Below are 40,874 nucleotides of genomic sequence, written 5' to 3'. Positions count from 1 at the left end.
CGGGTGAAAAAAAAGTACCGGCCCCCCTGCACCACCCCGAGGGCCACAGGTTTTCGCCCCCCCACCCTCGGGGGCAGCCCCCCCCGCGGGTGCGGGGACGACGGACCGGATGCGTCGTCCCCGCACCCGCGGGGGTAGCTCCGAGGTTGGGGTTGGCGGGCACGGTCATGGGTGGTCGTCCCCGCACCCGCGGGGGTAGCTCGCGCCTCACCACCTGCGAGTTTGGAATCCGAACGTCGTCCCCGCACCCGCGGGGGTAGCTCCCTGCCCTGACCCCCGCTGTCCGATGCCAGTGCGTCGTCCCCGCACCCGCGGGGGTAGCTCCCAGGCCAGCCACTCCGGGATCGGCGAAGCCGCGTCGTCCCCGCACCCGCGGGGGTAGCTCCGCCCTGGAGATCGACGCGCCGCCGCACTCGGCGTCGTCCCCGCACCCGCGGGGGTAGCTCGGACTTCGGCATCCGCGGCTTCGTCCGGGCCTGGTCGTCCCCGCACCCGCGGGGGTAGCTCGACCGGCAGCAGCATCTCGCCCAGTGTCGTGGAGTCGTCCCCGCACCCGCGGGGGTAGCTCCCGAGCTGGAGCGCATCCTTCCGGCTCTGTCGCGTCGTCCCCGCACCCGCGGGGGTAGCTCGTGGTCCCACTCACCTCGGGAAAGTGGGACCATGTCGTCCCCGCACCCGCGGGGGTAGCTCACGCGCGTCTCCTCCATCACCTGATCAGGGCGAGTCGTCCCCGCACCCGCGGGGGTAGCTCCCTCGATCGTTTCCCGGACGCGGCGCTGTGCGTGTCGTCCCCGCATCCGCGGGGGTAGCTCGCCGCGGACCCTGGAGGACGGCCGCGTGGTCGTGTCGTCCCCGCACCCGCGGGGGTAGCTCCCTGCCTGCGGAGGAGAAGCGCGCCCTTGCGAGGTCGTCCCCGCACCCGCGGGGGTAGCTCCCGGACCTCGGTCTGCGTGTCCTCCGCGCCGGCGTCGTCCCCGCACCCGCGGGGGTAGCTCCGCCACGGGCGTCTTGGCGATGCCCTTGACCTTGTCGTCCCCGCACCCGCGGGGGTAGCTCCGTCCGCAGCGAGCTGGTGATGGTGGTGCGGATGTCGTCCCCGCACCCGCGGGGGTAGCTCCGACCCGGCCGCCGCGCCGACGAACCCGCCCGCGTCGTCCCCGCACCCGCGGGGGTAGCTCGCGCACACCCGATTTGGGAGGGAGCATCCATGGGTCGTCCCCGCACCCGCGGGGGTAGCTCGAGTGCATCGCTTCCGCGTCCCCGTCGGGCGGCGTCGTCCCCGCACCCGCGGGGGTAGCTCCCGTGGCCCGGATGCTCGATCCCGACGGGGCGGGGTCGTCCCCGCACCCGCGGGGGTAGCTCGGCGACGGAGACGACACCGGACACGTTGACGGTGTCGTCCCCGCACCCGCGGGGGTAGCTCTCCGAAGATCTTGGCCATGGTGTCCTCCTGCGGGTCGTCCCCGCACCCGCGGGGGTAGCTCCTGTGGTGGGTCAAGTGGGTGCCACGGGGCGGGGTCGTCCCCGCACCCGCGGGGGTAGCTCCTCCGAGCGGCTGGTGGTCCGGCGGTCCTATCGGTCGTCCCCGCACCCGCGGGGGTAGCTCGGGGAGCCGATCCGTCCGGCTCCCCTTCGTCTAGTCGTCCCCGCACCCGCGGGGGTAGCTCCCTGGACGATTCGTCTACCGCAGAACCCCCCACGTCGTCCCCGCACCCGCGGGGGTAGCTCTGTAGATCTGGTGGACGCCCAACTCGCCGACCGGTCGTCCCCGCACCCGCGGGGGTAGCTCCCGGACATGGTCCATCGCAGCGAGGTGCAGCAGGTCGTCCCCGCACCCGCGGGGGTAGCTCCCGGACCGCGGTGACGGCGCTCAAGGGCGGCATGTCGTCCCCGCACCCGCGGGGGTAGCTCACCGTCCTGGTCCCTCAGCCGGGCGTGCATGACGTCGTCCCCGCACCCGCGGGGGTAGCTCGACGGCCACCGAGGCAAGGGTGTCGCCTCCCACGTCGTCCCCGCACCCGCGGGGGTAGCTCTTACCTCTTGGCTGACACCGACCCCGAGGGCGAGTCGTCCCCGCACCCGCGGGGGTAGCTCCCTCATGACGGACGTCGACACCAGCGGACAGCCGTCGTCCCCGCACCCGCGGGGGTAGCTCGCGGGAGTTCCCCGACTGGGTGTCGCCGATGGAGTCGTCCCCGCACCCGCGGGGGTAGCTCGGGTTGGCACGCGCACGAACTGCCCATGCCGGGGTCGTCCCCGCACCCGCGGGGGTAGCTCGGACCTGTGCACCTCAGCCGCGTTCGGCAGGGTGTCGTCCCCGCACCCGCGGGGGTAGCTCCTTCTTGAGGACCGACGAGACGGACTCTACGACGTCGTCCCCGCACCCGCGGGGGTAGCTCGCGATCCGCCGCTTCGCCAACGGGCTGGAAGTAGTCGTCCCCGCACCCGCGGGGGTAGCTCCCGGATCTTCCTCGTCGTCTCCGACGACGGCACGTCGTCCCCGCACCCGCGGGGGTAGCTCGGTGACGGCGCAGTCGTCCGCGCCACACGGCTCGTCGTCCCCGCACCCGCGGGGGTAGCTCGGCCCGCACGTGCGCCGACTGCGGCGACCCGTTGTCGTCCCCGCACCCGCGGGGGTAGCTCCTGCGCGACCGCCTCCGGGACGCTCACCGTGTCGTCGTCCCCGCACCCGCGGGGGTAGCTCGAGGGAGCAGGAGGTTGGTAGTGATGAGCCGGCGTCGTCCCCGCACCCGCGGGGGTAGCTCGACCACGCGGCTCTTGCCGGTGACGTCGATGGTGTCGTCCCCGCACCCGCGGGGGTAGCTCCGCGGGCGGTCCCACTCAGCACACCCTTTTGCAGTCGTCCCCGCACCCGCGGGGGTAGCTTCTCCGGCATCGGCAGATACCCGGCGGCCGCTCCGTCGTCCCCGCACCCGCGGGGGTAGCTCTCCGTTAGCTACAGCGACCGCGTATGCGCTGTCGTCGTCCCCGCACCCGCGGGGGTAGCTCGCGTCTCCAGAGCGTCACGAACCTTTAGGTCAAGTCGTCCCCGCACCCGCGGGGGTAGCTCGGTGAGGCTGGACAGGGTGCCGCCGGTGATGTCGGCGTCCCCGCACCCGCGGGGGTAGCTCGTGGTCATGTTCACTGAGTCGATGAGCGACGCCGTCGTCCCCGCACCCGCGGGGGTAGCTCCTGGGCCCACGGCAAGGCCAACCCCCGGCCGGCGTCGTCCCCGCACCCGCGGGGGTAGCTCCCGTTCGGCCCGAGTACGACGAGGCTGGCCTGGGTCGTCCCCGCACCCGCGGGGGTAGCTCGTGGCGCGCCACGTCGGCGTACCCCGCCCCGCTGTCGTCCCCGCACCCGCGGGGGTAGCTCCAGGCCGGCGGGCTCCGGGTCCTCGAGCCGGCGGTCGTCCCCGCACCCGCGGGGGTAGCTCCCTGCGCGTGTGCCCGTCGTACCGGCCGGGTGGGTCGTCCCCGCACCCGCGGGGGTAGCTCCGTGTCCTCTCCGATCTCTCGGAGGATCTTCGCGTCGTCCCCGCACCCGCGGGGGTAGCTCGCGCGCGACCTCTTCACCGCGTGGACCACGTGGGTCGTCCCCGCACCCGCGGGGGTAGCTCGCACTTGACGGCTGAGGTTGGAGGGGTCAACGTGTCGTCCCCGCACCCGCGGGGGTAGCTCCTGCGGAGGCGTTGACCCCGACACCTGCCTGACGTCGTCCCCGCACCCGCGGGGGTAGCTCCTGCCGGGCCCGGCTCGTTCCCGACGAGGAGTTGTCGTCCCCGCACCCGCGGGGGTAGCTCGGGCACGGCGATCAGCCCGGACGGGCGCCTGGTGTCGTCCCCGCACCCGCGGGGGTAGCTCCATCACCGCCAGGCTGCAGGCGCAGCTCGGCGCGTCGTCCCCGCACCCGCGGGGGTAGCTCTGCCTCGAACGCTTTGACCTCTGCCTCTGTCGTGTCGTCCCCGCACCCGCGGGGGTAGCTCGCACCACCCGACCGCCGTCACCGGGCGGGAGTGGTCGTCCCCGCACCCGCGGGGGTAGCTCCTGATCAGGGACGGCGAGCTGCGCCCAGGGGACGTCGTCCCCGCACCCGCGGGGGTAGCTCCCTCACCGACCTCGCCTACGGCGTCGACCGCATGTCGTCCCCGCACCCGCGGGGGTAGCTCGGAATATGGCAAGTCTCGCCTGGTACGAAAAGGGTCGTCCCCGCACCCGCGGGGGTAGCTCGACGACCCCGACGTCGTCCAGGCCCGCGCCGAAGTCGTCCCCGCACCCGCGGGGGTAGCTCGGCGCGCGGTATCTCGGTGTGGGACGGCCGCCAGTCGTCCCCGCACCCGCGGGGGTAGCTCTCGCAAGCCCGCGATCCACGATCCCGAGCCGCAGTCGTCCCCGCACCCGCGGGGGTAGCTCGGACAGCAGCCGCGCCACCTCCTGGGTGACGTTGTCGTCCCCGCACCCGCGGGGGTAGCTCCCCCGCCTCCGCCCTGTGCGCCGCCCTCGACCAGTCGTCCCCGCACCCGCGGGGGTAGCTCCGGCCGCGGCGACGCGCGCGGATGCGCAATGGGGTCGTCCCCGCACCCGCGGGGGTAGCTCGAGAGGTCCCCGTGACCACATCATCCCAGATCCGTCGTCCCCGCACCCGCGGGGGTAGCTCGTCGTCCCTCCTCTCGGCGCCGCGCGGCCGGCGGTCGTCCCCGCACCCGCGGGGGTAGCTCGGTCGAGCAGGACACCGACCCAAGGACTGAGAGGTCTTCCCCGCACCCGCGGGGGTAGCTCGTTGTTTGGGCCGATGGGCACCCGATCACCACGGTCGTCCCCGCACCCGCGGGGGTAGCTCGAGGTGTGACCGCTCGGCTCGGCCGGGACGCGGGTCTTCCCCGCACCCGCGGGGGTAGCTCCCTCCGGACCCTCACTCGCCGCCGCCCGCATGGGTCGTCCCCGCACCCGCGGGGGTAGCTCCTGAGATGGCGACTCCGATCAACCCCGCGACCCGTCGTCCCCGCACCCGCGGGGGTAGCTCCCACCATCGCCCCTGGCGGTCGACGGCGAAGTCGTCGTCCCCGCACCCGCGGGGGTAGCTCCAGCCAGAAGTGGTGGAACGCCTGGTCCAGCGCGTCGTCCCCGCACCCGCGGGGGTAGCTCGTCGGCGACCTCGCGGTTCTTCGGGCGGTACCCGTCGTCCCCGCACCCGCGGGGGTAGCTCGCTCAGACATGAGCGGACCCCGTTCCTTACTTGGTCGTCCCCGCACCCGCGGGGGTAGCTCCCCGGCGACGCGGGCCCGGTTGCGGGCCCGGATGTCGTCCCCGCACCCGCGGGGGCAGCTCCCGAACCGGAGTGTGACCTATGCCCGACATCCCGTCGTCCCCGCACCCGCGGGGGTAGCTCGACCCGCCGCGTACGGTCCTGGGCCATGAGCGAGTTGTCCCCGCACCCGCGGGGGTAGCTCGACGGCGGTGACCGCGGCGGTGGCGATCTGCTGGTTGTCCCCGCACCCGCGGGGGTAGCTCGGTCATCGACCGGCCCAACGGCGCCCGCGACATGTCGTCCCCGCACCCGCGGGGGTAGCTCGTGGAGTCTTGCTAAACCCCAGCCCTTTGCTCTGTCGTCCCCGCACCCGCGGGGGCAGCTCCGAGACTCCGGCCCTATCCACGACACCGTGTGAGTCGTCCCCGCACCCGCGGGGGTAGCTCGAGCGTTCAGGATGCGGAGGCGGGCAAGGTGCCGTCGTCCCCGCACCTGCGGGGGTAGCTCCGTCTGGGCGGCCGGCATGGGGGCGTACTCGCCGTCGTCCCCGCACCCGCGGGGGTAGCTCCCTGCACCTCCTCGCCGCACAGCGTGGCGGTGAGTCGGCCCCGCACCCGCGGAGGTAGCTCCGAGACCAGGCGCGAGCCTTGCGCGTCGCGCAGGTTGTTCCCGCACCCGTGGGGGTAGCTCCATCCTCTCCCTCCACCGCCCGTGCACAGGTCTGTCGTCCCCTGGACGCCGCGGGAAGCGAGCCATCGGCGCAGGTACCGGTATCCGTAGCCCTTGTCTCCGTGCAGCTTGCCGGGGCGCCGGCGTCGCGGGCCGCGGTGGGAGCAGATGGGCGGGATGCCGCGGACCAGAGGGATGAGGGCCTGGCTGTCGTGGAGGTTGGCGGCGGAGATGCCGACCGACAGGAGCAGGCCGCGGCGGTCGGTGCTGAGGTGAATTTTCGATCCCTTCTTGCCGTGTTTGGTCGGATGCGGTCCGGTCGGCTGCCTCCTTTGAGGACCCTCACGCTGACGGAGCCGATCGTGCAGCGCGACTAGTAGTGCTTCGTTACATTGGGTGATCTTTGCTGGTGGTGGGCATCCTCTCCGGTATGAGGCTGGGGGAGGTGGAACGGCTCCGGGGCGAGTTATCGGGGTTCGTTGCCGATGTGTTCGGGTCGCTGCCGCGGCGGGATCAGCGGCGGTGGGGCGAGTGTTATCTGCGGGGCCTGATGCTGGACGGCCGGCACAAGTCGATCCAGCCGATGGCCGAGCGGCTGCCGGACGGGAACATGCAGGCCCTGCAGCAGTTCGTGAGCCAGTCGCCGTGGGATCCGCTGCCGGTGCGGCGGCGGATCGCTCAGCGGCTGTCCGAGGCGATCACGCCCGAGGTGTGGGTGATCGACGATGTGTCGTTTCCCAAGTGCGGCACCGCCTCGGTCGGGGTGGCCCGTCAGTACTGCGGGGCGGTCGGCAAACGGGCGAACTGCCAGGTCGCGGTCAGCGTCCACGCCGCCACTGACACCGCGTCCTGCCCGCTGGACTGGCAGTTGTATCTGCCGCGCGAGTGGACGGACGAGCCGGACCGGTGCCGCCGGGCCGGAGTCCCCGACGACGTGGTGCACCAGGAGAAGTGGCGTCTGGCGCTCGGCCTGCTCGATGTGCTCGCCGCCTGGCGATTGAAGGCGCCGGTGGTGGTCGCCGATGCTGGCTACGGCGTCAGCACCCCGTTCCGGACCGGCCTCGAGGAACGGGGGCTGTCCTACGTCCTCGCCCTGACCGGGAAGGAGGTCGCCCACCTGCAGGAGGCCGAACCGCACCGGCCCGCTTATGGCGGGCTTGGACCGCCCACGCTGCCCCGCTACCGCACCCCACCACGAGCCGTCGCTGTCCTCGCGGTCGAGTCCGGCGCCGGCCGGTTCACCGAGGTGACCTGGCGCCACGGCAGCAAGGGCGTGATGACCTCACGGTTCGCGGTGCTGGCCGTGCGGCCCGCGGGCAAGCAGTCCCTGGCCGCCACCCAGGAGGCGGGCGGCGGCCGCAATCGGTGGGACGGCGTCCTGCCCACCCGCACCGTGCTGGTGGAATGGCCGAACGGCCAGGACGCTCCGACCGGCTACTGGATATCGAACCTGCCCGCCACCACACCGATCGCCGACCTGGTGCGGTGGGCGAAGATGCGTTGGCGCATCGAGCACGACTACCGCGAACTCAAGCACGGTCTGGGCCTGGACCACTTCGAGGGCCGCACCTGGCGCGGCTGGCACCACCACGTCACCCTCGTCACCGCCGCCCAGGCCTTTCTCACCCTGCGGCGGCTTGACCCAAAAGCCCTGATGCCGGCCTGACCCTCTACCAGGTCCTGGACGTCCTCCAGGACCTGCTGAGGTGCTGGACCGGCACCTGCGCCACCTGCGGCCGACCCCTCACCACCAGCAGAACCAGATCCAGAACCTAACGAAGCACTACTAGTCCAGCTTGCTTTGGGAACCGAGTTCGTCCAGGACCAGGCGGTGAAGCTTGGCCCGCACCCGGGCTTCGGTCCACTCGGTGAACCGTCGGAAGGCCGTCACGCCCGCCAGCTGGCAAACGCCGCCCGCAGCTTTCTCATGACCATCACCCACCGGTAAGAGGCCCACATGACCGAGACCACCATCACCCCCACCGGGCACGCCGGCGTGGACGGCCCGGAGCGGTCTGGTGTTGACCTCGCGCGGGTCGCGCTGCCCGCGAGGCTGCCTGCAAGCGCGGCGACAGTGAGGCCCGGATGCCACGCCGCCGCACCCAGCGTGCCGTAAAGCGCGGCGGCCGTGAGCCGACCGGGTTCACCGCCGTGCTCCAGGGCCTGATGGCGGAGCGGGCCTGGGCGATCCTCGCCGCCGGTGGCAGTGTGCTGGACTACTGGCCGAACATCGCGGCCATCATCTCTCCCCAGCTGCCCGACCACGTTTAGGCCGTCGGGTTCCCCCGGTCAGCGGGCAGCTGGACCTGCGCCCCGACTCACTTGCCTACGTCACCCAGTTACGGTTGATCAGCACCCGGATCGTCGCCACGGCGAACAGCGTGGTCGGCGCCGACGCCGTACGCGCTGTCCGGGTCCTGGCCGTCGGTGCCGTGCCCGCGCACCGCGAGGCGGAGATCGCGCCGGGGACCGCAGCCGCACCCCAAGCGGCGGTAACCACCCGCACTACGGTCTTGCGGGCTATCAACAGGCGATGGTCGCGCACCGGGCCGTAGCTCCCGCCAGGCAGGCAGACCCGGGGACCGCGGAAGCGGTGGAGTGGCAGATCCAGGCAATGCGTGAGCTGAGCCGACGGGCATTTACGGAGCCGGACACATCCTCCGATGGCCAGTCGGCCCCGCTCGAGGCGGTCCCTGGCCAGCGCCGTGACTCCGAAACCCCCCGCGCCCTGATGCTGTGCCGGGCCCGGACGAAGCGTAATCGTGCTCGGATGGACGGTACCGACACTGAGGAATAGAGGGCGATGAGCCTGTTCGGGAAGGCCCGGGTGCTGCTCGCGCAGGGCATGGGACTGGACGTCCCGCCGGCGTCGGCACCGCTCGCGGTGTCGCGGGTCTGATCTCATGCGCGAAGGGCCCTCCCCGCTGCGCTTGGGTTCTAACGGTCGTCGATGACGATGCGGACGGGTGTTCCGTCGCCGCGATGGGGTCGGTCGATAATCTTTTGTACGACGATGGTGATCTTGCCGTGGACGTGGGCGGCGATGGCTCGGGTGACGGGGCTGTCGGCGGTGTGGTGGACGTGGTCGAGGCTGGTGATGGCGGCTACGAGGCTGGGGCCGGAGAAGCGCACCTGGACGAACCCGTCGTCGTCCTGGACTTTGCCGGGGATGTGGAAGTGCTGCTCTCGTCCGGCGGTCTGGATGAGGAAGGCCCAGGTGTCGCGGTGCGCCTCGACGGTGGCGTGGGCGATGCCAGCGGCAGCGCGGAGGATGTCCGGATCGGGCCCGGATGCGGGTTCGGCGTGCGACTCCGGTTCGGGCGCGGGTTCGGGTGCCAGATGCTCGGCCGGCTGCTGCTCGGGGGCGGCGGCGGGCTCCTCCCTGGCCACTTGCACCTCCTGCGCCGGGGGCGGCGTCTCGCAGAGTCGAGTGTCCGGCTGGCCAATAGCGCTGCGGATGGAGACAAGCTCGCTGCCGATTTTGGCGAGGTGTCCGTTGGCGACGTCGCTGGTGCGACCGAGTGCTTCGCGGGCGACGGCCCGGATCTCGGCGAGACCGCTGGTGATCGCTGCGGTGGCGTCCTGCCGAGCCTGGTCGATCATGTGCTGCTGGTCGGCGACCTGCTGCTTGACGGCGGCAAGGTCGGTGGTGAGTTTCCCGAGCTGCTCGAGGATCTGCTGAATCTGAGCCCTGTCTCCACTGCCGAATGGCACGCTTTCCACCTTGCGGTCACTAGTGACCTTGAAAGGGTGGAGTCGTGGCTACTTGTCGACAAGGATGCAATCCAGCCAGTAAGAGTAGAAATGGCTACTGTCGCGACGACCCGCCTTCGCTCGCTGGAGCGTCACCCGGCTGGCGCAGTGGGTTCTGAGTTCGCTCCTGTGCTGGTATTCACGGCTTGACCTGCGCGTCCATTCGCCGTCTTGCGGGTATCTACCAGGTGGGCTTCACTCGGTCGGATGCTGCTCCTGCGGGGCGCCCGACTGGATGTCAGTCGCTACTGCTTGACTGGCAGTCAGCAACGAACTGGGGGTTCGCTATGACGACGGTGATCCACAAGACGCCTCAGCAGTTACGCGAGCAGAGAGCCAGCCTGCTCGCCGAGGTCGGCATGTCCTACGAGCAGCTTCGCGATCGGGCTGAAATGTACAGCTTGTCGATGGATGAGCTGGACGTGTGGCACACCATCGAAGGGATCGACTACCTTCTCGACGGTGAATGCCGAGGGGATGTCGCGACTCGACGAGCTGGCGACCGAGTTCGCGGATGATCTGACTGCCTTAACGCGGGGCGTCCTTGGCGAGGACGCCCCGCGTTTCGCTGCCCTGAACATGGGGGCACGCGTTCGGGTTTCGCCGATATCGGCGGACGAGCGGGAGCTACGCATCCCGATCTCGATCAACGATGAGCCAGTCCTGAGCTTACGGGCCCGCTACTTTTGCTGCTGGGACGGCAGCAGCACGTTCCTTGCTACGGATCAGGCGGATATCCACCTGCATTATGCAGGGATCCCTGATCCGTTGATCCGCTTCGAGTACGTGCGGAACAGCAAGGAGCCGCCGGGGGCGCACATCCAAGTTCATGCGCATCGGGACGAGATGGCGTATCTGCTGCGCCTGGCTGATGCTGGCAGGCCCCGGCAGGGTCTCAGGCGGCGGAAGTTGCCGCGCTTGTCGGAGATACATTTCCCCGTTGGTGGGCATCGGATGCGGCCGGCACTGGAGGATGTGCTGCTGTTCATGAAGCGGGAGTTCGCGATCACGACGGCGCCGGGGTGGCGGGCGGTGATCGATGAGCGGCTGCGGAACTGGCGGGAGATCCAGTTGATGTCAGCGGTCCGTGACGCGCCCGAGGCTGCGGCGGAAGCGTTGCGGGCGCTGGGGTACACGGTGCAGCCGCCAACCGTGATCCGGCCGCGGGTTGCTGATGAGGACGTCAAGCTGTACTGGCCGTAGGAGCTTGCTGGTGTGAGCACATGTCAGTGCCCCGCGTCCCGGGTTGAGGTGCGGTGCGTCGTCGTGCGCACTGGTCAGGGACGGGTGCTCAATCCAGCACGGACGCTCCGAGCTCGGCTGTAGGCCCGGCGCTTCAGCATGCGGCGCGTCTAACCGCATCTCCTGGGTGACGGGCGCGGCTCACGGCCAGGGTCCGCCGCGCCCCTGACGTCTTGTCTACAGGGCATTGTGCTCCGTCGTGTGCGGGCCGTTGAGCAGGTCGTTGATGAGTTGTTCGGTTTCTGGTTCGGGGGAGCAGTCCAGGGCCCGGTTGATCTGCTGGATGCGGGAGATGGCGGTGTGCAGCCCCGACCGGTTTCCGACGGCGGCCTCGAGCCGGAGCCAGTCCCGGTAGATCAGTTCTGCCGCGTCGTCCACCTCCAGCCCGGTCGCCACGGCCTGCCGGGCCGCGTGAAGGTCCTGGTGCGGGCCGGCGGGGGTGCGGTGGGCGGCCACGGTGTGGGCGACGTCGATGATCCGGGTGGTCATTTCCTGGGCGAGGGGCTCGGCCCACGGCAAGGGCTTGCCCCCGAACGGCCTGCCGCGCACCAGCGTGAGCGCCTTCTCCAAGTCCGGCAGCCCCGCGGGTCCCAGCGGCAGGGCGCGTTCGGCGAGGTGGAGGAAGCGGGTCCAGTCGCAGCGCACAGCGGGGGCCAGGCGGTAGGGGTCGTCGCCGGTGCTGCGGCGCGGGACGTAGGGCCGGCCGTCGGGGTCGTTGCCGAGACAGCGGCGCAGGCCCTGCAGGCGGGCGTTGAGGGTGCTGGTCGACCAGGGGCTGAGGGGGTCCATGGCCTCGCACAGCACGTCCGCGTGGCGGCCGGGCCGGAAGTACAGCAGTGCCGCCAGCTGCGCCATCCGCGGGCCGTGGCCGCTGCTGTCCACCCCCGTGACCTCGACCGGTCCCAGGATCCGGATCTCCGGGGCGTGCGGGTCGTGGGTGGCACCGGTGCCGGCGTCCGGTGCCTTGCTCCCCTTGCCGGAGTGCTCGTCGTCCGGCCCGGCCGCCGCTGCCGCAGGCACGGCCGCTGGGTCCGGGTCCTGCCCGGAGCGGCCGCCCTGGTCCTGGAGCGGCTCGTCCGGGGAGGGCCCGTCGGCGGTGGGCGGCAGGCGCAGGCCGGCCGGGTCGGTGGAGGCGGCGAGCAGGGCGGGGAAGACCTCCTCCCGTACTTTTGCTGCCTTCGGCGAGGCGGCCGGCGCGGGCTCGCTCGTGGCCGCCGGCTCTTCCGCCGGAGCCGCCGGCTCCTTTGTTGCGGGCGGCTCGGGCCGGCGGGTTTCGGGCTCATCCGGTACCTCCTGCCAGGCCCCTTCGGCCGGGTGGGCCGGCTGCCCCGACACTTTCAGTGCGGTGGTGATCTGCTGGTAGGCGGCGTGTTCCAGGCGCTGCACCGTGACGTCGCAGCCCGCGTAGTCGAGGCGCTGGGGAGTGTTGAGCGAGGCGTTGAGGAGTTCCGCCTGGGGGAAGTGCACGGCGGCCGTGCTCGCCGGGGCGACCAGGGCGACCGGTACCGTGTCGGCTTTGTCGATGACGTCGGCGGACTGCCGGGCCGTGTCCGCGTCCAGTGTCGCCGCGCACAGCAGCAGGTAGGGCTGGCGGGAGGTCTCGGGCATCTGGTGGGCTTCCAGCAGCCGCTCGCTCAGGTCCCGCAGGGCGTGCTGGGGCTGGCGCATGTGGACGATGCGGGTGGTGGGCAGCAGCTGCGGCAGATCCTCACCGAACCCGATGACCACGACCTCTGCCTCGGCCGCCCAGGGGCTCATGCCGAGCTCCAGAGCCAGCGAGGTGCACACCTCGGTGAGGTGGACCGGGTTGCCGTCCAGCAGCAGCGCGGGCAGGTGGGCGAGGTTTAGCAGCACAAGGTCGCCGTCCTCGGTGCTGCCGATGGTGACCAGGGCCGGATACGGCGCCGGCACCTCGTGGGCGTCCCGCTCGCCGAGCAGGTCCGCGTCGGCGGGCAGGGTCCACCAGCCGTCCTCCCCGGACACGAAGGGCGCCGGCGGGTCCTGCGTGAGGTCCGCGGGCAGCACCTGCAGGGTGCGGGCGCCGATCCGTGCGGCGCGCAGCTGAGGCAGCGGCGCGTCGTCTTCGCGCCGGGCCACCTGGTGGGCCAGGGTGCGCAGCGCCAGGTCCAGGCGGGCGGCCCCCTCGGGTTCGGCGGCGGCCGCCAGCTTGGCCTCTGCGGTCGAGGTCTGCGGGGCGATGGCGATCTTCTCGCCGGACCCGCGGCGGCGGCGCTGCAGCGTGCGGCGCAGGGCCAGCGCACCGGTGATGGCGGCGGCCAGGAGCGCACCGGCCCCCAGCACCCTGCGCAGGCTCAGCGGGCTGCCGGCCGGGGCCGGCGCGGGGGGCTCGGCGGCCGCCGGGGCGGGAGAAGAGCCGGCGGAGCCGGAGGGCCTGGCCGGCGTCGGCGGCGTGGCGGAAGGGGAGGTGCCGGAGTTCTGCTCAGGCGTCACCCCCGGGGCTCCCGCATCCCGGCTGGGCTGCCGGCTGGGGGCGGCCACGGACGACTCCGGTGCGGGCGTCGTGGTCCGGCCCGGTGCGGGCGGACGCGCCTGGCCTTCTGCACGGTCGGTGTCGGGCTGCTGTTCGTCCTGCGGTGCCGGGGTGGCCGCGGGAGCGGAGGGTTTGCCGCCTGCCTCGCCGGAGGGGGCGCTGTCGCGGCGGTCGGCCGACGGGGTGTGTTCTTCCCCGTCCGGTGTCCGGGCCTGGGGCACGGTGATCTGCTGCCCGGCGTAGATCGTGTCCGGGTCGGTGAGGGCGGGCAGGCCGTCCGGCTGCGGCTTGCCCCGGCTGGCGTCGAACAGTTCCGGCCACTGGTCGGCGTCGCCCAGCTCCCGCTCGGCGATCTTCGACAGGTAGTCGCCCTCGTGCACCGTGACCACACGCTCGCTCTCGCCCGGGGCGGTGGATGCCTGGCCCGCGAGCTGGATGTGAGGCCCGCCGGCCGCCGCAGCGGTCTCGGGCAGCTGCAGCTGCCAGCCCGGCTGCAGGAAGCTGCTGGAGGTGAACGTCTGGCCGTCGGGCATGGTGCGGCCCTCGTTCAGGGCGGCGATCTCTCGCCACCGCTCGCCGTCGCCCAGTTCCCGCTCGGCGATGCTCCACAGACTCTCGGCCGGCCGCAGGTCCCGCACGGTGTACGCGTGAGGGGCCGGCGCGCTCGAGGCGGAGGGCCGGTCGGCTTCAGGGGCCGTGGGGGCTTGGGCCTGGCCCGGCGTGCGGGCGGCGGAGGCGGACGGTGCGGCCTGTGCCTCGGAGGCCAGGGCCGAGCTGGTGGGCAGCAGCACCAGGATACTGCCGATCAGTGCGGCCGCCGCCCGTTGCGAGGAACCCAGCCCGCAGGGGGCGTGCCAGGTGCGGCCCCGCACCTGAGCGATCAGCTCGCGCACGGTACAGAAGGTGAACTGGGCCCACCCGATCCAGCCGGCCACGAGCAGCAGTACCAGGAACGCGGCGCCGGTGTCCTGTCGGTCCAGCAGATGCGTCAGGTCGTCGTGGCCGGCGTCCCAGATCGCCGGGGTCGCCCAGGCCAGCAGCAGCGGCAGCCCGGCGACCGCGCCGGCCAGGGCAAGCAGGCTCAGCAGGCCCTTGAGCACCCGGGCCAGGGTGCGGCCTGCCGTGGGGGAGGCATGCGTGGTGCGCATCGGGTCCCTTACTCGGGGGTGGTGACGCCGTGCAGCAGCGTCGCTTTGCCGCGGCCGGTCACCGGCATGGAGCCGATCCCGACCACGGGCAGGAACTTGGTGTCGTAGGAGCTGGTGACGTGGACGGTGAGCGTCTTGCCGTCGCCGGAGACGCTGACCGTGCCGGTGGCACCGGCGGACCGTAGATAGGCCTGGGCCGCGGCGACGGCGTCCTGCGGCGCGACGATGACGGCCTCGCCGCTGATGGCCTTGGCCGGGTCGATGGCCTGCCCGCCGGCCCGGGCCGCCTCCCCGGCGATGTGGTCGGCCCGCTCAACGGCGCGCACCTTGCCGCCGCCGTCGACGGCGACGCCGATGATGCCGAGCAGCGCCACCACGCACACCGCCACGAACACGGTGACACCGCCACGGTCGCCGAAGACATGCGGGCCCCGGTGCAGGCGCTTGCGGAGGTGCTGGGGGTTCATCACGCCCCCCGCTGCCGGTACCGGTCCACGACCGAGGTCGCGGTCGACGTCAGGGTGCGGGCTCCGGGGAGGCCGGGCAGCAGCAGATCCGCCAGGCTGACCGTGCACGAGATGCTCACCGTGACGGTGCCGACCTGCCCGGCCGGCACGCTGAGCCCGCCGGTGTCGATGCTGACGCTGCTGGAGGCGCATGTGATGCCCTGGTCGTTCAGGGACTCGGCGGCCGCGGCCTGGGCGGCGGCCTGCGCGGAGGCCGCGGTGCGGTGGATGGACGCCTCCCGCGCCGCGTCTTCCGCCGCCGCGTCGATCTTCGCGCCGGAGGTGACGATGCGCCCGCCGGCGAGCGCCAGGCACACGAACATGATCAGCGGTGGGGCGATGAGGGCCGCCTCGATGGCGACACTGCCCTCGTCGCGGCTGAGCCTGCCGGCCCAACGAGCCCTCCAGGACACAGGTTTCCTCGACACGGTCTTCACTCTCCCGGCACCGTCCAGCGCTCCACCGGCCCGGACGCCGACTGCTTGATCGTCAAACCGGCAATGCCCGGGATCATCGACTGCGCGGTGCCGGTGACCTGGACGCGGACCCGTTCACCGGTGCTGCCGGCCGTGACGCTGACCGAGCGCAGGCTGTCCCCGGCCGTGCGGCCCAGCACCTCGCGGGCCCGGGCCGCACCGTCGGCGGGGGAGGCCTGGTAGGCGCGGGCCGCGGCGACTCCCTCGCGGGCAGCGGTCAGGGCGATCTGCCGCGCGTAGTACCACATGGACGCCTGGATGACGGCGATCGCGGCGAGCAGCACGACCGGGTAGACGATCGCCATCTGGATCGCGGCGTCCCCGCGGTCGTCGGCCCACCGCCGCCCACGCCACCACCTGTTGAGGCGAGCGCGGTTCAGCATCAGATCCCGCTCAGGTTTCCGTTGTACTTGGAGATGACCGCGGCGATCGTGCCTGCGATCACCAGAGCCCCGGTGACGGCGGCGACCCAGATGATGACCGTGGTGATGGAGATGTCGCCGCGGTCCGGGCGCTGCCGCAGCTCGGTCAGGCTCTCCTCCAGCCGCGCGGCCAGCCGGCGCGCCCCGCGGTGGAAACGGACGGCGGTGTACTTCACGATGATCTCCTCCTGCAAGAGCCAGTAGGGGGTTCGAGGTCAGACGGTGAGCATGCGGATCACCGCGGGGAAGGCCATCAGCAGCATGACCAGCACCGCGAGCAGGGCGCCGGGGGCGGTCATCTTCTCGCTGGCGGCGTTGGCCTCGGCGGCCTGGCTTGCCAGCAGCTCGGCGTTCAGGGCGGCGGTGCGGGCCCGCAGCGCCTTGTAGACGGCGGCGCCGTCGGTGGCCGAGCCGCGCATGATGTCGGCGACGTCGTCCAGCGCGGGCAGGTCGTACTCCTCGGCGAGGTCCGTCAGGGCCTGATAGGGCGGGATCTTCTCCAGCCGGGCCCGGCGCAGCGCACTTTGCAGATACACAAAGGGCCAGCCCTGGCCGGCGGCGGCCGCCTTCTCCAGGGCTTCGGTGGGGCCGGCGTCCGCGGCGCGCTTGAGCGCCATCAGGTCCAGATAGGCGACCAGGGCGTGGGCGAACTCCTCGCGGGCCCGCTTGGCCTGGTCGCGCACCGCGAGATCGGGGGTGACGAACAGCAGGGCGGCGATCGTCAGCCCGACCACGGCGGGTAGGTAGAAGGGCAGTGAGATACCCGCGATGAGCCACGGAAGGGTGACCAGCACGGGACAGACCAGGCCGAGCGCGGCGAGCGCGGCCTTCTTCAGCATGAACTGGCCCGGGCCCTGGCCCAGCAGCGCCAGATTCTTGGCCGGTACCCGCACCCCGGGCAGGCGCTCGAGCCGGGCCAGCAGCCACCGGCCCCACGCCTCGTCCCGGTCCAGGTCCGGCTCGGGCATGGTCAGCGCACCGGGGGAGGTGCGCTGCAGCGCCGCGGCCAGGGCGGGCTGTGGACGCAGCATCTCCCGTACCAGCAGGGCCAGGCCGGCGCCGACCGTGCCGCCGGTGAGCACCACGGGAAGCAGGTTCACGAGCTGACTCCTTCCGGCGCACGCTCGGCCGCCAGCTCGACGGAAGCAGCAGGGGCGGGGGCCGGCAGGCGGACGGTGCTGCGGGCGTCGGCGATCAGGAAGCGCGGGATGCGGCGGAAGGCGCCCAGCTGCCGCATCAGGGCGAGGGTGGCGACGAACCCGGCCGTCAAAAAGCCCAGCACGAGCTGCCCGAGCAGGGTGGAGTAGGGGGCCGTGTAGGAGGGGACGAAGAACCCCGCGACCACGACACCGACGGTGATGAGGGTCATCCACCGCACCGTGGTGCGCGGCTTGGCCCGGTCGGCTTCGATGCCGCGTTTCTTGGCGACCTCCTCGCGGACCGTGCCCGCCAGGTCCTCCAGCGCCTGGGCCAGGCCCGGGCCGCGGTCGTTGACGGACAGGATCAGCGCGGCGGTCACCTTGTCGGCGGTGACGTCGTCGAGTTCGTCGGCGAAGGCGCGCAGCGCCTCCTCCGGCCGCCACCCCAGGCGCAGCCGGTCCGACAGGCCCGTGATCTGCGCGGCGAGCGCGTCCGGCGCCCCCTTCCGGCTGGTGATCATCGCCTGCTCCAGGCCCATGCCCAGGCGCAGCAGACCGGCCAGCCGCTGGGTCCACTCGCTCAAGGCCTCCAGCTGTCCGATGCGGCCCGCCGCGACCTGCGCCGGGGTGATCAGCCAGGGCACCCCGATGACGGCCGCCCCCAGCAGGGCGCCGCCCACGAAGTTCCCCGAGGCCAGCCACACCCCCGCGAACACCACCGCGGCCGCCGCCGCCAGCGCCCGGCGCCGCATCCGCGCATCCGCGCTCTGCTCCGGTCCGTCGCCAAGGGCCCGCCACCGCTGCCACAGGGAGGCCCGGCGTGGCGCGGTCGTCCCCACGATGCCGGTGACGACACCGATCAGTCCGCCCATCACGGCCATGCCGCTCAGCAGGGCCAGCCACAGGGTCATCGGCTCGCCTCCACCAGCAGCGGCAGCGGTTTTTTCCACAGCCCCTGGCGGTGCTGCAGCAGGGTGGAGTCGAAGCCGGCGCGGCGCAGGTCGTCGATGCAGCCGGGGTCCATCTGCGGCACCGCCCGCACCTCGCCGAACTCCGCACCGGGGGCGAAGATCTCGTTTGTGGCCGGCCGTCCGCTCTCGCCGATCCCGGTGACCTCCAGAACGTGGGAGACGTAGCGGTGCCGGCGGCCGCCGATCTGCGTCTCGTCCGTCATGGAGACGTAGACGATGAAGTCCAGGCCGTTGGCGATCTGCCGGTAGGCGAGCTGCTCGGACAGGTTCTCCTGTGCCAGCGCATACAGCTCGGCGATCCGGTCGAAGACGATGTCGGGCCGCCGCGCGTGGATGGTGCACAGGTTGCCGCCGGCCCCGTTGGTCAGCGCCTGCATCATCGCCACGACCTCGGGGCCGCGGACCTCGCCGACGACGATCCGCTCCAGCGACATCCGCAGCGCCGGATGCATCAGATCCAGCAGTGTCACCTCGCCCGCGCCGCGGCCGGTGGCGTCCTTCTCCCCGTTGGACTCCCGCGCCACCAGCGAGACGACCTGTCGGTGGTAGCCGCCGGCGTGGGCGAACAGTTCGTCCTCGGTCTGGATGGTGGCGAACCGGCACTCCGGGTCGAACTCCCGCAGCATCGCCCGCAGCAGCGTGGTCTTGCCGGCCTTCTGCTTGCCCGCGATCATCACGTTCTTCTCGGCGCGCACGCACGCGCCCAGGAACTCGCGCAGGACCGGGTCGATGGTACCCAGCTGCACCAGGTCGTCCAGATCGGCGTGGGAGACGCGGTGGCGGCGGATGACCGCATACGTCGTCGGTCCCAGCCCGGTGATGGCCTGCAGACGGGAGCCGTCCTGCAGCGACAGGGCGAGGGTGGGACTGGCGGTGGAGATCGTGCGCTCGGCCAGCCCGGAGTCGCGGGCCAGCTCGCGCAGCAGCTCCAGCAGCTCCTCCTCGGAGTCGGCGATCGGGCCGACCATCTTGCGCTCGCCGTCGCCGTAGTCGAGCCACACCTCGCCCGGGCCCTGGATGAAGATGTCCTCGACCCGCTCATCATCCAGATACGGCTGCAACCGGCCCGCCCGGTACAGCAGGTCATACACCGCCCGGCGCAGCGCGTCCTCCTCCTGCGCCGTGGTGCTCACACCGCGCTCCATGCCCTGAGCGTGCGCCCACAGCGCCACGGCCTCGTTGATCCAGTTCAGGCAGTGCTGCTCCTCACCGGCCCGGTCCACCGAGGGGTCCTTCTTCACCAGGTCCTCGCGCTGCCGGGCGACCTGGGTGGCGATGTGCCGGGCCACCCGGTAGTCCACCGTCGTCTGCGGCACCGCACTACCGAGCGGCTGCACGCTGGAGGCAGCCCCCGCAGGAGCGCCGGCTGCCTGGCGGGGCCGGGCATGCCGGGGCGGCCCGGGCGGCGGTGCCACGGTGGGATCAGCGTGCAAAGGCCTACCCCGCAGCACGGGGCACCTCCCCTCCGGCCGGCGTGCGTGGTGCCAGGCGCGAGCGGCGCAGGACCACCTGCTGCACGAGCAGGGAACCGGCCGTACGGGCCGTCTTCATCAGCGCCGACCTGGTGAAGTGCCGGGGCTGCTCCGCACCGTCCGACAGCACCACCGCGTCCCTGGGCGCGTACGGCAGCGTCGCCACCACCGGAACCTGCAGCACCCGCTGCACCTCACCGGCCGCATAAGGACCTTCGTCGATCATCAGCAGGCCCACGTCACCGACCCGTTCCTGAAGTGCCTGCACACGGGCCTGGGCGGCCTGCAGGCAGCGCAGAGTGTTGCGGACCACCACCACGACCGCGTCGGCCTGCTCCGCCAGCACCGCGGAGGGGCCCACGGCTCCGCTGCGTCCCAGGTCGATCAGGACGTCGTGGTCGTAGTCGGCATCGATGCCGCGGAACGTCACCGCCAGTGCCTTCCACACCGGCGCCAGGCCCGCGGCCTCCGCCGGATCGGTGATCCCTGGCAGCAGCAGCCGGTCCCGTGGCGAGTCCTTCTTGCCGTCCTCGCTGCTCAGGTCGATCAGCTGCCGCCAGAACGCCTCACCGAACTCGTTCTTGCGGGCGGCGATGGACAGGTTGCGCAGCCCGTAGCGGTCACCGAGTGCGCCCTGCAGCAGCCCGTGCAGCACGGCACCGCCGTCCGGGTCACACTCGGCCAGGATCATCTTGCGGCCCGGCTCCAGCGGCCAGGACAGCAGCAGAGCCAGAGCACTCGTGGTCACACCGGGCGCACCGCGGCACCCGGCCAGCGCGATCACACTCATCAGCGCCCGTCCGGAGCATCGAGAACCATGCGCAGCGCGCCGGCCGACACCCACGCGGCCGCCTTCGGGCCGTCGTCGGTGACGGTGGCCACGTCGACGACCACGATGCCGGTACCCGGGGCGGCCCTGGACGCCTTCACCACCCGCCCGGCGATGGTCTCCTGGGCACGGTCCGACGGCTTGTCCTCGCCTTTGACGCTCGTCGCTCCCTGCGCGGGGACGTGCACCAGTTGCACCTTCTGCCCCGGCACCAGAGCGGTCGCCGGCACCTGATCGGGTTTCAGCCCGATCGGTACCAGCTGCTCACCCGGCTTGACCAGTGAATCCTTCGTCACCTGCGACGGCGACAGCAGCGAGCCCGGCTTCAGCTCCACCGCGGCCCGCTTGCCCACGACCGACTCCAGGTCATCGGCGCGCACGGCCTTGACCGCCGGGTCCAGGGCGACGGACGCCTTGCCCAGGTCCTGCTCGGTGAGGACCTGGCCGACCTGGACGTCGCGCACCACGGTCACCACCGGCGTGCGGTTGCCGACCTGCAGAAGCAGGACAGCGGCACCAGCGCCACCGGCTGCGATCAATGCCAGCGACAGAGCGATCACGCCGGGCCTGCGCCGGCGGGCGGACACCCGAGGCGGCGCCACCGGGCCCGCCACCGGCCGCTGCGAAGACACCCCGTTCGCGGGGGGCGTGCCGATACGTTCTGTGGTCTTGCTCAACGTCATGTCCTTCCGGCGGCTACCTGACGACCTGCACTTCACCGATGGCCACCTGCACATCCGACTGCCGGATCTCCGTGAGCCGGCCGGCTGCTCCACCGCCCTGCCAGTCGATCGTCCATGTCGAGGTGGCGGTGACCGCGTACTTCCCGCCCGGTGCACCGGCCGACGTCGTGGAGTAGACATGGCCGCAGGTCGGCGACTCCGCCATGCCCGCCGAACCGTTGTAAGGGGTGCCGGGGCCGGTGCACGTCACCGTGGAGCCGTCCCCCATCCGCCAGTCGATCCTCGACACCTTGGCGACGGCCGTGACCGTCACACCGCCCGCCGACGCCGACGCCGTGTTGGGCCCATAGGTCGTCGCGCTCTGGTTGACCCACAGCCACATCGGCACGCCGACCGTGTACTTCCCCGCCGGCCGGGGACTGGCGATGTCGGGGCCGAGCAGCGTCATCTTGTCCACGGCCTGCTGGGCCAGTACGGCCGGATCGACAGCGGCTTCCCCGGGCGGCTCGGCCAGCCACACCATGCGGACGATGGTGTCGCCGCTGTCATTCCACCGGCAGGTCTCCTCATAGACCGCGCCGTCGCCGGGCTCGTGCCCTTCCCATTCCAAACTGCCGGCAGGCGGCTGCGGATCTGCCAGCTCATAGGTGCAGTTGGTCAGGTCGGTGGCCTTGCCGCCGCCTGCCCCGCCTCCTGCGCTCCCGCCGCCACTGCCCGCTGCGGTGCCGCTGGCACCGCTGCCTTGACCGCCGGCCTGGCCGGGGACATCCACCTCGACCTGGCAGGTGTACATCCCGCATGTGGTGCTGCCGCTGCCTTTCGGTCCTTCATCGGCGACCGCGACCGTTGGCATGGATAAAGCAGTGAGAAGGCACGCCGCCGCGGCGGTGACGCGGCGGGTCAGCATGGTTTGCCCTGAGGTTCGTCACGAATGACACGCCAGCCCTCGGGCCACTTCTCGAGCGTGCTGACGATCAGGTACTTGGTCAGCCGGTTACTGGGAAGGGTGACCGGCTTCTCGGTGTCGGCATCGACGGTCTGCCACTGAGAGATGTCCAGGCAGCTGGAGACGGTGGCGTTCGGGATCTTTCCCGTGGTGTCGTACTTGGTGACGGCCGGGTCGGTGACACGGACGTCACCGATGTTGATGAGCCCACGGTCATGGGTGCGCTTGGCGTCAGCCGTAGCGTTCTTCAAGGCGGCCGAGGCGGCGTACTGCTTGAGGTCCGCACCAGCACCGCTCCGGCCGGCGTACAGCTTCTCCATCTCCTGCCAGTAGCCCTGGTAGGTGGCGATCACTTCCTTCTTCGCGGCTTCTGCCGGGTCCACGGAGACGGCCGGCGACGGCACCGGTGCGGACGAGGTCTCAGCTGGCGCTTTACCGTCGTTGTCAGATGAGCACGCGGACAACGTGAGCACAACGCTCAGCGCGGCGGCGGCAGCGGCCCGGTTCCGCATGCGAACGGCAGCGGACTGCAGCGGGCGTGGTTGCGGGCGTATCACGTTCTCTCCATGTCCTGGTCCAGGTGGTTTGAGAGAGCAGCGGCCGTGGCTGCCGGGCGTGACAGCGATGGCGCCCACCTCGCGGTCACTGATCTCAGCGCGGCAGCACCCAACTCGCGTATCAGCTTCAACGCGTCCCAGGTCTCATCGCCGGCGGTGATGCAAGTGCCGCCAGCCCCTGACGCGGCAACTCTTGCACCGGTGGTCACGGCTGGTCCCGGGGGAGGGGAAAGCGGGCAGGGGCGCCCGGGTGCTCCTGCCCACGCCGAGGCCCAAAGCGTTCGAAGGACCCGCAGTCCGGCACTGCTCGACAGCACAGTGGTGCCTTGGCCTGGTCCGACCACAGGTGCAAGGGCCAGGGCCGGGAAGCAGTCGGGGGATAAGGCACCCAGGCACCGCGCGGCCCTCCGCGGAAGGCAGCAGTTGCGTGCGGGTCGCTGCGTGCCCTTTCACACGGTGCCGGTGACATAAGCCTGCCGACGAGGCTGGCCGGACGTTGGGGACGATCGGCCTTTGCCCGTGCTTCCAAGCCGCGTCCGTCGGAGGTGGGCAGGCGGCCCGCAAGCACTCAAGGGGATCAGGGCAAGTCCGGGCGGAGGATGTCGGAGTGCTGGTGCTGGACACGGCGCTGCGCTCCCACGGCGATCGCACGCAGACCACGCCGGGTCTTGGCCAGTGTGCGGGAAAGGTCGGCGAGTACCTCACGGGCGTCTCCGAGTGCGTCGTCGCAGCCTGACGTGGCGGGCTGCCACCGGCCCTGTTCATCGCGCTGGCGGCCGATGTCGGTGCACACGTCGATCAGTTGCGTCATCAGGGCCTGGAGCCGGTCGTTCCTCGAGGCGCTTAACTCGGCTGTCTGCAGATGCTGCGTGGTCAAGGGATCCTCTTTGGTGTTCCGGTGCGGCGGCATGGCCGGCAGCCGCAATGCGTCTGGGTCGGTCAGGGACGGTCCGATGCCGCCTGCGCAGCTGCGCGGTCGTGGACCAGGCACAGATGGCTGCGAACGGATCGTGGCGAGCACATGCATGTCTCCAGCGGTGATGGGGGCCAACAACGCTGTGGCACGAGTGGTTGTTACGGAACGTAGCTGTGAAGGTCGTTTCCGCTTGCGGGGGATCTTTCTACGCGCAAACCGCTCTGTCAACGATCGTTTTCGGCTAGTAAACGATCGTTGAGAGTTGGGGAGGCGGTCGCTAGGGTTCCTTGTGCACGGCAGCCGCCGCATCCCCAACTCCCGGGAGCCCCTTGGTGGAAGAGACCCCGTCCCTGCCGGAGACGCTCCAGCGCCTTCAAGCGATCATTCAAGCCCAAGGCCTGGACCGCTCCCAGATGCTCAACCCAACTGAGCTGGCGGCCAGAACGGCCCTGTCCGAGGACACGGTCCGCACCCTGCTGGCCGGCGGCCCCTCGCCGTCCGACACGGTCAACGACCGCGCTCGAGCCCGCATCAGCACCCTGGCCAAGGCGCACCTGCAGCGCAGCGGAAGGCGCATGTCCGATCTCGCCGCCGACATCTCCGGGGAACTGGGGATCTCCGAAAACTGGGCCCGCCAGATCTGCGAGGGCAGAAAGGTGCCCAATCTGGAGGTCACCCACGGGCTGGCCGAGTACTTCGACGTGGACGGAGGAGTGACTTTCTTCACCGCCCCGGCTGACGAGGCCCTCAGCCGTGCCCTGCAGCCGGTTCTGCACACGCTGGAGAAGCCGGAGAACGACCCTGTCCAGGCGCTGATGAACCGATACGGCGTCAAGGGAACGGACTTGCGGATGCACGGCTCCATGACGCGCAGACAGCTGGAGCGACTCCTGGAAGGAGTCTTCAGGTCGGTGCTGCCCGAGGAAGAGGACACAGGCCGATGAGCACCAGGGAAATGAAGGCCCTGCTGGCCGAACTCGGCAAAGAGGCGGCCAAATCGATCGAAAGGCCCGCGGAGCCGAAGGTCGTGATGCACGAGTTCTGCCGGGCGATGGCCGTGCGCCGCAACCGGCCCGTCCAGCTCCTCTTCCGGGCTTTTCCCCCTGACATTCCCGTCTCAGGCATGCGCTTGGACTGTGGAGACCGCTCCATCGTCGTGGTCGAGCAGAACACTCACCCAGAGGCCCAACTCGTCATCCTGGGACATGAGTTATGGCACGAAATACAAGACGACGGCGGTCATCACATACCCGGTGTGACTGCCTCCGCCCGAGCGCTCAGCCCGGACCGTGCGCAAGAGGTCGTCCGCGAGGCGGCGAAGCAGATACTCGCCGCCGCAGAGGTCCCGCGCGAGGCATTCCGGGCGGTGGCCGCCCGGGCAAACTCCGCGGAGGACCACGAAGTAGACGCGGAAACGTTCGGCCTGCTGTTCGGCCGTGAGGTACGCACCTGGATGAAGGGCCGCTACGCCGAAGGGCCGGTCAGCCCCGCCACCGTCGAAGGGCGCATCAACCTCTCGCTCAGCAACCGCACCGGAATCCTGTGATGAGCCCTCACTTCCACATCCCTTACGCGTTACCCACCGCCCTTCTGGCCCTCGCCTTAATCCTGAAGCTGCCCACCTTCGCGCGGGCCTGGCGCGACCCGGACGTGCGGGCCACGACCCTGCTGCTGACGTGGGCCACCGCCGTCCTCGTCGTCATCACGCCCGTCAACATTCACCGGCTCAACACGCTCACCGGCGTCCCGAACATCGCCTCACCCTGGGCTTACTCATTCCTCACCGCATTCTGCGCCACCGCACTGACCATGATCACGAGGTGGCGCGAAGAGCCCTCCGCGGAACGCCAGCGCAAGATGCGGCGCATTTACATCACCTATGCCTGCATCGTGGCCGCCCTGTGGCTAACCTTCTTCCTGGCCGACGCACCCGAGGAACGCATCTACGACCTGGACACCTACTACGCCAGCACACCGTGGATGCGGGAACACATCCTGCTGTACCTGGGCGCCCACATGGTGTCCTCCCTGGTTGCCGCCTACATGCTGTGGAAATGGTTCCCAGAGATCACCAATCGCTGGCTGAAAACCGGCGTCGTCTTCCTGCAGGCCGGCTTCGCCTCCGGCCTGCTATTCGACGTGGCGAAGTTCTGCGCACTCGGCGCCCGCTGGGCCGGCACTGACTGGGACGTTCTGAGCACCCGAACGGCACCTCCTTTCGCCCTCCTGGAAGCCATCCTGGTGGCTGTCGGCTTCACCATGCCGCAGGCCGGACCGTTCCTGCACCGCTGGCTTCGCGACCAGCGCGACTACTGGAGACTGCGGCCACTATGGCAGGCGGTACGTGTCCTCGCGCCGGCTGCAGCCACAGCACGCTTCGGACTCTGGACCCCCCTCGACCTGCGGTTGATGCAGCGCCAGCAGCGCATCCATGACGCTCTGCGCCTACTCGCCCCCCACTTCGATCACATCTTGTACCAGCGCACATACGAAGCCGCACTGACCACACACAGCGAAAAGACGGCTCGAGGAGTGGCCGGAGCCGTCGCCATCCAAGCCGCCATCAACGCCTACCAAACAGGCAGGCCGAGCATTGCCGGCGACGAAGTTCCACAGCTCGCCCCGCACGTCAGCGACCACATCCACGTCATCTCTCAAGCCATGCACCACCGCCGCACCCTGGACTTCCTTCGCCGACGGGCGACCGCCACAGAAAGTATGAACACGCATGCATGACACCCTCACAGCTCGCCGGCCAACCGCCATCGTCATCGGCGCCAGCGCGGCTGGACTCTTCGCCGCGACGGCTCTCGCCGAATTCGCCGATGTCACGATCATCGAACGTGACACCCTTCCCCAGGGACCTGAACCCCGCCGCGGCGTTCCTCAAGCCCGCCACGCACACCTGGTGTGGAGCGGCGGGGTCAAAGCCTTCAACGAACTACTGCCCGGACTGGTGGACGACATCGTCGCCCACGGCGCCAACCTGGTACAGGTCATGGGCGGCATGGTCTCCCGCGCGCCCAACGAGGTCTGGTTCCGACGCTTCACCTCCACCCACCACCACAACCTCGTCTGCTCCCGCGACCTGCTCGACTTCCTCATACGCGACCGGGTCCTCGCCAACGAGCACATCACGCTCCGCGAGAACACGACCGCGCTTGGCGTGACGGGCAGCGCCACCCGGATCACAGGAATCCGCCTACGCACCGGTGACAACGAACACAACCTCAGCGCCGACCTGGTCCTCGACGCCTCCGGCCGCGGCTCCCGCGCCCCACGATGGCTCAGTGACCTAGGCTTGCCCGAGGTCACCGAACGGGAAGTAAACGCCGGCGTCACCTACGCCACCCGTCTCTACCGCGCTCCCGGCACCAGCGCGGACATCGACTTCCCGCTCGTCAACGTCCAGGCCAACCCAGCCAAGGCCCCCGGCCGCGGTGGCATCATCCTGCCGATCGAGCACAAACGCTGGATCGTCACTCTCTCCGGCACCCGCGGCGGCGAACCCACCAGCGACCCGGACGCCTTCGTCGATTTCGCCCTCGGCCTGGACGATCCCGTCATCGGCGAAGTCCTCAAGGACGCCACCCCGCTCAGCGACGTCACCACCAGCCACGCCACTGCTAATCGACGCCGCTACTACGAGAAGATGAAACACTGGCCTGACGGCTTCACTGTCCTCGGCGATGCCATCGCCGGCTACAACCCTGTCTACGGACACGGCATCACCGTCGCTGCCCAGTGCGCCCTCGCGGTCCGCGACGTACTCCACACCACGAGCCTGCCCAACTCCGGCACCGCCCGCCGCCTCCAGCGAGCCGTGGCCCGCCCCGTCTCCGCGGCCTGGGATCTCGCCGTCGGACAGGACATCTTCTACCCCGGCGCCACCGACACACCACCCACCCTCCCGGAGCGATTCCTCGCCCGGTTCGTCGATCGTGCTGTCGCCACCGGAGCTCGCAACCCCCGCGCCCTAGGAGCCCTGCTAGACGTGATGAGCATGGAGAAACCCGCGACACGGCTGTTCTCCCTCACCGACATGATCATTCCCATGCTTTTTGGACCGAGGAAGCCCTACTTGCCGGGCCCGCCCCTGACCGAGGCAGAGCGCAAGACCACCCTCTCCTGATCAATCCACATGCGGAGCTGGCAGGCGTTCACTCCAGCCCTCACATGGTCATCGAAGACGACCCGCCGCGGCTGGGGCCTGCTCCGGAAGTGACTTGTGACCCGGGAATTCGACATGCTGCGGGCCCGTAGGTGACGCGGCTGGACGGCATGATCTGACGGACGAGGCACGGGCGGTGGTCGAAGCATTGCTGCCGGCGGTCATCTGTACTCCTTCTCCTGCGGTTGTTCGGCCGACGGTGTGGCAGCGCTACGTCGGCCAAGGAAGCTGCCCACCCGGTCGAGCTGGCCGGCGGCCCGGGCCGTGAGCTGCTCCAGGGGGGCGGCTCCGGCCAGGGTGCGGGCTGAGCGTTCGAGGGCAGCCGCCTGGTGCGGGCGGGCATAGTCGGCGAAGACGTCGTCGAGGTGGGGGCCGGTGATCCGGACGGGTCCGATGCGTCGTCCCTGGACGGTCAGCGACAGGTAGTGCTCGAAGCGGTCCAGGGCGGCGACCACGTCGGGGCCGGGGTCGTCACCCCACTCCGAGACGATCGGAGCGACGGCGGACCGGGAACCGGCGGTGATGGCCAGGGTGGAGGCGTTCTGCACGAGTGAGAGCCGTACCGCCATGGGCAGGCGGGCGAGCAGTTGGGTCATGCCGTGGACGTGCACCTTGTACTTGCGGAAGTCCTCGAACATCGCGGCGATGGTCTCCGGGGCGGCACCGGTCAATGTGATCAGCTCGTCGAAGTACGCCCGGAACGGCACCCGCTGCTCTTCCGGGATGTCGCGGCGGGAGCGCACCGCGCGCAGCAGGTCGCGGGCGAGGAGTGCGGTGATCAGCCGGTCGGTGGGGCCGTTGCCGCCCGGACACACCCACACGATCATCCGGGAGTCCATGGCGGTGCGGATGTTGTAGACCCCGGCAGGCTGACCGAGGAAGGCGCGGGTGACCGGGTTGGCGGCGAGCCGGGCGATCGGGTTGAGGACGACGGCGAACGCATCCGGCGGCAGCGTCGGGAAGACCACCTGCCACCAGGAGCGGGTCTCCTCATCCAGCCGTCCCTCCACCGCCGCGAGCGCCGCCTTGCGGAAGCCGGTGTCGGTGAGCAGGGCCCGCACATGGAAAACCGTCGCCTGGTCCTCGGGCCGCCCGGCCCGGCAGGCGGCCTCGTTGACTGCCACCAGGACGGCGACGGCGGCGGTGAGGATGGTCAGTGCGCGGGGTGCGCTGGCGTCGTCCCAGCCCAGCGCGGAGGCGTAGGCGTCCGTGACGGCTTCGACGACCTCATGCGCCACCTGGTCGTGGTGCATACCGATCGGATTCCATGAACTGACCTGCGGGGCGGGCCCGACGGCGTTCAGATCGATCAGCGCTATCCGCTCGGCCAGATGGGTGTGGGCCAAAAACGGCAGGGCGCGAGGCCAGGAGTCGCGGTGCGGGTCGACGAACATCAGCCCGCCGCCGGCGTGCGCCCAGCCGATCGCCTGCGCCAGGGCGCGTTCGGTCTTACCGCCGCCGGCCTTCCCCACCCCGACTTCGAACAGCGTCTCGCGCGCGTAGGTGGCGACCAGGCGTCGCCGTCCGTCCGGCGCTGTGTAGATGCCCTGCAGTAGCAGGCCGGGATTGCCGTACTCGAAGGCCGGCAGATCGGTGGCGAGCAGCGGCAGGCGGCAGTGCACGGTGGGCGGCTTGAGCAGACCGGTCAACTCCTCCAAGCGGACCCAGTTCGCCCGGGGCGGCTGACAGTGCCCCAGCTCCCAGCGCCGCTCGAAGCCCCGCCGGCTGGGCCAGCGGTCCACCCCGAACCGCCAGGGCCCCAGGCTCCATCCGCGCATCGCCCACCGCGCGCCACCACCGAACACATCGAAGGCGGCCTGGAGCTGGGCGAGCCGGGCCTGGGCACGGCCCTCGGTGTCGGAGGCGCACATCACCAGCAGCTGCACCCGCACCAGATGGTCGTCCTCGGCGAGCTTGCCCAGCGCCTCGGCCGCCTCCACCCGGCGCGGGACGGGCGGCATGACCAGACGGCGCCCACCCACGCCCCCGCCCTGCTTTCCTGTGACCAGCTGCTGCAGCTGCCAGGTCAGGGAGTCCTCAATCCCGCTGGCGTCCTGGCGTACCCAGCGGGCGGCCCGCTGCGCCTCGCGCCGCTCGACGCGGCGGGCCTGGGCCATCAGCTGCACACGACGCGCCCGCAGTACCCACTTCGGAGCGCGCTGGATGTCCAGGCGGACCTCGGCGAGGTCTCCCAGCTCCGCGCGCAGATCGGACACCGCATCAACGAGCGGCTGCAGCGGGTCGGGCTCAAGAGGCACCTCGCGCAGCGGCGCGGTGGGCCTGCCCCGCAGCACGAACTCGGCCCGCACCACGTACTCACGCGACTTGTCCCTGAGGGGAGAGGCCTTCTTCACGGTGACGTCCGGTCCGAACGGGGTGATCGACAACAGCCGCTGCGCTCCGGCCGGTCCCTCAATGCGGTAGCGCAGCGGCGCGGTGCCGTCCGCGCGCAGCCGGATCTGCACCGTCTTAGACCGGCGCGGCGCCCACCAGGGCATGGACGTGGAGGCCCTGGCCAGCTGCACCCCGCGGCGGAAGATCTCCTCCAAGGACGGGTCGAAGTGCCGTGAGGGCACCAGCTCCAGCGCCATCCGCTGAGCCGAGGCCTTCTTCGCCAGGCGGCGCACCACCATCTCGCCCACCGCCCAGCCGATCAGGGCGGCCGTGGCGGGCACCCACCAGTAGGTGATCAGCCAGCCGGCGGTGCGGGCGAGGCCGGTGAGCAGGCCGAACACCTCACCGAAGGCCGATGCGGCGGCCTGACCGCTCAGGTACGGGGCTGCGGAACCCATGCGGAGACTCCCTTCGCCGAAGCGGTGCGGGTGAAGTACAGGTCGGTGATGCGGCCGTCGCTGTAAGTGCCGCCGCGGTCGGTGCCCGCCCACACCAGGTGCACCACCGCCCGGTCCGGGCGCCCGTCGCGACGGGCGATGGCGGCCTGGATACGGAAGCGAGCGGTGGAGAATGCCGGCGCGACGGTCTCCTGCCGGACGAAGTGCGCGGGCCACCGGTTGCGGCCCTCGCCTGTCGCGTCGGCCCGCAGCAGTGCCCGGCCTGCCGTGAGCAACTGCCGCTCATCACCGGCCGGAAGGTCGGTGGGCCACGCGCTCTCCAAGGCCTGCTGGATGGCCCGGTCACCGGCCGCGCCCTCCCCGCGCGGCGGCAGCATCGATGCAGGCGCCGATCGGCCCGGTGCAGAGGCGGTCGCGCGAGCTGAACGGGAAGCTGGCGGGGCACTGCCGGTGAAGTGACGGCCGGCAGGGGCGGTCGCTGCATCCGCATGGGCCGGCGCGCTGGGTGGGTGCGGCATGGTCAGCAGGACGAGCCCGGCGACGGCCAGGGCCACGGCGGTGATCACCAGCGGACGCGGCGAACGAGGCGAGCGAGGAGAGTGCGTGTTCACAGCAGACGGGCCCCTCCCGCGTAACCGGACATCGCATCGACCGGGTCCAGACGGACGACGGTGCCGGGCCGGGGAGCGTTGACCATCCGGCCGCCGCCGACGTAGATGCCGACGTGGTAGATCGTCGAGTCCCGCCCGGGCGCGTAGGCGTAGAAGACCAGGTCACCCGGTTTCAAGGCGCTGGTGCCGCCGCTGGCGGGGATCCGCCGCCCCACACCGGCCTGGGCGGCAGCGGTACGCGGCAGACGGATGCCGGCCTTCGCGTAGGCGTAGGTGGTCAGACCCGAGCAGTCGAAGCCCTTGATACCTGTGCCGCTTTTGCCACTGGGGGAACAGCAGATTCCCGTGCTCGGCCCGTTCGCGTTGCCGCCGCCCCACGAGTACGGCACACCCCGCTGGGCGAGGGCCGCCTCGAGCACGGTGCGGACCTTCCCGGACATGTCTTTCAGGTCCGGACTCTTGGCAGCCGCGGTGTACTGGTCGATCCAGCCCAGCACGTTGGCCACGTATGCGCTGGAGCGGTTGTACTGGAAGAGCGCAGCCTTCAACTGGGAGCGCTGGCCCAGATCGCGGCCGCCTCCGCACAGGTAGACCGCGGCGCCGAGCGCGGCATCGTCGGCATTGTGCGGATTGGCCGTGCCGTCACTGCCTGCGTCCTGGCCCACGCCCTCCCAGGTGGAGGGCAGGAACTGGAACGGCCCGACCGCCCGCTCCCCGCTCGCGGTGCCGTCCCAGCGTCCGTTGTCGGTGTCGGGGAAGACGGTGATGTTGCCGCCGGCGCCGGAGCCGTTGAGGAGCACCCCGTAGATCTTCGGACGAATGTCCCCGCCCGCGCTGACGGTACGGCCGGCGGCGTGGTTGGACTCGACCTTGGCGATCCCGGCCAGGACCGGCCAGCGCATGCCCCGGCACCGGGGCACGTGCCGACCCACCCGCTGCACGGCGTTCTTGTACGCGGCGAGCATGCGCGGCGGAATGTCCGCAGCCGTACCGCCGTCGACGACACCACCGTCGCCGTTCGCAGCGCTCTGCAGCGCGACATAGGCACTGATCGCGTTCGAGACCGGAGCAGCACAGCACACCGCGGACAACAGCAGCAGCATCCCCAAGCACCCCCACCGTCCCAGACGGCGCCGCACGCGCCTCACTCCTGCTCACCGTCCTCGGACGCCCCGGGCGACTCCTGCCGGCCGCGCTCCTGGCGCAGCCGCTCGGCCTCGGGCGCGGTCCTGCGCATCAGCTCCTGCATCCGGACCCGGGCCTCCCCGCGTGCACGGCTGTGTGCACTGTCGCCGCCGGGAAGCACCGGCCCCGGAGCAGCCGAACCGTTACCGCTCGGGAGCCGGTTCGGTGACGTCACCGGTGCGCTTACCTGCGTGGCGCCGCCTTGGACTGGAGATACTGGCGCGCTGCTCTGTGTGGAGGAGGGCTGAGAACGGCTCGTGACACTGTCTGCACCTGCTGTCTGCTGCAGGGGGTCCGTCCGTCGCCCGGGAGCCGACGCCGGTGCGGTCGGGAGCCGGCGGCCGCCCGACGAAGCGGGCCCGCCCGGGGCGTCAGGGCTCTCCCGCAGCGCGCGGGAGACCTGCCGGGCGGTGTCGCTCCAGGCCCGGCCATCCCCACGGACGGTGTTGCCCCACACCCGCACCTGCTGGCGGGCGTCCTGGGAATAGCGCGAACCGACTGCCTTGGCCTGACGGACCGTGGCCGGCAGGCCGACGGTCGCCCCGTAGGCGGCCCGGCCGCCGCGGTGCAGGATGCGGTAGCCGCGCAACCGCACGAGCCGGTTGTGGGCGCGGGTGGACAGCAGGGTGCGGTCGGCATGCTGGTTGTGCAGGACCTCACCTGTGGCTGCGTCGATGATCTGGCCGTCGTCGTCGCGGTAGCGGTCACGCGGGCCGCCGGGCCTGTGCGGTCCTGCGCCCGGGCCTGCCAGCCCGCCGCTGCCCGGCCCGCCTGGTCCTTGACCGGGCGTGCCGCCGGCGTGCGGATCGTCGCCGTCGGCTGTGGGTTTTTGCCACTTGGCCAGTTGTTCTCGGTCCGGACGCTTGCCGATCAGCAACCAGTGGCCGCCCTTCGCGCCCAGCCGCGCTCCCAGCCCGCCCACAGCTGCCGCCGCGGTGAGTGGGGCGAGTCCGCGCCCGGCTTCGGTGCTCGCGTCGGTGAGGATCCGTCCGGTGTCGACGGGCATGCCCGCCCCGTCGACCAGGGAACCGAGGGCGCCCATGAGCCGCTGCCGGGTGCCGAGCATCCCGAACCGACTACCGCCGGTGAGGGCGCGCAGTCCGCCGCCGTACCCACCGAGTGCGGCGGGGGAGTTCATGGCCAGGGTGGCGCCGAGTTCGGAGGTGTCGCCGGGCAGGTGGGTGCCGCCGACCTTGGCGTAGCGCATCCGCATCGCCATGCGCCGGCCGAAGGAGCTGATGCCGGTCAAAAGCCTGCGGTGCCCGGCCGCCCCGGCGACGGCCAGCACGTCGATCAGCAGGATCCGCTCCACCATCAGATCGGGGCCGTCGGTGAGGGTGGCATCGACGGCAATCGCGAAGAACGGCACGACCGCGCAGACTGCGACCAGGGCGAGGACCGCGATGCCCCAGATCGACAGCCACTTCCACACCGACTGGCGTGCGGGGCCGGGCAGCATGGCGGCGACGAAGGTGATGCCGCCCGCGGCGGCGGCCGCCGCGCAGATGGCCTGGGTGCCGAGCAGCACGATGGTGCTGGACAGAAGCATGCCGCAGATGAACAGCGCGGCTACAAGCAGTAGCAAGGCTCCGCCGACCCGCCACCAGGTGGGCTTCTCGGCGTAGGCGGCCGATGCCTTGCCGACGTCGCCGGCCCGCTTCAAATCCTGCAGGAAGGCGTCAAACTCGCGGTCCTCGTCGGTGACGAGCGCGTTGGAGGCATTCAGCAGCTCGCCGCCGGGCGTGAGCGAGGGAAGAGCGTCGTCCGTTCCGGTGTCGCGCGCGATGTCCTCGCCGCTGGGGACGCCTTCTGCAAAGCCGCGCTCACAGTACGCCCTGCCGGGGCCCTTGATCTTGCTGCAGACGTCCTTTCCGCGGTCCGAGACCGAGACGTCGCCCGCCTCGTACCCGCCGGTGATCCACTTCAGATGGACGGCGTACGCCGTGCGATCGGCGGGCTTGGCCGGGTCGAGGATGCGCCCGTACTGCAGCAGCATGTACGGCTTGACGATCAGCGCATTGGTGACCGCGTCCTGAAGCGGCCGGGCGATGTCGGTGGAAGAGGCCGGCGTGGCGGCCTCCCGCCGGTAGCAGTCGGCCTCGGCGGCCCCCGTAGCGGTGGCGCACGGGGAGCTGCTGGCGAGTTTGCCGCCCCAGTCGTAGGCGTTGACGCTCTGCTGGGCGACCTCGGTCCCCACCTGCTGGCCCTGCCCCAGCGGCCCGTCCGTTGCGAGGAGGTAGTCCGGGCGGACGAACGCGGACGCGGCGAACGCCGCGATCAGCAAGGTCAGGAACATCTCCCCCAGGCCGCGGCCGATGCGGCCGCGCACCAGCAGGAAGCCGGTGAACACGAAGGACCACGCCAGCAGCAGCCCCTTCACCCCGAGGGTGTCGACGACGATGTCGTCGTAGACGTCGGCGACCTTCTGCGCGGGGACGGTGAGGATCTTCAGCAGTGGAAACCGGAACGCCACCTCGATCGCCCACCCGGCGAGGCCGGCCAGCAGCCGGATCAGGGTGAACAGCCCCGAGAGGGCGAACGCCAGAGCCTGGGATTTGAAGGCCACGATGGAGCCGCCGGAGGCGTTCAGCTCGTACCCGTTGATCGGCACACCTTCGGAGGAGTCGATGTTCAGCGGCGCGAGCAGACCCTCACTCTCACTGTTGCTGCCCGCCGCGTACACGACCTGGCTGTTGACCATCACAAACACACCGGCCAGCAGCATGACGAACCCAGCTGAGAGCAGCGTGCCGCGGTCTGCACGCACCATCAGCCCCGCCCCCGCCGCCCGACGGTCCGTCCCCGCCACGGCACGAGGGAGGCCAGGCCCACTCCGGCCGGCACCAGCCTGCTCACCGCTCCCGCGACGTCGTGGCGTCCGGCAGAGGCGGAGATCGTGAAGCTACGCTCGCAGTACGCCTTACCCGGCCCCATGATTGCCGCGTACGGATCCTGACGCGGGGCGGGGCGGTCCCCGGCGGCGAAGGCCTGCCCGGTGCGCGGCCACCAGGCCTCCGGCAGGCTCACCGACAGCACCAGGACGAGCACGCCGACGGCCACGACGATGACGGTGAGGACGCTCGCGGTGGCGGCGATGCGCCGGGAGCGGCTGGGGGAGAAGGAGCTCATGCGTAGGGTTCCTCTGGACGGCCACCTGGACGATCACCGGCGGTGGCGCCGGCGAGCGGCGCGGATGCGGGGGCGGTGGTACGGCGCCCCGGGGTGGTGGTGATGGAGGTGGCGATGCGCTCGATGCGGGGGATGACGGCCTTGACGCGGCCGGTGTTCTGCCGCGGGCAGGTCAGCAGGAACTCGCCCTCGCGGCCCTTCTGTCCGACCGGGGACAGGCCGGTGGTCACCAGCCGCACCAGCTCCGGGTCGGTGGGGTCCAGGCCGACGAACTCCAGCCCGCGCCGGGCCCGTTCACGGTCGGTGGTGCGGGCCAGTGCCCGGTAGGCCATCAAGCCCCGGTCCGGCCCGAGCTCTTCGGCGTCGTGGGAGCCGGCGATGAGGCCGGCGCCGTGCTTGCGGCCGTCGTGGAGGATCTCGTGGACCAGCGCGGTGCCCTCGGCCGAGGAGGTGAGCCAGTACAGCTCGTCCAGCACCACCGCGGTGAACCGCTCCGGGTTTTCGAACGCGGTCTGCCGGGCGATCGCGGCGATCAGGTAGAGCACCGCGCGGCCGATCAGCGCCTCCAGCGGCTGCTGGTGCAGCACCTCCGGCTTGTCGAAGGCCGCCTTGGGCGGCAGCTTCAGCCCGGTCGTGGTGATGACGATCAGGTCGGAGGCGCCGGAGGCGTCCAGCCGCACCGGCGGCAAGGCGGGGTCGAACACCATCCGAGCCAGGGGGTTGGTAGCCACGACCCGGATGAGGCCGGCCAGGGTGGCGGCCGCGTCCTGCCGCTTGCCCGCCTCCCGCGCGGCCATCTCCTGAAGAACTTCCAGCACGCGGTACATCGACGGCTGCTCGCTGGCGGAGGCCTGCTCGACGGCGTGGTGCAGCACCTCGCCGCTGGTGCTCATCGGCCCGATGCCCAGCTGCAGGGTGAGGTAGGACAGGGCGTAGTGGCGGCCCTCAGGACCGTCGAACATGCGCAGCGGGTCGATGGAGACCTCTGCCTGGGTGGCGTCGATGATCTGGTAACGGTCCCTGGCGGCGGTGCGCGCGAAAGTGGCCCACTCGCGTACCGGGGTGCGGTCGATGCAGATGGCGACCCCGCCGCGGGCCCACACCGCTTCCGTGATCAGCTTTTCCAGGACGCTCTTGCCGGCGCCGAGGTCGCCGACGATGCCCATGGAAGCGGAGGCGTCCTGCTTCGGCGCATCCGCCACGTTGATCATCACTGGGCGGGTGGTGCCGCAGTCCAGATCGATCCCGAGGAACATGCCGTTGGGATCGCCGACCTCCGCGGTGGTGAAAGCTCCGCCCAGTGCCCAGTCCTCGGAGAGCTGGTGCTGGGTGAACTCGCGCACCACCCCGGGCCGCACCGTGCCCGGCAGACCGAGCATGAACAGGGCTTCCTGCAGGCCGGCCGGGCGCACCGCCCGGTAGTCGGCGCCGCCCAGCAACGCCGCCAGCGCCCGGGCGCGGGCGTCACAGATTGCGGCAGTCGGCCCCCACACGGTCAGCACGGTGACGGACTGGACCTCGACTTCGACCGACGTGCGGGACAGGCGGGCGTCCAGCTCGCCCAGGTCTCGGGCGGCCTCGGTCAGCGAGGCCGGCATCCCCGTCGGGCGGGCGTCGTACTGGTCGGCCTGGTCGATCAATTCGTTCCTCTTGCGCCGCACCTGGTCACGGGCCTTCTCCGCGGGCACGAGGGTGAGGTCGATGGTGTAGTCGACGGGAAAATCCAGGGTCTCGAGCTGGGCGAACAGGTCGGCGGCGTCCTGACTGACGGCGGGCGGGCACTCGGCCAGCACCAGCTGCGCCTGATAGCCAACCCCGGCATCGGACTCGACCTGCAGCCAGCGCCGCCCCAGCGGCGAGGTGGTGTTCAGCCGCCACCAGGCCTTGCGGCCCGACCGGGTGATCGTGCCCGCGCTCTTGAGCTCGTCGACGTTGTCGAGGTCGGGGTCGATGCCGCCTTCCTGCAGGCGGACCTGGCCGAGGTCGGCGTAGCTGGGGGAGCGCAGCACACCGTCACGGATCTGCCCGCCGTACAGCTCGCTGCTCTCAGCCTCGGCCAGCAAGGGCTCCGCAAGGCTGCGGTGCAGGGCGTGTTGGATCATCCACACGATCTCCGCCGGGCGGGCCGGGCGGAAAGCGATGCCGCCGGCGAGCGCGGCCTCCACCCGGGAGGCCTGCTCGCGGTAGGCACTCACCTCCCGCCGGGCCACGGGAGCGGCCCGCATGCCCAGCATCGGGGCGACGTCCGCCCACATCGCTCCCAGCGAGGCAGCCAGCTGACCACCCGCGGCATCGCTTAGCAGCGGCACCGCCAGCCACAGGGTGCGGCGGTGCATCTCCTGGCCGTCCAGCAGATCCAGGGTGGCCTCGACGTTCTCCACCCACGGATGCGGCTGTCCGCCCGGCGCCTGCTCGGCCGGCTCGAGGCCCTCGATCATGCGCAGGGCGATCTCCCCGGCATCGACCTGCGCGCACAGACCGAACAAGCGCGGCGCCCCGGACAGCGAACGCACCAGATGCGTGATCTTGGTGAGCTGTTCGTCGCGGACCGCAGCCGGCACATAGGTGCCCTGCACGGTCTCCTCACGCCGCCCCCGCGCGTCGGGGCCCGGGTGCAGCCGGTAAACGGCCCACACGCTGCCGTGTGTCGACCACACCAGATGCCCGGCGATATGACGGATCGGCACCCTCATCGCACACCCCTGCCCCGCTCGGCGAGCGCGAGCAGCTGCTGTACCCCCGACACCGGACCCACCGGCTCCTGGCGCGCACGTACCGCCGGGCGCCGCGGCGTGGGCGTGCGGGGCACCGCGCTCCGGCACGGCCTCCGGCCGGCAGCGTGCTGCGCGGTCTGATCCGGTACGGCCGCAGACGACAAAGAGGGGGCAGCGCCGTGCTCGATGGTGGGGATGCCTTCGACGGTGAAGCCGCCCAGCAGCGCGCGGGCAGCACGGTCCCGGGCGGCGCGCCCGCCGATCCGCCCGCCGTGCGGCTGCCAGGCCAGCAGCACCCAGCCCAGCGCGGCCTGCAGCGGGGCCCGCCCCCCGATCTTCGGGCGGCGCATCGCCCAGATGACCAGCGCCCAAGCCGCGATCGGCACCGGTCCCATCCATGACCACAGCGGGATCGTCTTGATCAGGAGGAAGCCGCCGCCGACAGCGACCGCGATCTGCGCCGGAGTGTAGGGGCCGAGCGGGATTTTCCAGTCGGCAACCTTGCCCAGCACCCACGGATGACGACGGGCCGCGGTGTAGAAGCGTCCGACCCGTCCTGCGGTCGCGCTCACAGCCACCCTCCGGCACCGATGGAGTGCTCCCGGGAGAGGAGAAGCGGATCGGCACCGCGCGCGGGGCCGGGGACGGCGGGGGCGCCCTGGGCGGGGTTCTTCACCTCGTCCTCGAACATGTCCGCCAGGTCCTCGCGGGAGTTGTACAGCCCCAGCGCGATGATCATCAGCAGCAGGGCGCCGATACCGGCCTTCAGACTGAACTTCTGGATCATGATGACGACCACCAGCACGACCAGACCGGCCTGCAGGCCCTTGGTCGCCCAGTCCTCGAACATGGTGATCCAGCTGTCGCCGAGGTCATCCAGCTGCCCGGCGAGCACCACACCGTGCACCCCCATCACGACCGGCCCCCCTTCTTGGCGGACCCGGACCCGAGCGCCACCACGTCCCACCTGCCCGAGCGGGCCGTGAGCTCCATCTCGTAGGCCAGCGGCCAGCGCCCGGCTGCGTCGCGGGCCTCCACCTGCGCCAGCACACGGACCGTGGTGCCGTCGTCCGGCACCTTCTCCCCGGCCGCGGTCTCCTCGAGGGCGAGAACCTGCCGGACGGTAACCGCGCTGTACGGGGCAGGGGAGACGGCCGACAGCTTCACGCCGGGCGCGAGATAGCGCTCCACCTCACCGGCGTCGGTGAGGTAGGCGCCCAGGAACTGCCCGACCGTGGAGGACAGCTCCCCCTCCGGGACCCTCACGCCGTACGGCGACTTCGTCACCTCGGCCCGGCTCGGGCCGGCCACCACACTCGGCGCTTCGGTCACCGTGAACGAGCCGCCGTCGTCACTGGACGCCACCGGGACGGCGAAGTAGCGCATTGAGGCGTCGGCGTACTGCGCAGCCACCGTCACCCACCACCGGCCGGCCTCGTGCTGCGCACTGCGCACCGCGGTCACCGATTCCAGCCGCGCGTGCGCATCGGCGGCCCGGTCGGGCAGCTCGACGTCCGGCGCCAGCGACTGCGCAAGCCGGGCCTGCGTAGTGGCGGTGTCGTCGGCGCTGCTGCGCAGCCACGCACCGACGAACAACTGCGCATAGCCCGACGGGTCGGCCGCAGAGGTTGCCGTGGTGCGCATCGTGGTGGGCGTGGACTTCGGGATGGCCGCGACCGTGGTCGGGCCAGAGACCACCGCCGCGCCCAGGGCGACGGGCCCGGCCGCGATCGCGGTGAACAGGACCAGACGCGACAGGCGTACGCGGCGGCGCATCTTCTCCAGCCGGACGCCCGCGGCCACCACAGTCGCTGCTTCGGGTTCGGTGGCCTGCTTGCCAGGAGACATGGTCAAACTCCCAGGTCATCAACGTGTACGTGCTGACCTTGAGAGAACCCGCCGACCCCGACCAGACCACCGACCATGAACCCCCGACCACGGTTACGAAGAGGACACAAAACCCGTGGTTGGTCTCATGGTGGGGTCGCCCCTGAGACCAACCACGACCTCCGAGACCGGACCGGCAGCGACGGCTTACCCCAGGCCGATCGCCCCGGAGACCACCACGACCGTGACCGTCGTCTTGTTCTTGGTCCTGGTGTGGTCGACCCCGGCCGACCGCGGCCCCCGGCTGTTCCGGACTGTTCCTCAACCCGCGCCGGGGACAAAGTGTTGCTGGCCGACGACAGACGGGCACTTCTCCCGTCCAACGTCGGATACAGAACGCGAAACGGTCTGCCGACTCTGTCGGCAGACCGTCATGGAAGTTCGGGGCTAGCAGTTGCCGTCGGTCCGTGCGAGGTATACCGACTTGCCTGTGATGTTTCCGTTCTTCAGGCCCGAATCGATGCAGAAGGAGCCACCGGTCCCGTTCGTGCCGATGGCGATCGCAGCATCGTTCCCGCGATTGTTGTAGACGGACCTCGCTGTGAATCGGAGATTCTGCCAGTAGCCCTCGTCCTGGAACTGAAGCTTTTCCCCGAACCCGCCTGTTTGGCTGTAGATGCACACCCAGCCGTACGAACAGTTGTCGTACGCGCTGATCGTTACAGGTTGAGCGGATGCTGCCGGGATCACCAGCCCAACGCTCATCGTGGTCGCTGCTGCGACGATAGCTAACCGGGAAACCTTGGACATTAAAGCTCCCTTCTGTGTTTTGAACTGGGCGAATCAAACTGCCTGTTACCCGCCCAACTGTAGTCATTGAGCACCTTAGAGTTCCTAACAAAGGCGTTGGACGTGGCGGTGGGTGATGAGGCAGGTGGCGAGGCCGAGGAAGGCTTCATGGATGTCGTCGCGTCGTTC

32 protein-coding genes, 2 pseudogenes and 1 CRISPR repeat array are annotated in these 40,874 nt (G+C 71.0%); of the genes and pseudogenes, 8 read left to right on the top strand and 26 right to left on the bottom strand.

The annotated features are described in order from the left end of the window. Nucleotides 1-113: 113 nt before the first annotated feature. A CRISPR array of direct repeats spans nucleotides 114-5,937; the repeat unit is 28 nt; unit sequence GTCGTCCCCGCACCCGCGGGGGTAGCTC. A gap of 44 nt (nucleotides 5,938-5,981) precedes the next feature. Then, a pseudogene (locus ACZ56B_RS27475) lies at nucleotides 5,982-6,289 on the bottom strand (transposase); the annotation flags it as partial. Between the two features lie 57 nt (nucleotides 6,290-6,346). Between ACZ56B_RS27475 and ACZ56B_RS27470 the strand changes: the two are divergent. Then, nucleotides 6,347-7,582 (top strand): IS701 family transposase, encoded by a 1,236-nt coding sequence (locus ACZ56B_RS27470; protein ID WP_468796158.1) that lies wholly within the window; start codon nucleotides 6,347-6,349, stop codon nucleotides 7,580-7,582. Nucleotides 7,583-7,705: 123 nt separating this feature from the next. Here the strand turns inward: ACZ56B_RS27470 and ACZ56B_RS27465 are convergent. Next, nucleotides 7,706-7,816: pseudogene (locus tag ACZ56B_RS27465) on the bottom strand (IS5/IS1182 family transposase); the annotation flags it as partial. Nucleotides 7,817-8,001: 185 nt separating this feature from the next. Between ACZ56B_RS27465 and ACZ56B_RS27460 the strand changes: the two are divergent. Further along, nucleotides 8,002-8,187 (top strand): hypothetical protein, encoded by a 186-nt coding sequence (locus ACZ56B_RS27460; RefSeq protein ID WP_468796156.1) that lies wholly within the window; start codon nucleotides 8,002-8,004, stop codon nucleotides 8,185-8,187. Between the two features lie 666 nt (nucleotides 8,188-8,853). Here ACZ56B_RS27460 and ACZ56B_RS27455 read toward each other — a convergent pair. After that, nucleotides 8,854-9,630, bottom strand: coding sequence for a hypothetical protein (locus tag ACZ56B_RS27455; RefSeq protein ID WP_468796154.1), 777 nt, complete (start codon nucleotides 9,628-9,630; stop codon nucleotides 8,854-8,856). A 326-nt stretch (nucleotides 9,631-9,956) separates the two neighbouring features. On the opposite strand from ACZ56B_RS27455, the gene ACZ56B_RS27450 reads away from it, so the two are divergent. Continuing rightward, nucleotides 9,957-10,187: a hypothetical protein gene (locus ACZ56B_RS27450; RefSeq protein ID WP_468796152.1), complete on the top strand. Its 231-nt coding sequence runs from the start codon at nucleotides 9,957-9,959 to the stop codon at nucleotides 10,185-10,187. Next, complete coding sequence (locus ACZ56B_RS27445) at nucleotides 10,132-10,872, top strand: hypothetical protein (RefSeq protein ID WP_468796149.1); 741 nt, start codon at nucleotides 10,132-10,134, stop codon at nucleotides 10,870-10,872. The genes ACZ56B_RS27450 and ACZ56B_RS27445 overlap by 56 nt, the downstream gene beginning before the upstream one ends. A gap of 216 nt (nucleotides 10,873-11,088) precedes the next feature. On the opposite strand, the gene ACZ56B_RS27440 is transcribed toward ACZ56B_RS27445, so the two are convergent. From ACZ56B_RS27440 to ACZ56B_RS27380, 13 genes are all read right to left on the bottom strand, one after another. Further along, nucleotides 11,089-14,550 (bottom strand): LysM peptidoglycan-binding domain-containing protein, encoded by a 3,462-nt coding sequence (locus ACZ56B_RS27440; protein WP_468796146.1) that lies wholly within the window; start codon nucleotides 14,548-14,550, stop codon nucleotides 11,089-11,091. Between the two features lie 8 nt (nucleotides 14,551-14,558). Continuing rightward, nucleotides 14,559-15,017: a pilus assembly protein TadG-related protein gene (locus ACZ56B_RS27435; RefSeq protein ID WP_468796143.1), complete on the bottom strand. Its 459-nt coding sequence runs from the start codon at nucleotides 15,015-15,017 to the stop codon at nucleotides 14,559-14,561. Beyond that, a complete protein-coding gene (locus tag ACZ56B_RS27430; protein ID WP_468796140.1) occupies nucleotides 15,017-15,484 on the bottom strand; it encodes a TadE/TadG family type IV pilus assembly protein in 468 nt (155 codons plus the stop codon). Before ACZ56B_RS27430 ends, ACZ56B_RS27435 begins: the two co-directional genes overlap by 1 nt. 5 nt (nucleotides 15,485-15,489) lie before the next feature. Next, nucleotides 15,490-15,915 (bottom strand): TadE/TadG family type IV pilus assembly protein, encoded by a 426-nt coding sequence (locus ACZ56B_RS27425; RefSeq protein ID WP_468796137.1) that lies wholly within the window; start codon nucleotides 15,913-15,915, stop codon nucleotides 15,490-15,492. Further along, nucleotides 15,915-16,130 carry a hypothetical protein gene (locus tag ACZ56B_RS27420; protein WP_468796134.1) on the bottom strand — a complete coding sequence of 72 codons (216 nt, stop codon included), beginning with the start codon at nucleotides 16,128-16,130 and terminating at the stop codon, nucleotides 15,915-15,917. Before ACZ56B_RS27420 ends, ACZ56B_RS27425 begins: the two co-directional genes overlap by 1 nt. A 39-nt stretch (nucleotides 16,131-16,169) precedes the next feature. Further along, entirely contained in the window at nucleotides 16,170-17,054 is an 885-nt protein-coding gene (locus ACZ56B_RS27415; protein ID WP_468796131.1) for a type II secretion system F family protein, read from the bottom strand. Continuing rightward, the gene (locus tag ACZ56B_RS27410) at nucleotides 17,051-18,004 is read right to left on the bottom strand and encodes a type II secretion system F family protein (RefSeq protein ID WP_468796128.1); all 954 of its coding nucleotides are present in this window, start codon (nucleotides 18,002-18,004) and stop codon (nucleotides 17,051-17,053) included. Before ACZ56B_RS27410 ends, ACZ56B_RS27415 begins: the two co-directional genes overlap by 4 nt. Beyond that, the gene (locus ACZ56B_RS27405; RefSeq protein ID WP_468796174.1) at nucleotides 18,001-19,512 is read right to left on the bottom strand and encodes a CpaF family protein; all 1,512 of its coding nucleotides are present in this window, start codon (nucleotides 19,510-19,512) and stop codon (nucleotides 18,001-18,003) included. The genes ACZ56B_RS27410 and ACZ56B_RS27405 overlap by 4 nt, the downstream gene beginning before the upstream one ends. Continuing rightward, a complete protein-coding gene (locus tag ACZ56B_RS27400; protein WP_468796125.1) occupies nucleotides 19,502-20,326 on the bottom strand; it encodes a hypothetical protein in 825 nt (274 codons plus the stop codon). The genes ACZ56B_RS27405 and ACZ56B_RS27400 overlap by 11 nt, the downstream gene beginning before the upstream one ends. Further along, nucleotides 20,326-21,042 carry an SAF domain-containing protein gene (locus tag ACZ56B_RS27395; RefSeq protein WP_468796122.1) on the bottom strand — a complete coding sequence of 239 codons (717 nt, stop codon included), beginning with the start codon at nucleotides 21,040-21,042 and terminating at the stop codon, nucleotides 20,326-20,328. The genes ACZ56B_RS27400 and ACZ56B_RS27395 overlap by 1 nt, the downstream gene beginning before the upstream one ends. Nucleotides 21,043-21,061: 19 nt before the next feature. Beyond that, the gene (locus ACZ56B_RS27390; RefSeq protein ID WP_468796119.1) at nucleotides 21,062-21,955 is read right to left on the bottom strand and encodes an ATP/GTP-binding protein; all 894 of its coding nucleotides are present in this window, start codon (nucleotides 21,953-21,955) and stop codon (nucleotides 21,062-21,064) included. Further along, nucleotides 21,949-22,551 carry a hypothetical protein gene (locus ACZ56B_RS27385; RefSeq protein WP_468796116.1) on the bottom strand — a complete coding sequence of 201 codons (603 nt, stop codon included), beginning with the start codon at nucleotides 22,549-22,551 and terminating at the stop codon, nucleotides 21,949-21,951. The genes ACZ56B_RS27390 and ACZ56B_RS27385 overlap by 7 nt, the downstream gene beginning before the upstream one ends. A 577-nt stretch (nucleotides 22,552-23,128) precedes the next feature. Further along, nucleotides 23,129-23,428 (bottom strand): hypothetical protein, encoded by a 300-nt coding sequence (locus ACZ56B_RS27380; protein WP_468796113.1) that lies wholly within the window; start codon nucleotides 23,426-23,428, stop codon nucleotides 23,129-23,131. Between the two features lie 452 nt (nucleotides 23,429-23,880). Between ACZ56B_RS27380 and ACZ56B_RS27375 the strand changes: the two genes are divergently transcribed. Genes ACZ56B_RS27375 through ACZ56B_RS27360 form a run of 4 tightly spaced genes read left to right on the top strand, consistent with a single transcriptional unit; the run spans nucleotide 23,881 to nucleotide 27,599 of the window. Next, nucleotides 23,881-24,411, top strand: coding sequence for a hypothetical protein (locus ACZ56B_RS27375; RefSeq protein ID WP_468796110.1), 531 nt, complete (start codon nucleotides 23,881-23,883; stop codon nucleotides 24,409-24,411). After that, nucleotides 24,408-25,013 carry a toxin gene (locus ACZ56B_RS27370; protein ID WP_468796107.1) on the top strand — a complete coding sequence of 202 codons (606 nt, stop codon included), beginning with the start codon at nucleotides 24,408-24,410 and terminating at the stop codon, nucleotides 25,011-25,013. Before ACZ56B_RS27375 ends, ACZ56B_RS27370 begins: the two co-directional genes overlap by 4 nt. Beyond that, nucleotides 25,013-26,203 carry an MAB_1171c family putative transporter gene (locus ACZ56B_RS27365; RefSeq protein WP_468796104.1) on the top strand — a complete coding sequence of 397 codons (1,191 nt, stop codon included), beginning with the start codon at nucleotides 25,013-25,015 and terminating at the stop codon, nucleotides 26,201-26,203. Before ACZ56B_RS27370 ends, ACZ56B_RS27365 begins: the two co-directional genes overlap by 1 nt. Continuing rightward, a complete protein-coding gene (locus ACZ56B_RS27360) occupies nucleotides 26,196-27,599 on the top strand; it encodes an FAD-dependent oxidoreductase (protein ID WP_468796101.1) in 1,404 nt (467 codons plus the stop codon). Before ACZ56B_RS27365 ends, ACZ56B_RS27360 begins: the two co-directional genes overlap by 8 nt. 200 nt (nucleotides 27,600-27,799) lie before the next feature. Here ACZ56B_RS27360 and ACZ56B_RS27355 read toward each other — a convergent pair whose 3' ends face one another. The 10 genes from ACZ56B_RS27355 to ACZ56B_RS27310 form a co-directional block, all read right to left on the bottom strand. Further along, entirely contained in the window at nucleotides 27,800-30,430 is a 2,631-nt protein-coding gene (locus ACZ56B_RS27355) for an ATP/GTP-binding protein (protein ID WP_468796098.1), read from the bottom strand. Beyond that, a complete protein-coding gene (locus ACZ56B_RS27350; RefSeq protein WP_468796095.1) occupies nucleotides 30,406-30,996 on the bottom strand; it encodes a hypothetical protein in 591 nt (196 codons plus the stop codon). Before ACZ56B_RS27350 ends, ACZ56B_RS27355 begins: the two co-directional genes overlap by 25 nt. Nucleotides 30,997-31,037: 41 nt before the next feature. Then, the gene (locus tag ACZ56B_RS27345; RefSeq protein WP_468796092.1) at nucleotides 31,038-32,144 is read right to left on the bottom strand and encodes a C40 family peptidase; all 1,107 of its coding nucleotides are present in this window, start codon (nucleotides 32,142-32,144) and stop codon (nucleotides 31,038-31,040) included. 41 nt (nucleotides 32,145-32,185) lie between these two features. Further along, entirely contained in the window at nucleotides 32,186-34,996 is a 2,811-nt protein-coding gene (locus ACZ56B_RS27340) for a hypothetical protein (protein WP_468796089.1), read from the bottom strand. Then, a complete protein-coding gene (locus ACZ56B_RS27335) occupies nucleotides 34,996-35,355 on the bottom strand; it encodes a hypothetical protein (protein ID WP_468796086.1) in 360 nt (119 codons plus the stop codon). The genes ACZ56B_RS27340 and ACZ56B_RS27335 overlap by 1 nt, the downstream gene beginning before the upstream one ends. Next, nucleotides 35,352-38,048 carry an ATP-binding protein gene (locus ACZ56B_RS27330; RefSeq protein WP_468796083.1) on the bottom strand — a complete coding sequence of 899 codons (2,697 nt, stop codon included), beginning with the start codon at nucleotides 38,046-38,048 and terminating at the stop codon, nucleotides 35,352-35,354. Before ACZ56B_RS27330 ends, ACZ56B_RS27335 begins: the two co-directional genes overlap by 4 nt. Beyond that, entirely contained in the window at nucleotides 38,045-38,641 is a 597-nt protein-coding gene (locus tag ACZ56B_RS27325) for a hypothetical protein (RefSeq protein WP_468796080.1), read from the bottom strand. The genes ACZ56B_RS27330 and ACZ56B_RS27325 overlap by 4 nt, the downstream gene beginning before the upstream one ends. Continuing rightward, nucleotides 38,638-38,982, bottom strand: a complete 345-nt coding sequence (locus ACZ56B_RS27320) for a hypothetical protein (RefSeq protein WP_468796077.1) — start codon at nucleotides 38,980-38,982, stop codon at nucleotides 38,638-38,640. Before ACZ56B_RS27320 ends, ACZ56B_RS27325 begins: the two co-directional genes overlap by 4 nt. Continuing rightward, nucleotides 38,982-39,917, bottom strand: coding sequence for a conjugal transfer protein (locus ACZ56B_RS27315; protein WP_468796074.1), 936 nt, complete (start codon nucleotides 39,915-39,917; stop codon nucleotides 38,982-38,984). The genes ACZ56B_RS27320 and ACZ56B_RS27315 overlap by 1 nt, the downstream gene beginning before the upstream one ends. Before the next feature lie 426 nt (nucleotides 39,918-40,343). Then, on the bottom strand, nucleotides 40,344-40,706 hold the full coding sequence (locus ACZ56B_RS27310) for a peptidase inhibitor family I36 protein (RefSeq protein ID WP_468796071.1): 363 nt from the start codon (nucleotides 40,704-40,706) through the stop codon (nucleotides 40,344-40,346). Nucleotides 40,707-40,874: the final 168 nt, after the last annotated feature.

It is taken from the genome of Streptomyces sp. NPDC034670, assembly GCF_055574875.1.
This window is presented reverse-complemented; position numbering and strand designations above follow the sequence as displayed.

Bases quoted from the DNA above. Each gene is read 5' to 3' on its own strand.
- ACZ56B_RS27340 (WP_468796089.1), bottom strand. From the start codon at position 34,996: ATGGTGCGTGCAGACCGCGGCACGCTGCTCTCAGCTGGGTTCGTCATG.
- ACZ56B_RS27410 (WP_468796128.1), bottom strand. From the start codon at position 18,004: ATGACCCTGTGGCTGGCCCTGCTGAGCGGCATGGCCGTGATGGGCGGA.
- ACZ56B_RS27390 (WP_468796119.1), bottom strand. From the start codon at position 21,955: ATGCTGACCCGCCGCGTCACCGCCGCGGCGGCGTGCCTTCTCACTGCT.
- ACZ56B_RS27320 (WP_468796077.1), bottom strand. From the start codon at position 38,982: ATGGGGGTGCACGGTGTGGTGCTCGCCGGGCAGCTGGATGACCTCGGC.
- ACZ56B_RS27435 (WP_468796143.1), bottom strand. From the start codon at position 15,017: ATGAACCCCCAGCACCTCCGCAAGCGCCTGCACCGGGGCCCGCATGTC.
- ACZ56B_RS27400 (WP_468796125.1), bottom strand. From the start codon at position 20,326: ATGAGTGTGATCGCGCTGGCCGGGTGCCGCGGTGCGCCCGGTGTGACC.
- ACZ56B_RS27440 (WP_468796146.1), bottom strand. From the start codon at position 14,550: ATGCGCACCACGCATGCCTCCCCCACGGCAGGCCGCACCCTGGCCCGG.
- ACZ56B_RS27460 (WP_468796156.1), top strand. From the start codon at position 8,002: ATGCCACGCCGCCGCACCCAGCGTGCCGTAAAGCGCGGCGGCCGTGAG.
- ACZ56B_RS27425 (WP_468796137.1), bottom strand. From the start codon at position 15,915: ATGCTGAACCGCGCTCGCCTCAACAGGTGGTGGCGTGGGCGGCGGTGG.
- ACZ56B_RS27345 (WP_468796092.1), bottom strand. From the start codon at position 32,144: ATGCTGCTGCTGTTGTCCGCGGTGTGCTGTGCTGCTCCGGTCTCGAAC.
- ACZ56B_RS27375 (WP_468796110.1), top strand. From the start codon at position 23,881: ATGCTCAACCCAACTGAGCTGGCGGCCAGAACGGCCCTGTCCGAGGAC.
- ACZ56B_RS27335 (WP_468796086.1), bottom strand. From the start codon at position 35,355: ATGAGCTCCTTCTCCCCCAGCCGCTCCCGGCGCATCGCCGCCACCGCG.
- ACZ56B_RS27355 (WP_468796098.1), bottom strand. From the start codon at position 30,430: ATGGGTTCCGCAGCCCCGTACCTGAGCGGTCAGGCCGCCGCATCGGCC.
- ACZ56B_RS27360 (WP_468796101.1), top strand. From the start codon at position 26,196: ATGCATGACACCCTCACAGCTCGCCGGCCAACCGCCATCGTCATCGGC.
- ACZ56B_RS27330 (WP_468796083.1), bottom strand. From the start codon at position 38,048: ATGAGGGTGCCGATCCGTCATATCGCCGGGCATCTGGTGTGGTCGACA.
- ACZ56B_RS27310 (WP_468796071.1), bottom strand. From the start codon at position 40,706: ATGTCCAAGGTTTCCCGGTTAGCTATCGTCGCAGCAGCGACCACGATG.
- ACZ56B_RS27450 (WP_468796152.1), top strand. From the start codon at position 9,957: ATGACGACGGTGATCCACAAGACGCCTCAGCAGTTACGCGAGCAGAGA.
- ACZ56B_RS27470 (WP_468796158.1), top strand. From the start codon at position 6,347: ATGAGGCTGGGGGAGGTGGAACGGCTCCGGGGCGAGTTATCGGGGTTC.
- ACZ56B_RS27365 (WP_468796104.1), top strand. From the start codon at position 25,013: ATGAGCCCTCACTTCCACATCCCTTACGCGTTACCCACCGCCCTTCTG.
- ACZ56B_RS27315 (WP_468796074.1), bottom strand. From the start codon at position 39,917: ATGTCTCCTGGCAAGCAGGCCACCGAACCCGAAGCAGCGACTGTGGTG.
- ACZ56B_RS27370 (WP_468796107.1), top strand. From the start codon at position 24,408: ATGAGCACCAGGGAAATGAAGGCCCTGCTGGCCGAACTCGGCAAAGAG.